Source organism: Streptomyces sp. NPDC093260 (assembly GCF_040683715.1).
GTDB lineage: Bacteria > Actinomycetota > Actinomycetes > Streptomycetales > Streptomycetaceae > Streptomyces > Streptomyces sennicomposti.
Genome location: NZ_JBFBEK010000002.1, coordinates 1 through 56,218 on the forward strand (window position 1 = coordinate 1; position 56,218 = coordinate 56,218).

At 72.9% G+C, this 56,218-nt stretch carries 51 protein-coding genes; 17 read left to right on the forward strand and 34 right to left on the reverse strand.

Annotated features, from left to right (window positions below):
- Positions 1-138: 138 nt before the first annotated feature.
- Positions 139-1,728 (reverse strand): MDR family MFS transporter, encoded by a 1,590-nt coding sequence (locus AB0N63_RS02250; RefSeq protein WP_365522921.1) that lies wholly within the window; start codon positions 1,726-1,728, stop codon positions 139-141.
- A gap of 151 nt (positions 1,729-1,879) precedes the next feature.
- Between AB0N63_RS02250 and AB0N63_RS02255 the strand changes: the two genes are divergently transcribed.
- Entirely contained in the window at positions 1,880-2,476 is a 597-nt protein-coding gene (locus AB0N63_RS02255; RefSeq protein ID WP_365522923.1) for a TetR/AcrR family transcriptional regulator, read from the forward strand.
- Positions 2,477-2,651: 175 nt separating this feature from the next.
- Here the strand turns inward: AB0N63_RS02255 and AB0N63_RS02260 are convergent, their stop codons facing one another.
- Positions 2,652-3,233 (reverse strand): M23 family metallopeptidase, encoded by a 582-nt coding sequence (locus AB0N63_RS02260; protein WP_365522926.1) that lies wholly within the window; start codon positions 3,231-3,233, stop codon positions 2,652-2,654.
- 447 nt (positions 3,234-3,680) lie between these two features.
- Between AB0N63_RS02260 and AB0N63_RS02265 the strand changes: the two genes are divergently transcribed.
- Positions 3,681-4,358 (forward strand): HAD family acid phosphatase, encoded by a 678-nt coding sequence (locus tag AB0N63_RS02265; RefSeq protein WP_365522929.1) that lies wholly within the window; start codon positions 3,681-3,683, stop codon positions 4,356-4,358.
- Positions 4,359-4,641: 283 nt separating this feature from the next.
- Here AB0N63_RS02265 and AB0N63_RS02270 read toward each other — a convergent pair whose 3' ends face one another.
- The gene (locus AB0N63_RS02270) at positions 4,642-7,167 is read right to left on the reverse strand and encodes an ATP-dependent Clp protease ATP-binding subunit (RefSeq protein ID WP_019982509.1); all 2,526 of its coding nucleotides are present in this window, start codon (positions 7,165-7,167) and stop codon (positions 4,642-4,644) included.
- A gap of 441 nt (positions 7,168-7,608) precedes the next feature.
- On the opposite strand from AB0N63_RS02270, the gene AB0N63_RS02275 reads away from it, so the two are divergent.
- On the forward strand, positions 7,609-8,355 hold the full coding sequence (locus tag AB0N63_RS02275; RefSeq protein WP_365522932.1) for an SCO3374 family protein: 747 nt from the start codon (positions 7,609-7,611) through the stop codon (positions 8,353-8,355).
- A 208-nt stretch (positions 8,356-8,563) separates the two neighbouring features.
- Here AB0N63_RS02275 and AB0N63_RS02280 read toward each other — a convergent pair whose 3' ends face one another.
- The 10 genes from AB0N63_RS02280 to AB0N63_RS02325 all read right to left on the reverse strand — a co-directional run bounded on the left by AB0N63_RS02280 (position 8,564) and on the right by AB0N63_RS02325 (position 17,929).
- A complete protein-coding gene (locus tag AB0N63_RS02280) occupies positions 8,564-8,899 on the reverse strand; it encodes an Lsr2 family protein (RefSeq protein ID WP_365522935.1) in 336 nt (111 codons plus the stop codon).
- Between the two features lie 212 nt (positions 8,900-9,111).
- Positions 9,112-9,645, reverse strand: coding sequence for an amino-acid N-acetyltransferase (locus tag AB0N63_RS02285; protein WP_365522938.1), 534 nt, complete (start codon positions 9,643-9,645; stop codon positions 9,112-9,114).
- A 9-nt stretch (positions 9,646-9,654) separates the two neighbouring features.
- On the reverse strand, positions 9,655-10,140 hold the full coding sequence (locus tag AB0N63_RS02290; protein WP_365522941.1) for a BlaI/MecI/CopY family transcriptional regulator: 486 nt from the start codon (positions 10,138-10,140) through the stop codon (positions 9,655-9,657).
- Between the two features lie 302 nt (positions 10,141-10,442).
- A complete protein-coding gene (locus AB0N63_RS02295) occupies positions 10,443-10,619 on the reverse strand; it encodes a hypothetical protein (RefSeq protein ID WP_169439781.1) in 177 nt (58 codons plus the stop codon).
- Between the two features lie 54 nt (positions 10,620-10,673).
- Positions 10,674-11,396, reverse strand: a complete 723-nt coding sequence (locus tag AB0N63_RS02300; RefSeq protein ID WP_365522945.1) for a hypothetical protein — start codon at positions 11,394-11,396, stop codon at positions 10,674-10,676.
- A gap of 740 nt (positions 11,397-12,136) precedes the next feature.
- Positions 12,137-12,934: a type III pantothenate kinase gene (locus AB0N63_RS02305; protein WP_365522948.1), complete on the reverse strand. Its 798-nt coding sequence runs from the start codon at positions 12,932-12,934 to the stop codon at positions 12,137-12,139.
- Between the two features lie 7 nt (positions 12,935-12,941).
- Positions 12,942-13,919: a carboxylating nicotinate-nucleotide diphosphorylase gene (gene nadC, locus AB0N63_RS02310; protein ID WP_365522951.1), complete on the reverse strand. Its 978-nt coding sequence runs from the start codon at positions 13,917-13,919 to the stop codon at positions 12,942-12,944.
- A 5-nt stretch (positions 13,920-13,924) separates the two neighbouring features.
- Positions 13,925-15,655, reverse strand: a complete 1,731-nt coding sequence (locus AB0N63_RS02315; protein WP_365522954.1) for an L-aspartate oxidase — start codon at positions 15,653-15,655, stop codon at positions 13,925-13,927.
- Positions 15,652-16,731 (reverse strand): pantoate--beta-alanine ligase, encoded by a 1,080-nt coding sequence (gene panC / locus AB0N63_RS02320; protein ID WP_365522957.1) that lies wholly within the window; start codon positions 16,729-16,731, stop codon positions 15,652-15,654. The genes AB0N63_RS02315 and panC overlap by 4 nt, the downstream gene beginning before the upstream one ends.
- A gap of 196 nt (positions 16,732-16,927) precedes the next feature.
- Positions 16,928-17,929 carry a DUF2520 domain-containing protein gene (locus AB0N63_RS02325; RefSeq protein ID WP_365522959.1) on the reverse strand — a complete coding sequence of 334 codons (1,002 nt, stop codon included), beginning with the start codon at positions 17,927-17,929 and terminating at the stop codon, positions 16,928-16,930.
- A gap of 173 nt (positions 17,930-18,102) precedes the next feature.
- Here AB0N63_RS02325 and AB0N63_RS02330 point away from each other — a divergent pair, with 173 nt between their 5' ends.
- Positions 18,103-19,323 (forward strand): aminotransferase class I/II-fold pyridoxal phosphate-dependent enzyme, encoded by a 1,221-nt coding sequence (locus AB0N63_RS02330; RefSeq protein WP_365522961.1) that lies wholly within the window; start codon positions 18,103-18,105, stop codon positions 19,321-19,323.
- Between the two features lie 26 nt (positions 19,324-19,349).
- On the opposite strand, the gene AB0N63_RS02335 is transcribed toward AB0N63_RS02330, so the two are convergent.
- Positions 19,350-19,583 carry a hypothetical protein gene (locus AB0N63_RS02335; RefSeq protein WP_365522964.1) on the reverse strand — a complete coding sequence of 78 codons (234 nt, stop codon included), beginning with the start codon at positions 19,581-19,583 and terminating at the stop codon, positions 19,350-19,352.
- Positions 19,584-19,816: 233 nt separating this feature from the next.
- On the opposite strand from AB0N63_RS02335, the gene AB0N63_RS02340 reads away from it, so the two are divergent.
- A complete protein-coding gene (locus AB0N63_RS02340; RefSeq protein ID WP_365522967.1) occupies positions 19,817-20,923 on the forward strand; it encodes a DUF5937 family protein in 1,107 nt (368 codons plus the stop codon).
- 130 nt (positions 20,924-21,053) lie between these two features.
- Here AB0N63_RS02340 and AB0N63_RS02345 read toward each other — a convergent pair whose 3' ends face one another.
- The 3 genes from AB0N63_RS02345 to AB0N63_RS02355 all read right to left on the reverse strand — a co-directional run bounded on the left by AB0N63_RS02345 (position 21,054) and on the right by AB0N63_RS02355 (position 23,756).
- A complete protein-coding gene (locus AB0N63_RS02345; RefSeq protein ID WP_365522969.1) occupies positions 21,054-21,686 on the reverse strand; it encodes an AAA family ATPase in 633 nt (210 codons plus the stop codon).
- A gap of 128 nt (positions 21,687-21,814) precedes the next feature.
- Positions 21,815-22,486: a response regulator transcription factor gene (locus AB0N63_RS02350; protein WP_365522972.1), complete on the reverse strand. Its 672-nt coding sequence runs from the start codon at positions 22,484-22,486 to the stop codon at positions 21,815-21,817.
- Between the two features lie 64 nt (positions 22,487-22,550).
- Positions 22,551-23,756 (reverse strand): sensor histidine kinase, encoded by a 1,206-nt coding sequence (locus AB0N63_RS02355; RefSeq protein WP_365522975.1) that lies wholly within the window; start codon positions 23,754-23,756, stop codon positions 22,551-22,553.
- A gap of 259 nt (positions 23,757-24,015) precedes the next feature.
- Here AB0N63_RS02355 and AB0N63_RS02360 point away from each other — a divergent pair, with 259 nt between their 5' ends.
- Positions 24,016-25,032 carry an SAM-dependent methyltransferase gene (locus AB0N63_RS02360; protein ID WP_365523777.1) on the forward strand — a complete coding sequence of 339 codons (1,017 nt, stop codon included), beginning with the start codon at positions 24,016-24,018 and terminating at the stop codon, positions 25,030-25,032.
- Here AB0N63_RS02360 and AB0N63_RS02365 read toward each other — a convergent pair.
- Positions 24,997-26,148, reverse strand: coding sequence for an NADH-quinone oxidoreductase subunit D (locus AB0N63_RS02365; protein ID WP_365522978.1), 1,152 nt, complete (start codon positions 26,146-26,148; stop codon positions 24,997-24,999). The two genes, AB0N63_RS02360 and AB0N63_RS02365, sit on opposite strands and share 36 nt — an antisense overlap.
- Positions 26,149-26,179: 31 nt before the next feature.
- Between AB0N63_RS02365 and AB0N63_RS02370 the strand changes: the two genes are divergently transcribed.
- Together AB0N63_RS02370 and AB0N63_RS02375 are read left to right on the forward strand one after the other, a co-directional pair.
- A complete protein-coding gene (locus AB0N63_RS02370; protein ID WP_365522980.1) occupies positions 26,180-26,683 on the forward strand; it encodes a PH domain-containing protein in 504 nt (167 codons plus the stop codon).
- Positions 26,684-26,799: 116 nt separating this feature from the next.
- Positions 26,800-28,143, forward strand: coding sequence for a PH domain-containing protein (locus AB0N63_RS02375; protein WP_365523780.1), 1,344 nt, complete (start codon positions 26,800-26,802; stop codon positions 28,141-28,143).
- Positions 28,144-28,748: 605 nt separating this feature from the next.
- Here AB0N63_RS02375 and AB0N63_RS02380 read toward each other — a convergent pair.
- Both AB0N63_RS02380 and AB0N63_RS02385 read right to left on the reverse strand, forming a co-directional pair.
- Positions 28,749-30,146, reverse strand: coding sequence for a hypothetical protein (locus tag AB0N63_RS02380; RefSeq protein ID WP_365522983.1), 1,398 nt, complete (start codon positions 30,144-30,146; stop codon positions 28,749-28,751).
- A gap of 266 nt (positions 30,147-30,412) precedes the next feature.
- Positions 30,413-31,540 (reverse strand): alpha/beta hydrolase-fold protein, encoded by a 1,128-nt coding sequence (locus AB0N63_RS02385; RefSeq protein ID WP_365522986.1) that lies wholly within the window; start codon positions 31,538-31,540, stop codon positions 30,413-30,415.
- Between the two features lie 229 nt (positions 31,541-31,769).
- Between AB0N63_RS02385 and AB0N63_RS02390 the strand changes: the two genes are divergently transcribed.
- From AB0N63_RS02390 to AB0N63_RS02415, 6 genes are all read left to right on the forward strand, one after another.
- Positions 31,770-33,581, forward strand: a complete 1,812-nt coding sequence (locus tag AB0N63_RS02390) for a phosphatidylglycerol lysyltransferase domain-containing protein (RefSeq protein ID WP_365522989.1) — start codon at positions 31,770-31,772, stop codon at positions 33,579-33,581.
- Between the two features lie 107 nt (positions 33,582-33,688).
- On the forward strand, positions 33,689-34,642 hold the full coding sequence (gene folP, locus AB0N63_RS02395) for a dihydropteroate synthase (RefSeq protein WP_365522992.1): 954 nt from the start codon (positions 33,689-33,691) through the stop codon (positions 34,640-34,642).
- Positions 34,639-35,142 (forward strand): nuclear transport factor 2 family protein, encoded by a 504-nt coding sequence (locus AB0N63_RS02400; RefSeq protein ID WP_365522995.1) that lies wholly within the window; start codon positions 34,639-34,641, stop codon positions 35,140-35,142. Before folP ends, AB0N63_RS02400 begins: the two co-directional genes overlap by 4 nt.
- Positions 35,143-35,402: 260 nt before the next feature.
- On the forward strand, positions 35,403-35,762 hold the full coding sequence (gene folB, locus AB0N63_RS02405) for a dihydroneopterin aldolase (RefSeq protein ID WP_019982532.1): 360 nt from the start codon (positions 35,403-35,405) through the stop codon (positions 35,760-35,762).
- The gene (gene folK, locus AB0N63_RS02410; protein WP_365522998.1) at positions 35,759-36,370 is read left to right on the forward strand and encodes a 2-amino-4-hydroxy-6-hydroxymethyldihydropteridine diphosphokinase; all 612 of its coding nucleotides are present in this window, start codon (positions 35,759-35,761) and stop codon (positions 36,368-36,370) included. Before folB ends, folK begins: the two co-directional genes overlap by 4 nt.
- Before the next feature lie 105 nt (positions 36,371-36,475).
- Positions 36,476-36,964 (forward strand): DUF3180 domain-containing protein, encoded by a 489-nt coding sequence (locus AB0N63_RS02415; RefSeq protein ID WP_365523000.1) that lies wholly within the window; start codon positions 36,476-36,478, stop codon positions 36,962-36,964.
- A gap of 405 nt (positions 36,965-37,369) precedes the next feature.
- Here AB0N63_RS02415 and folE read toward each other — a convergent pair whose 3' ends face one another.
- From folE to dacB, 6 genes are all read right to left on the reverse strand, one after another.
- Positions 37,370-37,975, reverse strand: coding sequence for a GTP cyclohydrolase I FolE (gene folE, locus AB0N63_RS02420; protein ID WP_365523003.1), 606 nt, complete (start codon positions 37,973-37,975; stop codon positions 37,370-37,372).
- A 128-nt stretch (positions 37,976-38,103) separates the two neighbouring features.
- Positions 38,104-40,143 carry an ATP-dependent zinc metalloprotease FtsH gene (gene ftsH / locus AB0N63_RS02425; protein ID WP_365523005.1) on the reverse strand — a complete coding sequence of 680 codons (2,040 nt, stop codon included), beginning with the start codon at positions 40,141-40,143 and terminating at the stop codon, positions 38,104-38,106.
- Positions 40,144-40,327: 184 nt separating this feature from the next.
- Entirely contained in the window at positions 40,328-40,867 is a 540-nt protein-coding gene (gene hpt / locus AB0N63_RS02430) for a hypoxanthine phosphoribosyltransferase (protein WP_365523007.1), read from the reverse strand.
- Positions 40,868-40,998: 131 nt separating this feature from the next.
- Positions 40,999-42,222: a tRNA lysidine(34) synthetase TilS gene (tilS, locus tag AB0N63_RS02435; protein WP_365523010.1), complete on the reverse strand. Its 1,224-nt coding sequence runs from the start codon at positions 42,220-42,222 to the stop codon at positions 40,999-41,001.
- Between the two features lie 195 nt (positions 42,223-42,417).
- The gene (locus tag AB0N63_RS02440; RefSeq protein ID WP_365523012.1) at positions 42,418-43,548 is read right to left on the reverse strand and encodes a zinc-dependent metalloprotease; all 1,131 of its coding nucleotides are present in this window, start codon (positions 43,546-43,548) and stop codon (positions 42,418-42,420) included.
- Positions 43,549-43,720: 172 nt separating this feature from the next.
- Entirely contained in the window at positions 43,721-45,352 is a 1,632-nt protein-coding gene (gene dacB, locus AB0N63_RS02445; RefSeq protein WP_365523015.1) for a D-alanyl-D-alanine carboxypeptidase/D-alanyl-D-alanine-endopeptidase, read from the reverse strand.
- Positions 45,353-45,431: 79 nt separating this feature from the next.
- Here dacB and AB0N63_RS02450 point away from each other — a divergent pair, with 79 nt between their 5' ends.
- Positions 45,432-45,923 (forward strand): inorganic diphosphatase, encoded by a 492-nt coding sequence (locus AB0N63_RS02450; RefSeq protein WP_176152061.1) that lies wholly within the window; start codon positions 45,432-45,434, stop codon positions 45,921-45,923.
- A 120-nt stretch (positions 45,924-46,043) separates the two neighbouring features.
- Positions 46,044-47,822: a threonine/serine exporter family protein gene (locus AB0N63_RS02455; protein WP_365523019.1), complete on the forward strand. Its 1,779-nt coding sequence runs from the start codon at positions 46,044-46,046 to the stop codon at positions 47,820-47,822.
- A 33-nt stretch (positions 47,823-47,855) separates the two neighbouring features.
- On the opposite strand, the gene AB0N63_RS02460 is transcribed toward AB0N63_RS02455, so the two are convergent.
- The 6 genes from AB0N63_RS02460 to AB0N63_RS02485 form a co-directional block, all read right to left on the reverse strand.
- Entirely contained in the window at positions 47,856-49,040 is a 1,185-nt protein-coding gene (locus tag AB0N63_RS02460) for a VTT domain-containing protein (RefSeq protein WP_365523022.1), read from the reverse strand.
- A 166-nt stretch (positions 49,041-49,206) separates the two neighbouring features.
- On the reverse strand, positions 49,207-49,968 hold the full coding sequence (locus AB0N63_RS02465; RefSeq protein WP_365523024.1) for a MerR family transcriptional regulator: 762 nt from the start codon (positions 49,966-49,968) through the stop codon (positions 49,207-49,209).
- A 123-nt stretch (positions 49,969-50,091) separates the two neighbouring features.
- A complete protein-coding gene (locus tag AB0N63_RS02470) occupies positions 50,092-50,733 on the reverse strand; it encodes a PadR family transcriptional regulator (RefSeq protein ID WP_365523026.1) in 642 nt (213 codons plus the stop codon).
- Positions 50,734-50,892: 159 nt separating this feature from the next.
- Positions 50,893-51,432: a DinB family protein gene (locus AB0N63_RS02475; RefSeq protein WP_365523029.1), complete on the reverse strand. Its 540-nt coding sequence runs from the start codon at positions 51,430-51,432 to the stop codon at positions 50,893-50,895.
- Between the two features lie 202 nt (positions 51,433-51,634).
- A complete protein-coding gene (locus AB0N63_RS02480; RefSeq protein WP_365523031.1) occupies positions 51,635-53,095 on the reverse strand; it encodes an aldehyde dehydrogenase family protein in 1,461 nt (486 codons plus the stop codon).
- Positions 53,096-53,230: 135 nt separating this feature from the next.
- Positions 53,231-54,055, reverse strand: a complete 825-nt coding sequence (locus AB0N63_RS02485) for a helix-turn-helix transcriptional regulator (protein ID WP_365523783.1) — start codon at positions 54,053-54,055, stop codon at positions 53,231-53,233.
- Positions 54,056-54,387: 332 nt separating this feature from the next.
- Between AB0N63_RS02485 and AB0N63_RS02490 the strand changes: the two genes are divergently transcribed.
- Complete coding sequence (locus tag AB0N63_RS02490; protein WP_365523033.1) at positions 54,388-54,891, forward strand: ATP-binding protein; 504 nt, start codon at positions 54,388-54,390, stop codon at positions 54,889-54,891.
- Between the two features lie 248 nt (positions 54,892-55,139).
- On the opposite strand, the gene AB0N63_RS02495 is transcribed toward AB0N63_RS02490, so the two are convergent.
- Both AB0N63_RS02495 and AB0N63_RS02500 read right to left on the reverse strand, forming a co-directional pair.
- Positions 55,140-55,409: a DUF397 domain-containing protein gene (locus AB0N63_RS02495; RefSeq protein WP_365523036.1), complete on the reverse strand. Its 270-nt coding sequence runs from the start codon at positions 55,407-55,409 to the stop codon at positions 55,140-55,142.
- A gap of 49 nt (positions 55,410-55,458) precedes the next feature.
- Positions 55,459-55,599, reverse strand: a complete 141-nt coding sequence (locus AB0N63_RS02500) for a hypothetical protein (RefSeq protein WP_365523038.1) — start codon at positions 55,597-55,599, stop codon at positions 55,459-55,461.
- Positions 55,600-56,218 lie beyond the last annotated feature (619 nt).

Here is a 56,218-nt window from a genome sequence, read left to right on the forward strand (position 1 = left end):
AGCTTCTTGCGCCCCTGCGGAGTCCGGTCCCCTCGGATCTCGAAGTCCATCGCACCCCTTGAACTGGGGTGTTGCAACGACCACTAGAACCCAAGGTGTGCCGGGGGCCCCTTCGGACGGGCTCGACGCGGGTGGGGATCAGACCGTCTCGGCGAGTCCCTCGCGGGCCGCGGTGTCGCCGTCCTGCGGCTTCGCCGGGGCGGGGCCGGTGCCCTTGAGCGGGACCTCCTTGACGAAGACCGCCAGGACCAGCGCGATCACGCCGATCACCGAGCCCAGCAGGAACGCCGAGTGCGTACCGGCGGAGACGGCGTGCTGGTAGGCCTCGCGGGCCACGGCCGGCAGCTTCTCCAAACTCTTGGCGTCCAGCTGCGCGGACTTCTCCGTCATCTTGGAACCCAGCGCGCCGGCCCGCTCGGCCATCTCGTGCTGGACCCGGTTGTTGAACAGCGCGCCCATGATCGCGACGCCGAAGGACGAGCCGAGGGTGCGGAAGAGGGTGGTGGACGAGGAGGCCACGCCCATGTCCTTCATCTCCACGCTGTTCTGCGCCACCAGCATGGTGATCTGCATCAGACAGCCCATGCCCGCGCCGAGCACCGCCATGTAGAGGCCGGAGGTGAGGCGGGTGGTGTCGGTGTCCATGAGGGACAGCAGGTAGAGGCCGACGACCATCAGGACGCCGCCGACGATCGGGAAGATCTTGTAGCGGCCGCTGTTGGTGGTGACCCGGCCCGCGATCATCGACACGACCAGCATCGCGCCCAGCATGGGCAGCAGCAGCAGACCGGAGTTGGTCGCGGAGGCACCCTGGACCGCCTGCTGGTACAGCGGCAGGAACAGCACCGCGCCGAACATCACGAAGCCGGTGACGAAGCCGATCAGCGACATCAGGGTGAAGTTGCGGCTGCGGAAGATGTGCAGCGGCACGATCGGCTCGGCGGCCTTGGTCTGCCAGAACACGAACCCGACCAGCGCGACCACGCCGATCGCGATCAGCTCCATGATCCGCGCGGAGGTCCAGGCGTACTCGGTGCCGCCCCAGGTGGTGACGAGCACGATCGAGCTGATGCCGAGGGTGAGCAGGGCGGCGCCGAGGTAGTCGACCCGCGCCTGCGAGCGCTTCTTCGGCAGGTGCAGGACGACGCTGACCGCGACGAGCGCCACCGCGCCGAGCGGCAGGTTGATGTAGAAGGCCCAGCGCCAGCCCCAGTTGTCGGTGATGGTGCCGCCGACCAGCGGGCCGCCGATCATCGCCAGCGCCATGACGCCGGCCATCATGCCCTGGTACTTGCCCCGCTCCCGGGGCGGGATGAGGTCGCCGATGATGGCCATGACGCCCACCATCAGACCGCCGGCGCCCAGACCCTGGATCGCGCGGAAGCCGATCAGCTGGCCCATGTCCTGCGCCATCCCGCTGAGCGCGGAGCCGACCAGGAAGAGCACGATCGAGGTCATGAAGGCGCCCTTGCGCCCGTACATGTCGCCGAGCTTCCCCCACAGCGGCGTGGCCGCGGCGGTGGCCAGGGTGTAGGCGGTCACCACCCACGACAGGTGCTGGAGACCGCCCAGCTCGCCGACGATCGTCGGCATCGCGGTGCCCACGATCATGTTGTCGAGCATCGCGAGCATCATCGCGATCATGAGTGCGAGCAGGACGACCCGCACACTCTTCGGCTGTTTCCCGGCCGGCGCGGTGTCCGTCCCGGCTATCGCTGCGTCCGCCATCGTTTCCTGCTCCCCCAGATGGGCCTGGTACTTACTTGCCGCCCGGCAAGTCACTACACTCTGGAAGGTAGAGGTTTACTAGCCGGGCGTCAAGTAAGTTTTCGTGGAGCGGTCGGCAGGTAGGTTTTCGGTGAGCGCGAGGAGTACGAGGATGGGCGGCACGATGGACGGCACCAAGCAGCAGCGCCGCGGAAACACCCGCCAGCGCATCCAGGACGTGGCCCTCGAACTCTTCGCCGAGCAGGGCTACGAGAAGACGTCCCTGCGAGAGATCGCCGAGCGCCTCGACGTCACCAAGGCGGCGCTCTACTACCACTTCAAGACCAAGGAAGAGATCATCGTCAGCCTCTTCGAGGATCTGACGCAGCCGATCAGGGACCTGATCGAGTGGGGCGGGCAGCAGCCGCACACACTGGAGACCAAGCAGGAGATCGTCCGCCGCTACGACGAGGCGCTCACCGGGGCCGCCCCGCTGTTCCGCTTCATGCAGGAGAACCAGGCGACGGTGCGGGAACTGCGGATCGGCGAGACCTTCAAGGACTGGATGAGCGGTCTGCGCCAGATCATCATCGACCCGGACTCCGACCTGACCGACCAGGTCCGGTGCGTCAGCGCCCTGTTCACGCTGCACGCCGGCATGTTCGTCATGCGGGACCTCGAAGGCGACCCGGACGACAAGCGCAAGGCCGTCCTGGAGGTCGCCATCGACCTGGTGACCCAGGCCCACCGGGGATCGCACGGCGGCTGACGGCGGGGCGCAGGGGACGGGCACGGCGACAACGGCCGGGGGCCGGAAACGCCGCACCGCCGCCTGCCGGGGGCAGCAGACGGCGGTACGGGGGAGAAACGTTTGGCCAGTCAGCCGGTCGGCCGGTGCGTGAGCCGGCCGGCCGTCGGCCGCGTTCCGTGCACGGACGGTCGGATCAGACGTTGACGCCGTGGGCGCGCAGGAAGACGACCGGGTTGACCGCGGAGCCGTAGTTCGGCGTGGTGCGGATCTCGAAGTGCAGGTGGGGACCGGTGGTGTTGCCGGTGTTGCCGGACAGGGCTATGTGCTGACCGGTGGCGACGACCTGGCCGACCTTCACGTCGATACGTGAGAGGTGGGCGTACTGGGAGTACGTGCCGTCGCCGTGCTTGATGACGATGGCGTTGCCGTACGCCGGGCCGTCACCGCCGCCGTTGGGGCCGGCCTTGACGACGGTGCCGCCGTGCGCGGCGACGACCTCGGTGCCGACCGGCACCGCGAAGTCCTGGCCGCTGTGCTTGTGCATCCAGTGACTGCCGCCCTGGTCGAAGCTGGCGGTGAGGGCGTAGTGCTTCACCGGGTCGACCCAGGCGGCGGCCGACTTGGCGACGGTGGCGGTCGGGGCCGCCGCGGTCTCGGCGGCGGACGCTACCCCCGCGCCCATCGCGGCCGTGACTCCGAGGCCGGCGGCCAGGACGGCGGCACGGGTGCGGAGCTTGGCCGGACGGGCGGAACGGGACGTGGCGCGCTGGAACATCGAAACCTCTACGGGTGGGGGACGGATGAACCACCCGGAAGACCTGATGCCTTCGTCGGGCGGGCTCCACCTTGGTAACCCCGCCGGAGAGCCGCCCTCAAGCACCCCTACTACGACGAAACCTAGTAAGCGGTGACAGTGGTGCGGATCTCTTGACACTCCACTCAATTGGGACAAAAGCCCTGTAGATGCCCCATGACACCTCATTTCGATGGGGTGAATGTCGGATTTATTAGTTCCCGTCCCCCACTAACCCGCCTAGTACGGCAGCGGGCGCCTGTGCCGCTTGTCACCACGGAGAGGGGCGGAACCCCCCTCTTCTGTGACGGGCTTCATGTGGCGTCCGTCTCAGGAGGATTACCGGCTGGTAATCACTCAGTTGTCCTCCCGCCACCCTGTGCGGCGAGCATGCTCACAACAATCCCGCCAGGACGCGAGAGGACCCCCATGAGCACACGCACCTGGGCGCGCCGCACCGGTATGACCGCCGTCGCCACCGTCGCCGTGACCGCGCTGGCCGTCCCCATGGGCGCGCGGGCCGCCACGGACGCCCCGAACGCCGCCCCCGCGGCCGCCGTCACAGCGAGCACCGCGCCGGCGAGCACCGCCACGGCCTCCATCGCGTCCGGGAAGGTCGGCTACGACACCTGGCAGCAGGACTGCCGGGCCGTGATGGACCAGGCCCTGCCCTATCTGCGGGAGCGGATCGCAAGCGCCCGGCCCGGCGAGAAGCAGGCCGTCGTGCTGGACGTCGACAACACGGCCCTGGAGACCGACTTCGGCTTCAGCTTCCCGCAGCCGGCCAACCAGCCCGTGCTGACGGCCGCCCGCTACGCCCAGGAGCACGGCGCCGCGCTGTTCTTCGTGACGGCCCGCCCGGGCGTCGTCAAGGCCCCCACCGAGTGGAACCTGGAGCATGACGGCTACCGGGTCACCGGGCTGCGCGTCCGCGGCCTGCTGGATCTCTTCGAGGACGTCGCCGCCTACAAGACGGCCCAGCGCGCCGCCATCGAGAAGGACGGCTACACGATCATCGCGAACATCGGCAACAGCGCGACCGACCTGTCCGGCGGCCATGCCGAGAAGACGTTCAAGCTGCCCGACTACGACGGCCAGCTGTCCTGACCCGTACGGTCCGCGAGGCCCGTACCGGCCCGTGGTACGGCCCTCGCGGACCGTACCAGGGGCCCGCAGTACGGCAGCACGGCCGCAGGACAGCGACGCGGCGCGCAGGACGGCAGCACGGCCCGCAAGACGGCGGCGCCGACCCGCAGGGCAGTTACGCGGCGCGCCAGAGGCCGCGGTGCGGCCCGCCGGAGTGCGCCGGGCGCGGCATGCGAGAAGGGGCCTGCCCCGGGACCGAAGTCCCGGGGCAGGCCCCTTCTCGCCGTTCAGGCCGGGCGCGTGCTCACGCGTCCTTGCTCAGGTTCGGACCGGCTCCGCCGGCCGCCTGCTCGATCGGCGGCACGTCCGGCAGCGCCGACTTCTCCTCACCGCGGAAGGTGAAGGTCTTGTCGTCGCCCTCGCCCTCGGTGTCCACGACCACGATGTGACCGGGGCGCAGCTCGCCGAAGAGGATCTTCTCCGAGAGCGTGTCCTCGACCTCGCGCTGGATGGTCCGGCGCAGCGGCCGGGCGCCCAGGACGGGGTCGTAGCCCTTCTTGGCCAGCAGCTCCTTGGCGGACTGGGAGAGCTCGATGCCCATGTCCCGGTCCTTGAGGCGCTCGTCCACCTTGCCGATCATCAGGTCGACGATCCGCAGGATGTCCTCCTGCGTGAGCTGCGGGAAGACGACCACGTCGTCGACGCGGTTGAGGAACTCGGGCCGGAAGTGCTGCTTCAGCTCGTCCGAGACCTTGTTCTTCATGCGCTCGTAGTTGGTCTTCGTGTCGCCCGTGGCCGCGAAGCCCAGGTTGAAGCCCTTGGAGATGTCCCGGGTGCCGAGGTTGGTCGTCATGATGATGACCGTGTTCTTGAAGTCCACGACCCGGCCCTGGGAGTCGGTCAGGCGACCGTCCTCCAGGATCTGCAGCAGCGAGTTGAAGATGTCCGGGTGGGCCTTCTCGACCTCGTCGAACAGGACGACCGAGAACGGCTTGCGGCGCACCTTCTCCGTCAGCTGGCCGCCCTCCTCGTAGCCCACGTAGCCGGGGGGCGAACCGAAGAGACGTGAGACCGTGTGCTTCTCGCTGAACTCCGACATGTCGAGGGAGATCAGCGCGTCCTCGTCGCCGAAGAGGAACTCCGCGAGCGCCTTGGACAGCTCGGTCTTACCGACACCGGACGGACCGGCGAAGATGAACGAGCCACCGGGGCGCTTCGGGTCCTTCAGACCGGCGCGCGTACGGCGGATGGCCTTGGACAGCGCCTTGACGGCGTCGTTCTGGCCGATGACCCGCTTGTGCAGCTCCTCCTCCATGCGGAGCAGGCGGCTGGACTCCTCCTCGGTCAGCTTGAAGACCGGGATGCCGGTGGCCGTGGCGAGGACCTCGGCGATCAGCTCGCCGTCGACCTCGGCGACGACGTCCATGTCGCCGGCCTTCCACTCCTTCTCCCGCTTGGCCTTGGCGGCCAGGAGCTGCTTCTCCTTGTCGCGCAGGGAGGCGGCCTTCTCGAAGTCCTGCGAGTCGATCGCGGACTCCTTGTCCCGGCGGACACCGGCGATCTTCTCGTCGAACTCGCGCAGGTCCGGCGGCGCGGTCATCCGGCGGATGCGCATCCGGGAGCCGGCCTCGTCGATCAGGTCGATCGCCTTGTCCGGCAGGAAGCGGTCCGAGATGTACCGGTCGGCCAGGGTGGCGGCCTGGACCAGCGCCTCGTCGGTGATCGAGACGCGGTGGTGCGCCTCGTACCGGTCGCGCAGACCCTTGAGGATCTCGATGGTGTGCGGCAGGGACGGCTCGGCGACCTGGATGGGCTGGAAGCGGCGCTCCAGGGCCGCGTCCTTCTCCAGGTGCTTGCGGTACTCGTCCAGCGTGGTGGCGCCGATGGTCTGCAGCTCACCGCGGGCCAGCATCGGCTTCAGGATCGAGGCGGCGTCGATCGCGCCCTCGGCGGCGCCCGCACCGACCAGCGTGTGCAGCTCGTCGATGAACAGGATGATGTCGCCGCGGGTGCGGATCTCCTTGAGGACCTTCTTCAGGCGCTCCTCGAAGTCACCGCGGTAGCGGGAGCCGGCGACCAGGGCGCCGAGGTCCAGGGTGTAGAGGTGCTTGTCCTTGAGGGTCTCGGGCACCTCGCCCTTGACGATGGCCTGGGCCAGGCCCTCGACGACGGCGGTCTTGCCGACGCCGGGCTCGCCGATCAGCACCGGGTTGTTCTTGGTACGGCGGGACAGCACCTGCATGACCCGCTCGATCTCCTTCTCGCGCCCGATCACCGGGTCGAGCTTGGACTCGCGAGCGGCCTGGGTGAGGTTCCGGCCGAACTGGTCGAGGACCAGGGACGTCGAGGGGGTGCCCTCGGCAGGGCCGCCGGCGGTGGCGGTCTCCTTGCCCTGGTAACCGGAGAGCAGCTGGATCACCTGCTGCCGCACCCGGTTGAGATCGGCACCCAGCTTGACCAGGACCTGGGCGGCGACGCCCTCGCCCTCACGGATCAGGCCGAGCAGGATGTGCTCCGTGCCGATGTAGTTGTGACCCAGCTGAAGGGCCTCGCGGAGCGACAGCTCCAGGACCTTCTTGGCACGGGGGGTGAAGGGGATGTGGCCCGAGGGCGCCTGCTGGCCCTGGCCGATGATCTCCTCCACCTGCTGGCGGACCGCCTCGAGCGAAATCCCGAGGCTCTCAAGGGCCTTGGCGGCGACACCCTCACCCTCGTGGATCAGGCCCAGGAGGATGTGCTCGGTGCCGATGTAGTTGTGGTTGAGCATCCGGGCTTCTTCCTGAGCCAGGACGACAACCCGCCGCGCGCGGTCGGTGAACCTCTCGAACATCGTTAATCGCTCCTCAGAGCGGTCAGGCAGTGGGGGGAACTTCCCCTCCCTGTCCTTCCGCAGCTTAGTCCCGCAAGCGGGGACCGCTCATTCCAACTGCCGACACCCTCGATGGCCTCCTGACCCCGAACGCCGACATATGTCCCAACCCGATGGTGCGAGACGATGTTCCCGCAGGCCAGGCAGTTACCCCAGTCGCCAGTACGCCGATGGCGAACGTGAGACTCCTTTTCCCGGGTGCGTCCTGCGTGTCGCCCCCTCCCACTAGGCATCTCTTACCCGCTGGGACTGACACTCCATGCGGCGCGCGCCGGTTCCCCCTCCGCTATGGGCGAACAACTTTGCGCCCCGGCCGTGCCGCACCCCCTTCCAGTTCGACACGATACGCGTACGGTGCGCCACCCAGCGTAACTTTCGCGCGCTCCGGGGGTTGCACCCGGCATGGTCGGCAGCCCCTCCACGGTCCCCGTTCCGCTCCCGCCGCCCCGTCGGCCGCCCGACTCCGGCGCCGGGCACGCCGACGACGGGGTGCGCCGCTGGTACGAGGACACGCTGGGCTGGGCGACCGCCCCCGGCACACCGGTGCGGCTGGTGGTGGGCGACCGCTTCGACCTGCTGGACGTGCCGCTGGAGGCGGGGATCGCGGCGCTGCGCCATCTGGGTCCAGGGTCCCCGGCGGCCGTGCAGGGCGACCGGATGCGGCTGCCCGTCGCGGTGGGCGCCGCGGACGAGCTGCCCGGGCTGCTGGAGTGGCTGGAGTGGGGTGTGCTCGACCCCGGCCTGGTGGGGCTGGGCGCCGGCACGCTGATGGACGCGCCCGCGCCGCCGGGGGCCCGGCCACTGGCGGACGGCCCGCTGCCGTCGCCGGAGGGCGGGCTGCTGCCGGGTGCGCGACCGTCGCCCGGGGGCTGGTCGCCGGCGGACGCCTCGCCGTCGCGGGAGCGCGGGCCGGTGGCGGGCGGGCCGCCGGTGGGTTCCGGGGTGCTGTTCGTGGGGCGGCGCGGGACCGCCGTGTGGGTACGGCCCCCGGTGCCCGGCCGCGCGGTGGAGCCGTCGCTGCCGGCGCTGTCGGCCCTGGGGGGCGGCGGAGAGGCCCCCGACCTCGTCCGCCTGGTGACCACACTGGCCACGGAATGCCACCGCCTCCGCCTGCGCGAGGCGGCCGGACGTCGACCGGTACGGACCTGACGCCCCCGTACCCGCTCCCCCGCCCGTGGGCTCTCGGGCCGGGAGGACACCCGGCCCGGACCCGCTCGGCGGGCGGGCTACGGCCTGCGGGATGTCGTCATGGTCGTCGTACTGCGGCGGATTCGCGGCCGGTCGTGGGGCGGGCCGGCGCCCTCCGGTCCCCCGGTGGGCCGGCGCCGGCCGTCGGGCCTGTCCAAGAGGGGCGGGATCAGCCGTTGGCCTTCTCGTAGGCCTCACGGATGCTCGCGGGAACACGGCCGCGGTCATTGACCTCCAGGCCGTTCTCCTTCGCCCAGGCGCGGATCTGCGCGGTGTCCTGGCTGCTGCCGGACGCGGCACGCGTCTTCGCACGGCCGCCCGAAGCGCGGCCACCGGTACGCCGGCCGTTCTTCAGGTAGGGCTCGAGAAGGCCACGGAGCTTGTCCGCATTGGCGGTGGTGAGATCAATCTCGTACGTCTTGCCGTCCAGCGCGAACGTCACGGTCTCGTCCGCCTCGCCGCCGTCGAGGTCGTCGACAAGAAGGACCTGAACCTTCTGTGCCACCGGATTTCCTTTCATCCATAACGTGCGGGCCGGGGTTGGTCGGCGTCCGCCGTTTAGCCACTGCCCCTTGTTATATGCAGTACTGCACTACGCCGGAAAGCAAACCGCGTTTGCGGAAAAAACACAAACCCCTGGGGAAGACCGGACCCCCCGGCTACGCCCGGAAACATGCGCGTTTCGGACATAGGGACCCTTCGGGCCGCCTTGCCGATCTACAGATGCAGAAGCATCCGGCTGTTGCCCAGGGTGTTCGGTTTCACTCGTTCGAGACCGAGGAACTCCGCGACGCCCTCGTCATAGGAACGCAGCAGCTCCGCGTAGACATCGGTGTCGACGGGCGTCTCACCGATCTCCACGAAGCCGTGCTTGCCGAAGAACTCGACTTCGAAGGTCAGGCAGAATACGCGGCGAACGCCGAGCCAACGCGCGGTCTGAAGCAACTTCTCCAGCAGCCGGTGCCCGACGCCGGCGCCCCGCAGTCGCGGCTGGACGGCGAGCGTGCGCACTTCCGCCAGGTCTTCCCACATGACGTGCAGTGCGCCGCAGCCGACGACCTCCGCGTTGTCGTCCCGTTCGGCGACCCAGAACTCCTGGATGTCCTCGTAAAGCGTGACGGTCGCTTTGTCGAGCAGGATGCGGTCACGGCTGTAGTCGTCCAGGAGTCGGCGTACGGCCGGCACATCGCCGGTCCGGGCTCGCCGTACGGTGATGGCTTTTGCGGAGACTTCGGAACGCTCTGCGGACATGAGCGGACGCTATCGCCCGCCGTCGCCGGGCGCCGAGCCGGGGTTCTGTCCGCCGGTTTCGGAGACGTCCCCGGCCGCGGCGGTATCCGGAACTCCGCCGGTGACTCCGGCGGGGGGCTCCGCCTCGGCTTCCGTGCTGCCCTCGACGATCCTTACGGCGTCGCGCAAGGCCCGTCGCTGTTCCTCGCTCATCATGCCGAAGAAGGCGACGAGAGCGGCGGCGGCGTTGTCGCTCTGCGACCAGGCGTCGTTCATCAGTGCGGCGGCGTAGGCGGCCCGGGTGGACACCGCCTCATATCTATAGGCGCGCCCCTCGGCCTCGCGGCGCACCCAGCCCTTCTGATGGAGATTGTCCAAAACGGTCATCACCGTGGTGTACGCGATCGACCGTTCCTGTTGGAGGTCTTCCAGGACTTCTCGAACGGTCACCGGGCGGTTCCACTTCCACACCCGCGTCATGACCGCGTTCTCGAGTTCTCCCAATGGGCGAGGCACGACTCCGACCTTAGTAGGAAAACCGCCCCATGGCGTGCCGGACGTGCAGCAGGGCGACAGACATGGACGAAAAGGTCGCCGTCCGGGGCGCGAGGGTCACGTCAGGGGGGACGGCCGTGCGCACACGTGCGTGGGCGCGGGCGGGCACGGGGCCACTGCCGGACCGGCCGTGCGCACGGGCTCATCGCCTGGCGGACCGTGCGCATGGGCTCACCGCCCGCCCGGCCGTACGCGTGGGGCCACCGCCGGGCCGACCGTACGGCGGCCCCGGCGGTGCGGTGACGCCGCGGTGCGCGGCGGCGTCAGGCCTCGGTGGAGGCGGCGCCCTGGCCGGCCTGTGTGCGCGCGAGGGCGGCGTCGACGGCCGCGTCCTCCTTCGCCTTGGCGGCACCGCCCTGGGTCTTCACGATCACCCGGACCAGCGCGATGAAGAACACGGCCATGACGACCGGCGGAACGAGTGCGGCGACGTAGTCCATGGCACCAGGGTAGCCACGCCTACCGGACAAACAGGGGCGGGGTGGTCCTCGGCGTCACACCGCGGCGAGCCGCTGCTGCGGCTCGCCGGCGGGCGGGGACGGCTTGCGGCGCGGGAAGACCTCGCCCGGCGTGGGGACGGGGCGGCGGCCCGGCTGCGGACCGCCGGGGGCCGGCGCGGGTCCGGGCTGGGCGGGCGCCGGGCCCGGCCTGGCGGGAGCGGGCCGGGCGGGGCGCCCGGCGGGCTTCGGCGCGGGCTTCTTGGCGGGCTCGCCGCCGCTCTGGCCGGCCCGGGCGGCGGGCAGGACCGCGAGGGGCGAGCGGGCCGGGGCCTGGGCGGAGGTACGGACCGCGCCGGACGCCGGGGCGGGGCGCAGGGGGCTGCGGGAGGCCGGGACCGAGGGGCCGCCGGTCCACGCGCCGCAGCGGCGCAGGAGGGCGGCGGCGGTGGGGTTGCCGCGCAGGGCGCGCAGGGCGGCGAGGTCGTCGGGACCGGGCCGGTGGCCGGCGTCCAGCGCCTCCCGCAGCAGGGCGAAGTACCCGACGGCCGTGCCGGGCAGGGCGGCGCGGTAGCGGGCCAGGTCGGCCAACAGGAACGCGCGCAGCCGGGCGCCCTCGCGCATCGCCTCGTCGAGCGACTCGGCGAGGCGGAGACAGTCCTGCACGTCCTCGGCGCGGGCGGGACGCAGATGAAGGGCGACGGCCAGGGCGCGGCGGAGCACGCGCAGCTCCTCCGCGCCGAAGGCGATGCCGCCGCGGGTTCCGTATGGCGTGGGCATGGGCCGACCATACGCGCTAATCAGACAAATTCGACATAAGCGGCGAACGTGGCGCGCGACTATGACACGGGCGGGCCACGTCCCCCTGCGCGGGGCGGCCCCGTCGGGCCCCGGGAAAGCGCGGGCGCCCCGGGGCGACGACCCGGGGGACGGGGACGGCGGGCGGCGGGGACCGCTGGGTGCCCTGAGGCCGACGGCGGGCGGCGGGGCCGCGCCGCAACGCCGGGGCGCCTGACGCAGCGGCGCTGCCCGCCTGCTGCGCGCCGCCACGGGCGCGGCCGACGGGAACCGTCCCGCGCGTATGCGGGCGGCGGGGCCGCCGTCGGATGCCCCAGGGGCACGGTGGCGGCCGAGGGAAGCGCGCTGCCGCGCCGACGCCCGGCGGCGCGCACGGCACGCGGGCCTGCCGGCCGCCGCGCGGACCCGGCCGGCGGAGGCCACCGCGAGGGGCGGCCGGCCCCAGCCTGTTGCTCGGGCACCCGTGCCGCGTGCGCCGCCCCTCGCGAGCACACCGCCGCCGGCCCGCCCGCCGCCGGCCTCGCGGGCGCGGCCGACGGGGTCGCCGGCGCGGCATGGCGGCCCGGCTGTCCCTGCGGATCGCCTCCCCCCCTACGCGCGCGTGCCGCCTCCCGCGGCCTGCGACCGGTCGCAGGGCGGCCTCATGCGCCGGGCGCGCGGGCGTGCCCGCGGTGACGCCCTCGGTCCGCGCCCCCGAGGGGTGCGGACCGAGGGCGGTGTGGTCACGTGCGGGAGACGTTGCGTTCGTAGACCAGGCGGAGACCGATCAGGGTCAGCCAGGGTTCGTGTTCGTCGATGGCCGCGGACTCGCCGAGGACCATCGGGGCCAGACCGCCGGTCGCGATCACGGTGACGTCGTCGGGGTCGTCGGCGAGTTCGCGGGCCATGCGGCCCACCACCCCGTCGACCTGGCCGGCGAAACCGTAGACGATGCCCGCCTGCATCGCCTCGACCGTGTTCTTGCCGATGACGCTGCGCGGCCGGGCCACCTCGATCTTGCGCAGCATCGCCGCCCGGACGCCGAGCGCCTCGACGGAGATCTCGATGCCGGGCGCGATGACCCCGCCGACGTACTCCCCGCGCGCGGAGACCGCGTCGAAGGTGGTCGCCGTGCCGAAGTCCACGACGATCGCCGGGCCGCCGTACAGCTCGTTGGCGGCGACCGCGTTGATGATGCGGTCGGCGCCGACCTCCTTCGGGTTGTCGAACAGGATCGGCACGCCCGTCTTGACGCCCGGCTCGACCAGGACGGCCGGCACGTCGCCGTAGTAGCGGCGCGTCACCTCGCGCAGTTCGTGCAGCACCGACGGGACGGTGGCGCAGATCGCGATGCCGTCGATGCCGTCGCCGAGTTCCTCGCCGAGCAGGGGGTGCATGCCCATCAGGCCCTGGAGCAGCACGGCCAGTTCGTCGGCGGTGCGGCGGGCGTCGGTGGAGATGCGCCAGTGCTCGACGATGTCCTCCCCGTCGAACAGCCCGAGGACGGTGTGCGTGTTGCCTACGTCGATCGTCAGGAGCATGGCCGCCCTACTCCGCCTCGCGCAGGTCCAGGCCGATGTCCAGGATCGGCGAGGAGTGTGTCAGGGAGCCCACGGCCAGGAAGTCCACGCCGGTCTCCGCGTACGCGCGCGCGTTGTCCAGGGCCAGCCGGCCCGACGCCTCCAGCAGCGCCCTGCCGTCGACGACGGCCACGGCCTCCTCGCACTCGCCGGGCGTGAAGTTGTCCAGCAGGATCAGGTCGGCGCCGGCGTCCACGACCTCGCGCAACTGGTGCAGGGTGTCGACCTCGACCTCGATCGGCACCTCCGGGAAGGCCTCGCGCACGGCCTTGAAGGCGGCCGCGACACCGCCGGCGGCGACCACGTGGTTGTCCTTGACCAGCGCCGCGTCCGACAGCGACATGCGGTGGTTCACGCCGCCGCCGCAGCGCACGGCGAACTTCTCCAGCGACCTGAGGCCCGGCGTGGTCTTGCGGGTGTCGCGCACCTTCGCCTTGGTGCCCTCCAGGACGTCCGCCCACGCGCGCGTGGCGGTGGCGATGCCGGACAGGCGGCACAGCAGGTTCAGCGCGCTGCGCTCGGCGGTCAGCAGGTCGCGGGTGCGCGTGGTGACCGACAGCAGCTTCTGGCCGGCCTCGACGCGGTCGCCGTCCTCGACGTGCCGCTCGACCTCGAACTCGTCGGTGCACACCACCGACAGGACCGCCTCGGCGACCCGGAGGCCGGCCACCACGCCGGCCTCGCGCGCGGTGAAGTCGCCGGTGGCCACGGCGTCGTCGGGGATGGTCGCGACGGTCGTCACGTCCTCCCCGTGCGCCAGGTCCTCCTGGATGGCGACGTTGGCGATGTCCTCGACCTCGATCGGGTCGAGTCCGGCGTCGATCAGCAGCTGGGCGAGCGCGGGGTCGAGCCCGCACTCCGCGTACTCCTCGTCGGCGTCCGCGCCGCAGGCACAGCCGTCGCCGCAGCCGCCGGTGGGGGCGAGGGGGAGGTCTTCGGTGCTCACTTGGGTCACTGCTCCTTGGGGCGGGCCGCGGGGGCCGCGGGGCGGGTCGGGGGGAAGTCTGCCGTGTCGGTGGTCTGCACGTCCGGCGTCCGGTCCGCGTTCAGCCGTACGACGATGTGGCGGCGCCAGTGCGCGTCGTCGCGCTCGGGGCGGTCCTCGCGCCAGTGGCAGCCGCGGGTCTCCTCGCGCAGCCGGGCGGCGGCGACCAGGACGCGGGCCACGCACAGGAGGTTGGTGGTCTCCCAGGCGTCGACGCCGGGCTCGGCGGTCTTGCCGTCCTCCGCGAGGGCGCCCCGTGTTCGCGCGGACAGCTCTTCGAGCCGGTCGGCGGCGCCGGCCAGGGAGGCTGCGGAGCGCAGGACGCCCGCGCCCTCGGTCATGATCCGCTGGATCGCGAACCGGGTCTCCGGGGCGAGCAGCGGGTGCGCGGGCTGCTCGGCGCGCTGGGCGGGCTGCGGCACGCGCGCGTGGAGGGCTCCCGCGGCCCGCTCGCGCGCGATGTCGGCGGCGATCCGCTCGGCGTAGACGAGTCCTTCGAGCAGGGAGTTGGAGGCGAGCCGGTTGGCGCCGTGCACGCCGGTGCAGGCGACCTCCCCGCACGCGTACAGGCCGGGCACAGTGGTGCGGCCGTGGGGGTCGGTGCGCACGCCGCCGGAGGCGTAGTGGGCGGCCGGGGCGACCGGGATCGGCTCGGTGACCGGGTCGATGCCGTGCGCCCGGCAGGCGGCCAGGATGGTCGGGAAACGCTGCTCCCACATCTCGGCGCCGAAGTGCCGGGCGTCCAGGAACATGTGTGCGGCGTCCTGCTCCAGCATCCGCCGCGTGATGCCCTTGGCGACGATGTCGCGCGGCGCCAGCTCGGCCAGCTCGTGCTGTCCCACCATGAAGCGCACGCCGTCGGCGTCCACCAGGTGGGCGCCCTCGCCGCGCACCGCCTCCGAGACGAGCGGTTGCTGGCCCTCGGCGTCCGGGCCGAGGAAGAGCACGGTCGGGTGGAACTGCACGAACTCCAGGTCGGACACCTCGGCGCCCGCGCGCAGGGCGAGGGCGACGCCGTCTCCGGTGGACACGGACGGGTTGGTGGTCGCGGAGAACACCTGGCCCATGCCGCCGGTCGCCAGCACCACCACGGGCGCGTGCACCGCGCCCACGCCGTCGTGCTGGCCCTCGCCCATCACGTGCAGGGTCACCCCGGCGGTACGGCCGTCGGCGTCCTTCAGCAGGTCGAGGACGAGCGCGTTCTCGATCGTGCGCAGCCCGCGCGCGCGGACCGCCTCCACCAGCGCCCGGGAGACCTCGGCGCCGGTCGCGTCGCCGCCCGCGTGGGCGATCCTGCGGCGGTGGTGGCCGCCCTCACGGGTGAGCTGGATGGAGCCGGCGTCGTCGGTGTCGAAGTGCGCGCCGGTGGAGATCAGCCGCCGTACCGCGTCGGGGCCCTCGGTGACGAGGGTCCGTACGGCTTCCTCGTCGCACAGGCCCGCGCCCGCGACCAGGGTGTCGTCCAGGTGCTGTTCGGGGGTGTCGCCCTCGCCGAGGGCCGCGGCGATGCCGCCCTGCGCCCAGCGGGTGGAGCCGTCGTCCAGGCGGGCCTTGGTGACGACGACCGTGTCCAGGCCGCTCGCCGCGCAGCGCAGGGCCGCGGTGAGCCCGGCCACGCCGGAGCCGACGACCACGACGTCCGCGGCGATGGACCACCCGGGCGCGGGCGCGTGCAGTCGTATGCCTGTGCTGGTCACGAGGCGGCTCCAGGGGTTTCGTGGGTCGCGGTGGATGCGGGAGCGGAGTCGGGCCCGGAGGCCGAGTGCGCCTCCCGCGTCCCGGGGGTTTCGTCCGTGCCGAAGGCGAGGGGCAGGTTGTCGATCAACCGGGTCGCGCCGACCCGGGCGGCGACGGCGAGGACGGCCTCGCCGGTGAAGTCGTCATCGATCTCGGTGAAGTCGGACGGGTCGACCAGGGCCAGGTAGTCCAGTGCGAGCGGCGGGTCCATCCGGGCGGCCTCGTCCAGGACCTGCCGTGCGGCGGCGCGCACGGCCGCGGCACCCGGGGTGGCCTTGGCCACGGCGGCGGCGTCGGCCGCCGCGCGGGACTCCCCGAGCGCGCTCAGCGCCTCGGCACGCGCGCGCGTGGCGGGCACCTCGCGGGCCCGCGCGCGCAGCGCCTCCTGCGCGGCGTGCCGGTCGCGGCCCGCGAACAGCGCCTGGGACAGGGCGAGCGCGGTGCGCCGCTCGGCCGCCGACAGGTAGCGGTTGCGGCTGGACAGGGCCAGGCCGTCGGCCTCGCGCACGGTCGGCACGCCGACGATCTCCACACCGAAGTTCAGATCGCGCACCATGCGGCGGATCAGGGCGAGCTGCTGGGCGTCCTTCTGGCCGTAGAGGGCCACGTCGGGGCGGGTGAGGTGCAGCAGCTTGCCGACGACGGTGAGCATGCCGTCGAAGTGGCCGGGCCGCGAGGCGCCCTCCAGGCGCTCCCCCATGGGCCCCGCGGTGATCCGGACCTGCGGTTCGCCGCCCGGGTAGACCTCGTCCACCGAGGGCGCGAACACGATGTCGGCGCCCGCCTGCTCGGCCACCTTGAGGTCGGCGTCCAGGGTGCGCGGGTAGCGGTCCAGATCCTCGCCCGCGCCGAACTGGAGCGGGTTGACGAAGACGGTGACGACGACCTCGCCGCCGTTCCCTGCTATCTCGCGGGCGGCCCGGATCAGGGTGGCGTGGCCCTCGTGCAGGGCGCCCATCGTCATCACGACGGCACGGCGGCCTTCGCGCACGCGCGCGTGCAGCTCGTCGGCGGTGCGCAGCAGGGTCGTGGTCATCGGGCGTCTCCGTTCTCGGGCGCCGGCGTCGCCGGGCGGCCCTGCGCTGCGTTCTCGGGCACCGTCCGGGCCGCCGCGTACGCGGTCGGCGCGGGAGCGGCGGTGCGGGCCGGGGCGGCGGCTCCCGCCGCGCGGCGGCCGGGGCCCGTCGGGCGCCCCGTACGGCCGGCGGTGCCTGCCGAGTGCCCCGCGCGGGTCATCGGGTATCCCCCTGGCCGGCGTCCGGACCTTCGGCGTCCGGACCGTCACTGTCCGGACCGTCGAAGGCGGGACCGCCGGTGCCCGGGCCGCCGGTCGTGCCGTCGGCGAGGACCTCCAGCAGGTCCTCGGCCAGTTCGGGCTTGAGCAGGCCGGCGGCGAGGGCGCGGTCGGCGGTGGCGCGGGCCATCGCCAGATAGCCGGCGACGGTCTGCGGGGCGTACCGGCTCAGTTCGGCGACGTGCGCCGCGACCGTGCCCGCGTCACCGCGCGCGACAGGGCCGGTGAGGGCGGCGTCGCCGGAGCGCAGGGAGTTGTCCAGGGCGGCGCCGAGCAGCGGGCCGAGCATCCGGTCGGGGGCCTCGACACCGGCCTCGCGCAGCAGCTCCATGGCCTGCGCGACCAGCGTGACCAGGTGGTTGGCGCCCAGGGCGAGGGCCGCGTGGTACAGCGGGCGCCGGTCCTCGGCGATCCACTCCGGTTCGCCGCCCATCTCGATGACCAGGGCCTCGGCGGCCATGCGCAGCTCCTCGGGGGCGGTGACGCCGAAGGAGCAGCCGGCCAGCCGCTGCACGTCCACGGGGGTGCCGGTGAAGGTCATCGCCGGGTGCAGGGCCAGCGGCAGCGCACCCGCGCGCAGGGCGGGGTCGAGCACCTTCGCGCCGTACCGCCCGGAGGTGTGCACGAGCAGCTGGCCGGGGCGTACGGCGCCGGTCCCGGCGAGGCCCGCGACGAGGCCGGGCAGGGCGTCGTCGGGGACGGTCAGGAGCACCAGCTCGGCGCGGTCCAGGACCTCGGCGGGCGACACCAGGGGCACGTCGGGGAGCATCAGCTCGGCGCGCCGCCGGGAGGCGTCGGAGACGCCCGAGACGGCCACCGGACGGTGCCCGGCGAGCCGGAGGGACGCGGCGAGCGCGGGCCCTACCCGGCCGGCGCCGACGACGCCGACGGTGAGCCGCGCGGGGCGGTCCCTGGGATCTGGCTGTTGGCTGCTACTCACGCGACGGTGGCCTTCCCGTTCCAGTCCGCTCCGGGTACCGGACGATTTCTCGTCATGTTAACGCTATCGGGTTCGCGGGCGTCCGTCCGTCCACAGGCTGTGGGCTTCGGCACGCTGCGCGGGCGCGGAAACAAGGGTGCCCGCGCACGCCGGCGCGCGGGATGATCCGGGGTATGGACGACACGGCGGAGCAGGACCCCAGACAGGACGACCGGACGGCGGAGCGGCCTTCGGACGAGGAGCGGGGCAAGCGGCTCCGGGAGCAGCGGGTGGGCGCGTACCGGAGTGCGGAGCGGGTGCTCTCGCGCCCCGGGTTCCTCGGCACGCTCCGGGAGCGGATCGCGCTGCTGGACCGGGCGGCGGAGGTGTACGACCTCGACGAGGCGTCCGACATGTACGGCGGCGGGGTCGTCGCCGCCCTGGAGGAGAAGGTCGCCGGGCTGCTCGGCAAGGAGGCCGCCGTCTTCTTCCCGACCGGCACGATGGCGCAGCAGGTCGCCCTGCGCTGCTGGGCGGCCCGGACCGGCGACCCGGCCGTGGCGCTGCACGCCCTGTCCCACCCCGAGGTGCACGAACGGCACGCGCTGAGCCAGGTCGGCGGGCTGCGCCCGGTGCGGGTGACCGCGGAGCCCCGGCTGCCGACCGCCGCCGAGGTGCGCGGCCTGGACGAGCCGTTCGGGGCGCTGATGCTGGAGCTGCCGCTGCGGGACGCCGGTTTCCTCCTGCCCACCTGGGAGGAGCTGACCGAGCTGACCGAGGCGGCGCGCGAGCGCGAGGCGGTGGTGCACTTCGACGGCGCGCGCCTGTGGGAGTCCACCGTGCACTTCGGCCGTCCGCTGACGGAGATCGCGGACCTGGCCGACAGCGTCTACGTGTCGTTCTACAAGTCCCTCGGCGGCTACGGCGGCGCCGCCCTGGCCGGCCCCGCGGAACTGGCCGAGGAGGCCAGGGCCTGGCGGCACCGCTACGGCGGGGCGGTGTTCCAGCAGTTCCCGACGGCCCTGTCGGCGCTGATCGGCCTCGCCGAGGAGCTGCCCCGGCTGCCGGAGTACGTGCGGCACGCGCGCGTGGTGGCCGCCGCGCTGCGCGAGGGCTTCGCGGCGGCCGGCCCGCCCTGGGCGCGCGTGCACCCCGAGGTCCCGCACACCCACGAGTTCCAGGTCTGGCTGCCGTACGACCCGGACGTGGTCGCCAGGGCGGCGATCCGGACGGCCGAGGAGACCGGGACGATGCTGTTCGCCGGGGCCTGGGACCCCGGCGGCCCGGGACTGGCCCGCACCGAGGTCTCCGTGCGCTCGGCCGGTCTGGAGTGGTCGGCGGACGACGTACGGGCGGCGGCCGCCGAGTTCGCCGCCCGGCTGACGGAGGAGGCGGGGCGCGCGGGCGGCGCGTAGAGGGCGCTCGGAGCGGGGGTGAGGCGTCAGCGGAGCGGGTGCGGGTGCGTCCACCGGGACCACAGGGCCCGTAGCCGGCCGGCCCACGGCCGCCGTGGCCGACCGTGCGCGGGGCGGCCCGCCAGGACCGCACGGAACCGCCGGTACTCGCCGAGTTCGCGCACGACCTGCCAGTCGTCGCGGCCCGGAGCGGGCGGGAGCGGCTCGCCGTGCTGCCGGGCGCGGTACACGTCGAGGGCGTACTGCTGGGTGATGCTCATGCCGAAGCCTCTTCCGGAGGTGGAGGACGGGTGCCCGTGCGGACCGCGGGACCACGGGACGGCCGGTGCGCCGGGACCGTGGGCGCGGGTGGGCACGGGAAGCGGAGTCCGGGGGGCCTCACCGGCCGCCCCGCTGGTCCCAGCCTGCGCCGGTGGACCCGCCCGAGTCGCCCCGATTGACGGGGGTCGTCAATCGGGGCGGCGTTGTCAGTGGGGGCGTGCACCATGGGTCCATGAGCGTGCGCATCGACATCGCGGGGCTGCGGCCGGACCAGGTCGCCGTCGTGCCCTCACCCCTGGCCGAGCTGGGCATGGCGCTGCACACGCTGTCCGAGCCGCAGCACCACCCGGGGCTCCAGGGCTGGGTCACGGGCGTCACCGCCCGGCTCGACTCGCACCTGGCGGACCGGATGTGCGAGGCCGACTTCCTGTGGCGGACGACGTTCTCCGACCTGTTCCTGCCGTACGCGGGCATACCCGACGCCACCGCGCTGCCCGGTGCGACCCTCGCCGAGGACCTGGACCTGCTCGACAAGCTGTCCGACGTACAGTTCGTGGACGCGGCCCTGGAGTTCACCTGCGCCCTGCCCTACAGCCACCCCGGCCCGGGCCCGCTCGCCGACACGGCGCTGCGCCGCCGCGCCCTGGAGCTGGCCGCCGCGCGCGGGCCGCAGCAGGTGCGCTTCGCCGAGCGGCTGCTGGCCGATCCGCCGCGCATCCGGGCCTGGCTGCGGCAGTTCCTCACCGACTGCGACGAGGCCTTCTTCGCGGAGACCTGGTCCCGGCTGCGCCACCAGCTGGCCGCCGACGCCCGGCACAAGACGGAGCTGCTGCGGCACAAGGGGCTGGCGGAGGCGCTGGCCGCGGTGTCGCCCGCTCTGGCGCTGGACGACACGGCGGGCCGGATCACCGTCGACAAGCTCGGCGAGGGGCGTACGGCGACCAGGGCCGGCGGCCTGCTGCTGGTGCCGACCAGCCTCGGCCGGCCCCATCTGATGGTCCTGCACCGCTACGGCTGGCATCCCGTGCTGCACTACCCGATCGGCCCGGCGGAGCTGGCCGCGCCGCTCTCGGTGGAGCAGCTGACCCTGCGGATGTCCGCGCTGTCCCATCCGGTGCGGATGCGGCTGTGCCGGAGCCTGGCCCGCAGCGCGTTCACCACCAGCGAGCTGACCCACGCGCACGGCATGTCCGCGCCCGAGATATCCCGGCACCTGAGCGTGCTGAAGAAAGCGGGCCTGGTCACCACCCGGCGCCGCGGCCGGTACGTCTACCACCAGCTGGACGTGACGACGGTGGCCCGGCTGGGCAGCGACTTCCTGGAGAGCGTGCTGCGCTAGGGCCCTCTCGTACGGATCATGCCGGGCTCGCGGGCCCTGGCACCGCTCCCTGATCCGACCTGATCCAAGCGAAAGACCCTGGGGACGGCGCGGCCCGCGGTCAGCGGCCACCTGCGGCCGGCGACCGCGTTCAGTCGAACCTGATGTGCCGGATGCCCACGCCCGCCTGCCGCAGCCGGGTCCGCAGCGCGCCGTCCGTGTTGGGACGCAGGGTCAGCCCGGACAGGACCGCGATCCGCTCGGCGGTCCGCGGCACCGTCGAGTGGTCGGTCCACAGGTGCTCGGCGAACTCCGGTTCGGCGAGCCGCTGGAGGCAGTGGTCGAGCTGTTCCACGGCCCAGCTCTCCCCGGCCGGCCGGGGGGCGTTGCCGCTGGCGTACCGCAGAACGCGTCCGAAGCCGCGCTCGCGCAGCCGCCGCAGCACGGTCTCGCGCTGCGCGAGGAGGGTGAAGTGCCGTACGTCGTGGCCGCGTTCGCGCAGCAGGCCGACGGTCTCGGCGAAGTGACCGGGGTCGGTGACGGTCATCGGGACGATCACCTCGCCGTCGTGCCGGGCGACGACCTGATCGAGGACCTCGGTCACGCCCTGCCGCCAGGCGGCCAGCTCACGGAAGTCACCGCGCAGTTCCGGCGGGAACATCCGGCGCAGCCCGAAGCCGGCGTGCTCGGGATCGCAGATCACGCTGCCCGGCAGCCGGCGCCGCAGCTCGTGCGCGGTCTGCGTCTTGCCGCCCCCGAAGGGGCCGTTGATCCACAGCAGCATGCGGGCGACTGTAGACCCTGGCGGCCACGCGCGCCCCCGCTGAGGCACGGCCGGGCGCACCGGCCTCCGCGCTTCCGGGCGCACCGGCTTCGGCCGGCAGGGCACCCGGCGTCAGCGGGCTCGGCGCCTCAGCCGCGGCCGCCCGCGCGGACGAGCCCCGTCTCGTAGGCGAGGACCACGACCTGCACCCGGTCGCGCAGGCCGAGCTTGGTCAGGATGCGGCCCACGTGCGTCTTCACGGTGGCTTCCGACAGCACCAGCCGGGCAGCGATCTCGCCGTTCGACAGGCCCTGCGCGACCAGGGTCATCACCTCGCGCTCGCGCTCGGTGAGCCGCTGGAGCTCCTTGTGCTGCGGGCCCTGCCCGGCGGTGGGCAGCATCGGCGCGAACCGGTCGAGCAGCCGGCGGGTGGTGGACGGCGCGACGACCGCGTCGCCGCTGTGCACGGCGCGGATCGCGGTGAGCAGATCGCCGGGCGGCACGTCCTTGAGCATGAAGCCGGAGGCACCCGCCTTCAGCCCGGAGAAGGCGTACTCGTCCAGGTCGAAGGTGGTCAGGATCAGCACCTTGGGCGGGTTCGGCCCGGCACAGACGCGGCGGGTGGTCTCCACCCCGTCCAACTTTGGCATGCGCACGTCCATGAGCACCACGTCGACGGGGGTCTCCCGCAGCACCTGGAGGGCCTCGACGCCGTCGCCCGCCTCGGCGACGACCTCCATGTCCGGCTGGGCGGCGAGCACCATGCCGAATCCGGTGCGCAGCAGCACCTGGTCGTCCACGAGCATCACGCGGATCGTCATCGGGGTCCTCTTCCGTCTTCCGTCGGGAACGTGACAGGTGTCAACAGGCAGCGTGCGGTGGCGGTCAGTGCGCCGGTTTGAGCGGCAGCAGGGCGCTGATGCGGAAGCCTCCGCCCGGGCGCGGGCCCGCGTCCAGCGTGCCGCCGACCATACCGACCCGCTCCCGCATGCCGATCAGGCCGTGCCCCTGCCCGTCGACGCCGCCGTCCTCGTACAGCTCGTGCGGGGCGCCCTTGCCGTCGTCCTCGACGAGCAGGCCGAGGCCGTCGTCGAAGTACACCAGGCGCACGCTGGCACCGGCGTTCGGTCCCCCGTGCTTGCGCGTGTTGGTGAGCGCCTCCTGCACGATCCGGTACGCGGTCAGCTCGACGCCGCTGGGCAGCGGGCGCGGGGTGCCCTCGATCCGGAAGTCGACCGGCAGACCGGATTCCCGGCACTGCTCGACCAGGTCCTCGATCTGCTCGACGTCGGGCTGCGGGACGTACTCGCCGCCCTCCTGGTGCTCGCCGGTGCGCAGCACGCCCAGCAGGCGGCGCATCTCGGCCAGCGCCTGACGGCCGGTGGAGGAGATCGTCTCCAGGGCCTTCTTCGCCTGGTCGGGGGCGGCGTCGAGGACGTAGGCGGCGCCGTCGGCCTGCACCACCATCACCGAGACGTTGTGCGCGACCACGTCGTGCAGTTCGCGCGCGATCCGGGCGCGCTCGGCGGCGACCGCGACCTGCGCCTGCGCCTCGCGCTCCTTCTCCAGCCGGGCCGCGCGCTCCTCCAGCTGCGCGAAGTAGGCGCGCCGGGTGCGCATGGAGTCGCCGAGCACCCAGGCCAGCGCGAACGGCACCGTCTGGAAGACGGCCAGCGCGATCTGGCCCCAGGCGCTCGCCCGCTCCTCCGGCCAGCGGATCTGCGCCAGGGTCGCCGCGCACATCCCGCCGGCCAGCGCGAACCGGGAGGCCCACCGGGCGCCGATCGCCGCGACCGTGTAGACGATCACCAGCATGGCGAAGTCGGCGACCAGCGTCTCGACGTTCCCGATCAGCTGCGCCAAGCCGGCCGCCGCCGCGAGCAGCACCATCTTCTCCGGCATCCGGCGGCGCAGCGCGACGGTCAGGCACAGGACGACGGACACCGCCAGCGCGGGACCGAGCGATCCGTAGTGGTGCGGCGTCCTGTCGACGGCCACCGCGCTCACGCTGGAGAGCCCGAGCAGGACAAGGGCCCAGAAGCCGTCGACCCACATCGGGTGTCTGCGGAGGAAGTCATAGAGACGCTGCACGTAACCCAGAGTAGGGACACCGGATAGGTGCAGGGGTCAACCGGAGGGGCGATCCCCGCCCGCCCCTCGTACTCCCCAAGGTGGAGGCAGTGATCAGTTGTCCGCCTACGCTGACGACGTGGCGAACGACACTGCGGACGAGGGCGGTCCGGCGGCCGGGACGGCCAGTGGGGCCGGTGGCGCCGGTGGGGCCGGCGGAGGCGGGGCCGGTGGGACCGCCGGCGAGTGGCTCGGCTGGCGGGCGGCGGCGCGGGACGCGCTGTACGGGCCCGACGGCTTCTACCGGCGGCCCGAGGGCCCGGCGGGACACTTCCGTACGTCCGTGCACGCCTCGCCGCTGTTCGCGACGGCCGTGGCACGGCTGCTGTGCCGGGTGGACGAGGCGCTGGGACGGCCCGCGCGGCTCGACTTCGTGGACATGGCGGCCGGGCGGGGCGAGCTGGCCGCCGGAGTGCTCGGCGCGCTGCCCGCCGAGGTGGCCGCACGCGCACGCGTGCACGCCGTCGAGATCGCCGGCCGCCCGCACGGCCTCGACGACCGGATCGCCTGGCTGCCCGAGCCCCCGGACGGGGCCACCGGGCTGCTGTTCGCCAACGAGTGGCTGGACAACGTCCCGGTCGAGGTCGCCGAGGTGGACCCCGAGGGCGTCCCCCGGTACGTGCTCGTACGGCGCGACGGCGCCGAACGGCTCGGGGAGCCGGTCGGCGGGGCGGAGGCGGCTTGGCTGGCGCGGTGGTGGCCGCTGCCGGGCGAACCGGGCCTGCGCGCGGAGATCGGGCTGCCCCGGGACACCGCCTGGGCGAGCGCCGTGTCCCGGCTGCGGCGCGGCCTCGCGGTCGCCGTCGACTACGCGCACACCGCCGCGCACCGGCCGCCCTTCGGGACGCTCACCGGGTTCCGGGAGGGGCGCGAGACGGCGCCCGTGCCCGACGGGTCCTGCGACCTCACGGCGCACGTCGCCCTGGACGCGTGCGCCGCCGCCGGCCCCGCCCCGGCGCGCGCCCGCGTGCTGACCCAGCGCGCGGCCCTGCACGCGCTCGGCATCACCGGCGCACGCCCCCCGCTCACGCTCGCCTCCAGCGACCCCGCGCGGTATGTGCGCGCCCTCGCGCGTGCCGGGCAGGCCGCCGAGCTGACCGCGCCCGGGGGGCTCGGCGACTTCGGCTGGCTGCTCCAGCCGGCCGGACCGGCGGACCCGGACCTCCTGGAGCTGCGGGACCTGCTCCCGGACGCGCCGGGCCTACTTGTCGATGTCCCCGACCACGAAGAACATTGAGCCGAGGATCGCCACCATGTCCGCCACCAGCGTCCCCGGCAGCAGCTCGGCCAGGGCCTGGATGTTGTTGTACGACGCGGACCGCAGCTTCAGCCGGTACGGCGTCTTCTCGCCCTTGCTGACCAGGTAGTAGCCGTTGATGCCGAGCGGGTTCTCGGTCCAGGCGTAGGTGTGCCCCTCGGGCGCCTTGAGGACCTTGGGCAGCCGCTGGTTGACCGGGCCCGGCGGCAGCTCGGCGAGCCGGTCCAGACACGCGTCGGCGAGGTCGAGCGCGTTGTGCGTCTGCTCCAGCAGGCACTCGAAGCGGGCCAGGCAGTCGCCCTCCTGCCGGGTGACCACCTTCAGGACGTCGCCCAGCTCCCCGTACGCGAGGTACGGCTCGTCGCGCCGCAGGTCGAAGTCGACGCCGGAGGCGCGCGCGATCGGCCCGCTCACACCGTAGGCGTGCACAGCGCGCGGCGAGAGCGCGCCCACGCCCCGGGTGCGCCCCCGGAAGATCTCGTTGCCGAGCACCAGGTCGTCGAAGACGTCCATCCGGGAGCGCACGGCGGCGACGGCGGCACGCGCGCGCGTGGACCAGCCCGCCGGGAGGTCCTCCTTGAGGCCGCCGACCCGGTTGAACATGTAGTGCATCCGGCCGCCGGAGACCTCCTCCATCACGTTCTGGAGGACCTCGCGCTCCCGGAAGGCGTAGAAGACCGGGGTGATGCCGCCCAGCTCCAGCGGATAGGAGCCGAGGAACATCAGGTGGTTGAGGACCCGGTTCAGCTCCGCGAGCAGGGTCCGCGTCCACACCGCGCGCTCGGGGACCTCCATGCCGAGCATCCGCTCCACGGCCAGGACCACGCCCAGCTCGTTGGAGAACGCCGACAGCCAGTCGTGGCGGTTGGCCAGCATGATGATCTGCCGGTAGTCACGCGCCTCGAACAGTTTCTCCGCGCCGCGGTGCATGTAGCCGATCACCGGCTCCGCGCGCGTGATGCGCTCGCCGTCCAGCACCAGCTTCAGCCGCAGCACACCGTGCGTGGAGGGATGCTGGGGGCCGATGTTGAGCACCATGTCGGTGCTCTCCGCGGCGCCGCCGACCCCGACCGTGGTCTCCGTCCTGGGAGTCATGGGCCCAGTTTCCCCTACGTACGCTTGCCCCATGGAAACGGGGAGCCTGGAAGAGGGCATGACGGCGGGGGGCGAGCCGGTGTGGACCGCACTGCGGCCCGGCCTGCTGCGGATGAGACGGCTGTTGCTGGTGGTGTGGCTGGGGCTGATCGCCGTGGCCGTGGGAGTCGTGCTCGGGCTGACCGCCGGGCCGCTCTGGTCGGCGTTCGCGCTGCTGCCGGTGGCCGTGGCGGTGTGGGGCTGGCGGGTGCTGGGGCGCAACTGGCGCTCCTGGCGGTACGCCGAGCGCGCCGACGACCTGCTGATCACCCGGGGTGTGCTGTGGCACGAGGAGACCGTCGTGCCGTACGGGCGGATGCAGCTGGTCGAGGTGACCTCCGGGCCGGTGGAACGGCGCTTCGGGCTGGCCACCGTACAGCTGCACACGGCCGCCGCCGCGACCGACGCGACCATCCCCGGCCTGGACCCGGCCGAGGCCGAACGTCTGCGCGACCGGCTCACCGAGCTGGGCGAGGCACGATCGGCGGGACTGTGACGGCGGCGCACGACGGGGCGGCCCCGGACGACGGGGCGGCCCCGGACGACGGGACGATCCCTGACGACGGTGCGGCCCCGGACGAGCACGCCGCGAAAGACCCGGTCGCGGTCGGCGTGACCGAGCGGCGGCTGCATCCCGTCACCCCGCTGCGGCGGGCCTGGGCGCCGGTCACCGTCCTCGCCGGCTGGGCCGTGCACGACCCCGACCAGGCGCAGCGGCAGCTGACCCGGCTGACGACGACCACGCTGCTGATCGGGATCGCGGTGCTGATTCCGGCCGCCGCGCTGTACGGCTTCCTGTCCTGGTGGTTCACGCACTACGCGGTCACCGACTCCGAACTGCGCATCCGCACCGGCCTGTTGTTCCGGCGCACCGCGCACATCCGGCTGGAGCGCATCCAGGCCGTCGACGTCACCCGGCCGCTGCTCGCCCGGGTCGCGGGCGTGGCCAAGCTGAAGCTGGACGTCATAGGGGCCGACAAGAAGGACGAACTCGCCTTCCTCGGCGAGGAGGACGCCCGCGCGCTGCGCGCCGAACTGCTCGCCCGCGCCGCCGGGTTCGCGCCCGAGACCGCGCAGGCGGTGGGCGAGGCGCCCGCGCGGGAGCTGGTCCGGGTCCCCGCGCGCGTGATCGCCGTCTCGCTGCTGCTGATCGGCGCGACCTGGGGCTCGCTGCTGACGGCCGTCGTGGTGCCGCCGCTGCTGTGGCTGGCCACCCACAGCCTGTGGACGGTGCTCGCCGCCGCCGTGCCACTGCTCGGCGGGGCCGTGACCAGCAGCGTCGGGCGCTTCCTCGGCGCCTACGACTGGACGCTGAGCGAGTCGCCCGACGGGCTGCGCATCGACCGCGGCCTCCTGGACCGCACCCACGAGACGATCCCGCCCGGCCGGGTGCAGACCGTACGGATCGTGGAGCCGCTGCTGTGGCGGCGGCGCGGCTGGGTCCGGGTCGAACTGGACGTGGCCGGGTCCTCGAACTCGGTACTGCTGCCGGTCGCGCCGCGCGAGATCGCCGAGGCGGTGGTCGCCCGGGTGCTGCCCGGGGTGACGGTGCCCGAGGACACCGCGCTGGCCCGGCCGCCACGACGCGCCCGGTGGTGCGTGCCGGTGTGGTGGCGGGGGCACGGGATCGCCGTGACCGACACGGTGTTCGCCGCCCGGCACGGGTTGCTGCGCCGCCGGCTCGCCCTGGTGCCGCACGCGAAGGTGCAGAGCGTACGGCTCACCCAGGGGCCGTGGCTGCGGGCGTGGCGGGTCGCCGACGTGCACGTGGACACCGGGGCGGACAAGACGGTCACGGCCCGTCTGCGGGACGCCGAGGAGGCGGCCCGCCTCCTCCACGACCAGGCCGACCACTCCCGCACGGGCCGCCGCCGCGCCACCCCGGACCGCTGGATGACGAAGGACACCTCGGGGGCGACGGAGCAGGGCCGCTCCGGGGCGTCGCAGCGGGGCTGAGGGGAGCCGCCGGGCCGACGGGAACACCGTCCGGCCCGGCGGAGACCGCCGGGAGCGGCCGAGCCTCGCCTCCGACGGGAGCGGCGCGGGGGTGGAGCGTCACTGGGCGCGGGACCATCGCCGGGTGCGGTCCCGCACGGCTGAGCGGTGCGTCCGGCGGGAGCGGCGCCGGGCGCGGGCCGGTCACCACCACGCGCGGCACACCGCCGGGTGCGGTCGCACGCGGCCGAGCGTCGCCTCCGGCGGGGAGCGCGGCCGGTTACGTCGCGCACGGCCCAGCGTGGTCTCCAGCGGGGAGCGCCGCCGGGTGCGGTCACGTGCGGCCGAGCGTCGCCTCCAGCGGGGCGGCGGGGGTGGAGTGGGCGCGGACCGTCAACGGAGGGCGCGGACCGTGGTGGCTGAGCGCCGGAGCCCCGGGGCTGCTCCCAGGCGGGGCGCGCCGCCTCGGCGGGGCCGCCGCCGGCCGGCGGAGAAGCTGCCGCGCGGCGTAGTGCCGGAGCGAGACGCGAGGCGGCGCGAGACGCGGCGTGCAGTGGTGAGGGGCGCGGCACTCGTGTGCCGCGCCCCTCATGTCCTGCCGCCCGCCCGCGGGCCGTGTCCCGCTGTCAGGACGCGGCGCTCCGCAGGTTCTGTACGTCGATCTGCTCCGTCTCGTCGTGCGCCGTCAGGTCGATGACCTGGCCCACGGCGTGTGTCCCGGCGCCGGCCGGACGGTACTGCGACTCGGCCTCGGCCTTGTGCAGGGCCAGGGCCTCCTGGCCCACGACGTCCGCCAGGTCCTCGTTCTGCACGGCCTCCAGCGCGGCGGGCGGCGCGCCCTTCTTCGTGCCGAAGAAGTCGAACCCGCCTTCGACCACCGGGCGCCGTACGGGCGCGGGCGGCACCACGGCCACGGCGGTCGGCACGGTGAAGTGGCCCGCGGGCCGCCGCGCGGGGCTGCCGCCCGTCTGCGGCACGGCCGCGTCGGCGGCCTCGCCCGCCCGGCCGGCCCGCTCCTCGGCCGGTGCGGCGGCGGTCGGCTCGTGCCCGTCGGCCGTTTCGGGCCGCCCCTCGGCCGCCTCCGCGGCGGCGTTGTCGCCCCGCGCGGGGGGTGCCTCGGCATCGATGTCGGCCCCGGGGGCGGCAGTCACCCCGGCGGGCGCAGCGCCGGTCGGCACGGTGGGCGCCTCGGGTGCGGCAGGGGCCGCGTCCTCGTCCGCCTCGGCGGCGGTCTCGGCGCTCTCGGTACCCGCGTCGTCGACCGCCTCGGCCACCGGCTCCGCCTCCGCGGCGTCCGACGGCTCGGGAACCGTACCCGGCGCGGGCTCCTCGTCCTTCGCCAACCGCGCCAGCGCGGCCCCCGCCGCCCGGAACAGCTCGGAGCCCTTGGGCGAGAACACGGCGGGAGCCACGCCCGCCGGCTTCCCGGTCGCCTCGGCCGGGGCGTCGGCAGCCACCGCCGACGCGTCGGGCGCCGCGGACGTACCGGACGCGGCGACCGCCGTAGCCGCCCCGGGAGCAGCGACCCCGGCCGCGGGCTCCGTGACCGCGCCAGGCGTCCCGGGCGCCACCGGCGCCGCGGGCAGGGCCCGGGCGTCCGGCGCCGCCTCGATCTCCAGCAGGCGGCGGCCCTCCAGAGCGCTCGCCCGCTCGGTCTCCGCCGTGGCGTACCGCCGCAGCAGCGCCGCGTGCTCGTTGCGCAGGCCCGCGAGTTCGGTCCGCTTGGCCCGCAGCTTCTGTTCGAGCCGGACGCGCAACTCCCGCGACTCCTCGAGGTCGGACTCGAGTTCGGCGACCCGTTCCTCGAAGCGCCACTCGTCGCTCGCCCGCGCGCGCGTGAGGTCGGCGACCTGACGGCCCGCCTGGGCGTCCCAGCGGCGCATGACGAACGCGCCGCCGACCGCCGTCACCGCGGCCGCCGCCGCGAGGGACCGCAGCAGGGCGGGCGCGGTGAACACCCAGGGACCCAGGGCGCAGACGAGGGAGACGCCGGCGATCGCCGAGGGCGGCAACAGCCTGTGCAAAGGAGGGGAATGGCGGTGACGTCCACGTGGCATGGCCAGAAACTTACCGCGCGTAGGCGAAACATGGGCGCCCGCCCCGCAAAAAGGCGGCCATACCGAAATCTTCACCGGACATGAGGAGTTCCGCCTCCACTACCGCTTCCACCGATCCCGGGCGGACGCCGGACTTCCCGCCTCGCACACGCCCGGCATACGGTCCGGCGGCCTGCCCGAGTTCCCCCCGAGTTCCGCTGCTTTTCCCGTCGCGAACTCTTGCAAGATCATTTTCAGTGCTCGGCCAGCCGCTGGCTCAGCCACTCCAGCGTCCCCGGGATCTCGCGCTTCCAGGTGTTGAAGTTGTGGCCGCCGCTGTCGAGGATGATCGACGAGATACGGGTCTTGTCCGTCGCCCTGACCGCGTCGATGAACTTCAGGGTGTTCTTGTAGTCCTTCTCGCCCTGCCGGCTGCTGGTGACGAGCAGCGAAGTGTCGGGCGCCGGCAGGTGCTTGACGGCCCACATCAGGTCGGCGCGATTCTTCAGATTCTCCTGGCCGTGGAAGAGATCGCCCGTCGTCGGGTCGATCGGCGCCTTGAAGTACGGCGACAGTCCCGCGCCCGCCGCGTACACCTCCGGATGGTGCATGGCGAGCTTCAACGCGCAGTAACCGCCCGTGGAGTCACCGACGATGCCCCAGCTGCTGCCCCGGTTGCCGACCCGGTAGTGGGCGTGCACGGCGTCGGGCAGGTCCTTGGCGAAGAACGACTCGGTCTGCGGCCCGCCCGGGATGTCCACGCACTCCGTGTCGCGCGGCGGCGCCACGGTCGGTCGCAGCATCACCAGGATCATCGGCTGCATCCGGCCCTTCTTGGCCAGGCTCTGCGCCGTGCGCGGATAGTCGAGCTTGCTGATCAGCGCCTGGGCGGTGCCCGGGTAGCCGGTGAGGACGACGGTCGCCGGGAACGTGCGCGTGCGGTACTGCGGCTGGAAGTACTCCGGCGGCAGGTATATGAACGCGGGCGAAGCGATGTGGGTCGTACGGCCCACGATGTCCACCTTCTGGATCTGGCCCGTCAGTTGGGGCCGGGTCCCGTTCGCCGCCTGCACCTGCTGGGTGCCGACCACCTGGAGCGGGCCGGCGGCGCCGCCGTTCGGGGCGTGGTCCATGACGACGCCCTGGTCGGTCTCCTGCCCGAACAGGTCCGCCCAGCTGGCGTAGAAGCCGAAGGCCTGGTTGGCGGCGAGCCCGACGCAGGCGAAGATCGCCGTCTGGGTGGCCAGCAGGATGCCGACGCGCCCGCTGACGGCCAGCCAGTTGCGACGGGCCAGACGTGGCCACAGCCACACCGTGGCGACGAACAGCAGTACGGCGAACACGACCGCCAGTACCAGCACCTTCTTGCTCGTGAGACCCATGGGCGCTCTTTCCTGCCTCTGCTCCGCGCCCTGGGCCGGCCCCCGCCTCTCGGCGCGGACTTGCCCCGGGCTTTCCCCGGACTTGGACCGGGATTTCCGTCGGGGAGTGAACCTCTCTCCCCTGGACACCGTCCTAGAGGGCGCAATGTCACCGGATGCCCGATCGGCACCGGGTCCAAGGTCTCTCGCAGAACTACGGGATGCGATGTCTGTCAGGGTAGATGGGGAAATGTCGGACGGGGTTCCGAGCCGCTCGGGTCGGGTGCGACGCGTACTCCGCGGCCCCCGCCCGGAGGCCGTCCCCGTGCTCATCGGCAGGGCCTGTGCGCTCGTCGGCCTCCTCGACATCGCCGCGGCCGTCTTCCCGCGCTTCCGGCACAGCCGGATGCACGCCATGGTCGAGGTGCTGCCGGGGTCGTTCGGACCGTTCGTCGCGGCGCTCTCGCTCAGCGCGGGCGTCCTGCTGCTGCTGCTCGCGCACGGCCTGAAGCGGCGCAAGCGGCGGGCCTGGCGGGCCGCCGTGGTGCTGCTCCCGGCGGGCGCCGCGGCCGAGTTCGGCTACCGGCACTCCGTCATCGGCGCCGTCATCTCGCTCGCGCTGCTGGCGCCGCTGGTGATGCACCGCAAGGAGTTCTCGGCCCTGCCCGACCCGCGCAGCAGGTGGCGGGCGCTGACCAACTTCGTGCTGATGAGCGCCGGTTCGGTGGCGCTGGGCATGCTGATCGTCAGCACCCACCCGCACCGCGTGGTCGGCGACCCCAGCCTGGCCGACCGGCTGACCCACGTCCTGTACGGCCTGGTCGGCTTCGAGGGGCCCGTCGACTACCAGGGCAACACCTCCTGGACGGTCGCCTACTCCCTCGGCGCCCTCGGCTGGATCACCGCGGTCACCACCGCCTACCTCGCCTTCCGCCCCGAGCACCCGGCCGCCCGGCTGTCGGAGGAGGACGAGGGGAAGCTGCGGGCGCTGCTGGCCAAACACGGCCGCCGCGACTCGCTCGGCCACTTCGCGCTGCGCCGCGACAAGGCGGTCGTCTTCTCCCCCAGCGGCAAGGCCGCGGTGACCTACCGCGTCGTCTCCGGCGTGATGCTCGCCAGCGGCGACCCGATCGGCGACGTCGAGGCCTGGCCCGGCGCCATCGAGCGCTTCATGGACGAGGCCAAGGCCCACTCCTGGACGCCCGCCGTGGTGGGCTGCTCCGAGACCGGCGGCGAGGTGTGGACCCGCGAGACCGGGCTGGACGCGCTGGAACTCGGCGACGAGGCGGTGGTCGACGTCGCGGATTTCTCGCTCGCCGGACGCGCGATGCGCAACGTCCGCCAGATGGTCAAGCGCATCGAGCGGGCCGGCTACGAAACCCGCGTACGGCGCATCCGTGACCTCGGCGACGCCGAGCTGGAGCGGATCCGGCGGGCCGCCGAGGACTGGCGCGGCACCGACACCGAGCGTGGCTTCTCCATGGCGCTCGGCCGGATCGGCGACCCCTCCGACGGGGACTGCCTGATAGCGACCGCGCACAAGCAGGACGACGCGGCCGGCGAGTACGGCGACCTGAAAGCGATCATCCACTTCGTGCCCTGGGGCAAGGACGGCGCGTCCCTGGAGCTGATGCGGCGCGACCGCTCGGCCGACCCCGGCATGAACGAACTGCTGATCGTCGCCACGCTCCAGGCCGCCCCGAAGCTCGGCATCGAACGGATCTCACTGAACTTCGCGATGTTCCGCTCCGCGCTGGCGCGCGGCGAGAAGATCGGCGCGGGTCCGGTGCTGCGGGCCTGGCGCGGACTGCTGGTGTTCCTGTCGCGCTGGTTCCAGATCGAGTCGCTGTACAAGTTCAACGCCAAGTTCCAGCCCCGCTGGGAGCCGCGGTACATCGTCTACCGCGCCTCCTCGGACCTGCCGCGGATCGGCTTCGCCACCATGCAGGCGGAGGGCTTCGTCAACCTCGCGCTGCCGCTGCCCCGCTTCCTGCGCCGCCGCCGGACCGCCGAACGCCCGTGCGCGCACACGGTCGCGGAACGGGACATGCGCGCGGCGTGACCCGGTCCCCGGCCGGTCCGGCGCTCCCCCCGGCGGGTCGTCGGGGGGAGGGTCCGCGGGTCGGGCCGGGGGCAACTTGTCTCGCTTTCTGGCCCTAGGCTGAACGTATGAGCAACCACAGCGGGCGCGGGCGAGTCGCGGGCCTTCCGGCATGGGACCGCTGCGCGGTCATGGGGGTGGTGAACGTGACCCCCGACTCCTTCTCCGACGGCGGCCGCTGGTTCGACACGACCACCGCCGTCAAGCACGGTCTCGACCTGGTCGCGCAGGGCGCCGACCTGGTGGACGTCGGCGGCGAGTCCACCCGCCCGGGCGCCACCCGGGTGGACGAGGCCGAGGAGCTGCGGCGGGTCGTCCCGGTCGTCCGCGGCCTCGCCGCCGAGGGCGTCACCGTCTCGGTCGACACCATGCGCGCCCGCGTCGCCGAGCAGGCCCTCGCCGCCGGCGCTGCCCTCGTCAACGACGTCAGCGGCGGCCTCGCCGACCCCGACATGATCCCCGTGGTCGCGGCCGCCGGCGCGCCGTTCGTCGTCATGCACTGGCGCGGCTTCCTGGCGGGCGGCAACGTCCGGGGCGTCTACGCCGACGTCGTCACCGAGGTCGCCGACGAACTCCACGCGCGCGTGGCGGCCGTTCTGGAGGGCGGTGTCGCCTCCGACCGCGTCGTCGTCGACCCGGGCCTCGGCTTCTCCAAGGACGCCGAGCACGACCTCGCTCTCCTGGCCCGCCTCGACCGGCTGCTGGGGCTCGGCCACCCGGTGCTGGTCGCCGCCTCCCGCAAGCGGTTCCTCGGCCGGGTGCTGGCCGGTCCGGAGGGCGCGCCGCCGCCCGCGCGGGAGCGCGACGCCGCCACCGCCGCCGTCTCCGCGCTCGCGGCGCACGCGGGCGCGTGGGCGGTGCGCGTGCACGAGGTACGCGCCACCGCCGACGCCGTACGGGTCGCCCGCGCCGTGGAGCAGGCCCGGGCCGCCGCCCCGGCCGACACCGCGCCCGGCGACGGCACGCCCGGCGGCACCGCGTCCGCCGCGGCCCCCGCGCGCTCGGCCGAAGGAGCCCGGTGAGCGCGCCCCACACCGACGTCGAACAGGTCGAGGCCGCCAACACCGCCTACTACGAGTCACTGGAGCGGGGTGACTTCGAGGAGCTGACCTCGCTCTGGCTCACCCCCTCCGACCTGGGCGTCGACGAGGAGTACCACGACCCGGCCGACGCCGGTGTGATCTCCTGCGTGCACCCGGGCTGGCCGGCGCTCACCGGCCGCGGCGAGGTGCTGCGGTCATACGCGCTGATCATGGCGAACACCGACTACATCCAGTTCTTCCTGACCGACGTGCACGTCTCCGTCACCGGCGACACGGCCCTGGTGACCTGCACGGAGAACATCCTCAGCGGCGGCCCCGCCCCCGAGGGCGGCGACGAGCTGGGGCCGCTGGTCGGGCAGCTCGTGGTCGCCACCAACGTGTTCCGGCGCACCCCGCTCGGCTGGAAGCTCTGGTCCCACCACGCCTCGCCGGTTCTGGCCGAAAACGGCGGCGACGAGGACGACGACACCCCCGCCTGAGTGGGTAGGGGCAACGCGAGAAGGACGGCGGACGCCACGAGTGGCCGGAATCACGACCACGGGGACCCGAGACGGCCCGCCGACCGCGAGCAGGTGGTTCCGCCAGGGGAAACGTCCGGTGAACCTCTCGCGGTCCGGGCGCCGCACCCGTCCCCGCAGCCCGGTGCTGTCGGTGCCCGCGGGTAGATTCGTCCGAGACCGGTGTGCCGCCCGCACGCGGCACGAACCGGCCGTCACCGACGACTGCAGGAGTGATTCGCGTGGATCGTGTCGCGCTGCGCGGCCTGAAGGCCCGCGGGCACCACGGAGTGTTCCCCAAGGAGCGTGAGGAGGGCCAGACCTTCCTCGTCGACCTCGTCCTGGGTGTGGACACCCGGCCGGCCGCGGCCGACGACGACCTGGCGAAGACCGTGCACTACGGCATCGTGGCCGAGGAGGTCGTGGCCGTGGTGGAGGGCGAGCCGGTGAACCTGATCGAGACGCTCGCCGAGCGCATCGCCCAGGTCTGTCTGAAGCACGAGGGAGTGGAACAGGTCGAGGTCTGCGTCCACAAGCCGGACGCCCCGATCACCGTTCCCTTCGACGACGTGACCGTCACCATCACCCGGAGCCGAGTATGACCCGACCGTTCCTCCAGGGTCACAGCGACCCGACCGTCCAGCCGGTGCCCGCCTCGGTCGTCGAGCAGGTCGACGCCGCCGACACCACCCTCAGCAACCCGAAACGGGCCGTCATCTCCCTCGGCTCCAACCTCGGCAACCGCCTGGAGACCCTCCAGGGCGCCGTCGACGCCCTGGAGGACACGCCCGGCGTGCGCATCAAGGCGGTCTCCCCCGTCTACGAGACCGAACCGTGGGGCGTCGAGCCCGGCTCCCAGCCGTCGTACTTCAACGCGGTGGTGGTCCTGAAGACGACGCTGCCGCCGTCCTCCCTGCTGGAGCGCGCCCACGCCATCGAGGAGGCGTTCAACCGGGTGCGGGACGAGCGGTGGGGGCCGCGCACGATCGACGTCGACATCGTCGCCTACGCCGACGTCGTCTCCGACGACCCGCGGCTGACGCTGCCGCACCCGCGCGCCCACGAGCGGGCCTTCGTCCTCGCCCCGTGGCACGACGTGGACCCCGAGGCGCAGCTCCCGGGCCGCGGGCCGGTCTCCGGGCTGCTGGCCTCCGTCACCCGTGCGGGCGTCGAACCGCGCGCGGACCTGGAACTCAGGCTGCCCGAGTAGTCGTTAAGGTCTAGACGACGTACGGCCGCGGCCGGGCCCGGCGAGCGGGTCCGGCCCGGGGGCCGCCCACGCCCGACCACGGTCCGGGGGAGCTGAAGGGACACCGTGAAAGAGCTGCGCATCAGGGTGCTGGTCGGCGTGTTCGTCGTGGCGGGGGTGCTGTCGTGGGCGGCCGCCCGGTTGTGGAACTCGGTGGGGACGCTGCCGAGCGTGCCGGTGGCCGCGCCCATCGTCCTCGGTCTGATCGCCGTCGTCCTGCTCTCCACGGCGCTGTCGCTGCGCGCCCGGCTCAAGGCGCAGCGCGAGCGGCGGCCCGACGCCAAGGGCGTGGAGCCGCTCATGGCGGCCCGCGCGGTGGTGTTCGGCCAGGCCAGCGCCCTGGTGGCCGCGCTGGTCGCCGGGATGTACGGCGGCACCGGCGTCGTCCTGCTGGAACTCCTCGACATCCCTGCCCGCCGCGACCAGGCCATCTACGCGGCGTTCTCGGTCCTGGCCGGTCTCGCGGTGATAGCGGCGGCCCTCTTCCTCGAAAGGGTGTGCAAGCTCCCCGAGGACGACGACCAGAACCACGACAACGCCCAGCCGGCGGCGTGACGGCGCACCAGGGCGCCCGCGCCCGCATGGACGGACGAGGCGCCCGGCGGGGCAGGGCCGCCCACGCGCCGTCAGGCAGGCGGACACGGCGCCCGGCCCGCCCCCCGGCGGAGCCGGGCGGTACGCGGGCCTCGCGGTGGGTGAGGCCGTCCAGCCGGACGCCCGGCGCGGCGAGGGACCACGCGCGAGTTCGCGGACGAGGCGGGAGCGCCCCGGGCGCGCCCGGCGGGGCAGGGACACCCGCGGGCCGCCAGGCTGCGCGGGGGCGCGCAGCCGGGTGCCTGGAGTCTGGCCGAGCACGCGTGCCCGCCGCCGCGGTGAGGCCGCCCGCGGCGGGTGCGGCATGGTGGTGCGGCCGGGCGGGCGAGGGCGGCCGTGGGATCGGGCCGGCTTCGCCGGGGCGCGTCAGCGCGCCATGATCAGGCTCATGGCCTCGTTGCGGGTCGCCGCGTCGCGGAGCTGGCCGCGGACCGCCGAGGTGATGGTCTTCGCGCCGGGCTTGCGGATGCCGCGCATGGACATGCACATGTGCTCGCACTCCACGACCACGATGACGCCGCGCGGCTCCAGGATCTCCATCAGCGAGTCCGCGATCTGCGTGGTGAGTCGTTCCTGCACCTGCGGGCGGCGGGCGTAGACGTCGACCAGCCGGGCCAGCTTGGACAGGCCCGTGATCTTTCCGCTGGCGGACGGGATGTACCCGACGTGGGCGACGCCGCGGAACGGCACGAGGTGGTGCTCGCAGGTGGAGAACACCTCGATGTCCTTCACCAGCACCATCTCGTCGTGCCCCAGGTCGAACGTCGTCGTCAGCACGTCCTCGGGCTTCTGCCGCAGCCCCGCGAATATCTCCCGGTACGCCCGCGCCACGCGTGCGGGGGTGTCGAGCAGGCCCTCGCGGTCCGGGTCCTCGCCGACCGCGATGAGCAGCTCGCGCACGGCGTTCTCGGCGCGCTTCTCGTCGAACTCGCCGATGGTGCCCTCGCCGTCCAGCGTGACGGGGTCGGTCATCTGAAGCCTCGTTCCTGTGTGTCTCATCAGCGGACATGCGAAATGCCGCGCCCCCCAGGCTAGAACCAGGGGGACGCGGCATCCATTCCGGGGCCGGGGCGGCTCGCGCCGCCCCGGTCGCGTTGCGGTCAGCTCTCCGGGCGGTCCTCCGGCGTCTGCTCCGTGGCCGGGGCGGACTCCACCGCCGTCGACTTCACGGTGCTGATCGCCGCCGCCGAGCCGTTCGCGCCGTTCGTCAGGGCCAGCTCCTTGGGGGAGAGCACCGGCGGGCGGGTGGACGGCGTACGGCGCGAGGAGCCGGTCCAGGCGGGCCGCGGCGGACGCTTCACGATGGGCGCGAAGATCTCCGCGATCTCCTCCTTGCCCAGGGTCTCCTTCTCCAGGAGCGCCAGGACGAGGTTGTCGAGGACGTCACGGTTCTCGACCAGGATCTCCCAGGCCTCGTTGTGCGCGTTCTCGATGAGCTTCTTGACTTCCTCGTCCACCAGCGCGGCGACCTCTTCCGAGTAGTCGCGCTGGTGGGCCATCTCGCGGCCGAGGAACGGCTCGGTGTTGTCGCCGCCGAACTTGATGGCGCCGAGCCGCTCGGTCATGCCGTACTGGGTGACCATCGCGCGGGCCGTGGCGGTGGCCTTCTCGATGTCGTTGGCCGCGCCCGTGGTCGGGTCGTGGAAGACCAGTTCCTCGGCCGCCCGGCCGCCCAGCATGTAGGCGAGCTGGTCGAGCATCTCGTTGCGCGTGGTGGAGTACTTGTCCTCGTCCGGCAGGACCATCGTGTAGCCGAGGGCACGGCCGCGGGACAGGATCGTGATCTTGTGGACCGGGTCGGAGTTCGGCGAGGCCGCCGCGACCAGGGCGTGACCGCCCTCGTGGTACGCGGTGATCTTCTTCTCCTTGTCCGACATGATCCGGGTCCGCTTCTGCGGGCCCGCGACCACGCGGTCGATCGCCTCGTCCAGCATCTTGTTGTCGATCAGCTTCTGGTCGCTGCGGGCCGTCAGGAGCGCGGCCTCGTTCAGGACGTTGGACAGATCGGCGCCGGTGAAGCCGGGGGTGCGGCGGGCGACGGCGGCCAGGTCGACGTCGGGTGCGACCGGCTTGCCCTTCTGGTGGACCTTCAGGATCTCGAGCCGCCCCTGCATGTCGGGACGGTCGACCGCGATCTGGCGGTCGAAGCGGCCCGGGCGCAGCAGCGCGGGGTCGAGGATGTCCGGCCGGTTGGTGGCGGCGATCAGGATGACGCCGCCCTTCACGTCGAAGCCGTCCATCTCCACGAGCAGCTGGTTCAGGGTCTGCTCGCGCTCGTCGTGACCGCCGCCGAGACCGGCGCCGCGGTGACGGCCGACCGCGTCGATCTCGTCGACGAAGACGATCGCCGGGGCGTTCGCCTTGGCCTGCTCGAACAGGTCGCGGACCCGGGAGGCGCCGACGCCGACGAACATCTCGACGAAGTCGGAACCGGAGATCGAGTAGAACGGCACGCCCGCCTCGCCCGCGACGGCGCGCGCGAGCAGGGTCTTGCCGGTGCCGGGCGGGCCGTAGAGCAGCACGCCCTTGGGGATCTTGGCGCCGACGGCCTGGAACTTGGCCGGCTCCTGGAGGAACTCCTTGATCTCGTGCAGTTCCTCGACGGCCTCGTCCGCGCCGGCGACGTCCGCGAACGTCGTCTTCGGGGTGTCCTTGGTGATGAGCTTGGCCTTGGACTTGCCGAAGTTCATGACCCGGGAGCCGCCGCCCTGCATCTGATTCATCAGGAACAGGAAGACGACGACGATGAGGACGAAGGGCAGCAGGGACAGCAGGACGCCGACGAAGGCGTTCTGCTTGGTCGGCGAGACCGTGTAGCCCTTCGGGATCTGCTTGTCCTGGAACTTGGTCTGCAGCGTGTTGGCGATGGTCACGCCCTGGTCGCCGATGTAGCTCGCCTGGATCTTCGAGCTGCCGTCGACCTTCTGGCCGTCCTTGAGCTCGACCTTGATGGTCTGCTCGTCGCCGGTGGTCAGCTTGGCCTGCTGGACCCGGTTGTCATTGATCGCCGCTACGACCTGGCCTGTGTCCACCGTCTTGTAGCCGCCGGACGAGCCGACGACCTGCATCAACACGACCACGGCAAGGACGGCCAGCACGATCCACATGACCGGCCCACGGAAGTATCGCTTCACGTCCATCCATACGGAGCGGTGCCGCCCCGTCCCTCCTGCCATAGTGAGTTTGATAAGACAGTTCTTCTGACGGTACCCCAGCATTGTGGCTCGAAGCCGCACGGGAGAGCCGGCGTCCCCGTCTGCATGCTCCAACGGTTCCGGTGCCGCCGGGGTTCCCGATCACCCGTACGGGGCGGGACCGCCCGGGTCAGCCGCCGTAGACGTGGGGGGCGAGCGTACCGACGAACGGCAGGTTGCGGTACTTCTCGGCGTAGTCCAGGCCATAGCCGACGACGAACTCGTTGGGGATGTCGAAGCCGACCCACTCCACGTCGATGGCGACCTTCGCGGCGTCCGGCTTGCGCAGCAGCGTGCACACCTTGAGGGAGGCGGGCTCGCGCGAGCCGAGGTTGGACAGCAGCCAGGACAGGGTCAGCCCGGAGTCGATGATGTCCTCGACGATCAGGACGTGCCGGCCCTTGATGTCGGTGTCGAGGTCCTTGAGGATCCGCACCACGCCGGAGGACTGGGTGCCCGCGCCGTAGGAGGACACGGCCATCCAGTCCATGGTGACGGGGGTGGACAGGGCCCGGGCCAGGTCGGCCATGACCATGACCGCGCCCTTGAGCACGCCGACGATCAGCAGGTCCTTGCCCGCGTACTCCGCGTCGACCTTCGCGGCCAGCTCCACCAGCTTCGCGTCGATCTCTTCCTTGGTGATGAGCACCTGCTGAAGGTCGGCACCCATGTCTTTCGCGTCCACCCGCATCACTTTCGGTCGGTCGTCCCACCGGCTGTTCCGGCCCTCCCCGCCGGGGAGGCCGGCCGTCCGGTACTCCCCCGAGGGGGTGTGACCGGCGCCTCCCCGGGAGGAAGGATTCAGCCTTGCCGAATCACCAGTCTGCCACCCTGCCGCTGGGCGACGACTTTGCCCGGGAGGTTGATGGCCCCCTGACCGCGCCAGCCGGTGATCAGCCGGTCGACTTCCTCGATGTGCCGGGCGAACAGGGAACCGGCCGGGGCGCCGGCCTCGATGGCCGCCCGGCGCAGGATGCGCCGGCGCACGGCGGGCGGCAGTACGGACAGCTTGGCGCACTCCAGCCGGCCTGCGTCGTCGCGGACTGCGGCGCCGGCCTGACCGGCCCAGGCGTCCAGGGCGTCGGCGTCGTCGCGGGAGAGCTGCGCGGTGCGGGCGAGGGCCTCGACGACGCCCTTGCCGAGAGCCTTCTCCAGCGCGGGCAGGCCCTCGTGGCGCAGCCGGGAACGGGTGTAGGCGGGGTCGGCGTTGTGCGGGTCGTCCCAGACGGGCAGGGACTGGACCAGACAGGCCTTGCGGGCGGTCTGGCGGTCGAGGTGCAGGAAGGGGCGCCGGTAACGGCCGCCGGCCCCCGAGACCGCGGCCATTCCGGACAGGGAGCGGATGCCGGAGCCGCGGGCGAGCCCCAGCAGCACGGTCTCGGCCTGGTCGTCGCGGGTGTGGCCGAGGAGGACAGCGGCGGCGCCGTGGCGTTCGGCGGCGGCGTCGAGAGCGGCGTAGCGGGCGTCGCGGGCGGCGGCTTCGGGGCCGCCCTCGCGGCCCACGGTGACGGCGACGGCGTCCACCGGGTCCAGGCCGAGTTCGCGCAGCCGCTGGGCGACCTCGCCGGCCCTCAGGTCGGAGCCGGCCTGGAGGCCGTGGTCGACGGTGACGCCGCCGGCCCGGATGCCGAGCTTGGGGGCCTCGAAGGCGAGGGCGGAGGCGAGCGCCATGGAGTCGGCGCCGCCGGAACAGGCGACGAGGACGAGCGGGGAGGGCGGCTGCTCGCCGGAGCGCTCGTGGGGGGCGGGCGGGCGCTCGTGGGCGGTCTGCGGGCCGGGGCGTGCGTCGGCGTCCGGGCCGCGGCCGGGGGTCGGCACGCCGGGCGGGCGGCCGGCGGAGCGCGCGGCCCGGGAGGCGGGGGCGGCGTGCCGCGCCTGCGCCCCGTAGGTCTGCCGGGCCGCGTGCGCGGTCTGGAACTCGGGGCGGGGCGGGCTCGCGCCGGGCGCGGTCCGCTCGTCGAGGATGTCGTTCAGGACGCGGCGTACCGCCAGGCGTATCGCCGCGACCGCAGGATGGGGACCCATGTCCGGTTCCCTTCACGGAGTTTTCGGGGGGTGAGCCCGAGATCGGTCACTCAGAGTGTGTCGATGGTGACAGAAACAGGCCGTTCCCCGAGCATCGCACGCCTATCCCTTGCCTACGGTCCCTCGGACGGGTGATTGGAGGGGCGTCCGCCTGCCGTCGGCCGGATTCGGTGCGCCCCGTCCGTACGCGGGTTCCTACTCGCCCTTGCGGTGCACCCGTGTGATCCAGTCCGCCGGTTTGGCGATCTCCGCCTTGGTCGGGAGGGTGTTCGGTGAGGTCCACACGCGGTTGAAGCCGTCCATGCCGACCTGGTCGACGACCGCTCGGACGAACCGCTCGCCGTCGCGGTACTGGCGCAGCTTGGCGTCCAGGCCGAGCAGCTTGCGCAGGGCGCTGTCGAGCCGCGAGGCGCCCTTGGCGCGGCGCTGCTGGAACTTCTCCCGGATCTCCGCCACGGTCGGCACGACCTCGGGGCCGACGCCGTCCATCACGTAGTCGGCGTGTCCCTCCAGCAGGGACATGACGGCGGTGAGGCGTCCGAGGATCTCCCGCTGCGCGGGGGTCTGCACCAGTTCGACCAGGGACCGGCCGCCGTCCTCCTCCTCGCCCTCGGGACGGCCGCCGACCAGGGACTGGGCGGCGTCGCGGATGCGTTCGAGGAAGGCGGTGGGGTCGACGTCGGTCTCCGACAAGAACGACTGGATTTCGCCCTCGAGGTGGTCGCGCAGCCAGGGGACGGAGGTGAACTGCGTCCGGTGCGTCTCCTCGTGCAGGCACACCCACAGCCGGAAGTCGTGCGGCTGCACGTCGAGTTCGCGCTCGACGTGGACGATGTTCGGGGCGACGAGCAGGAGCCGGCCGCCGCCGTTCTCACCGGCGGGCAGTTCGCGGGTGGCCGGGGCGAAGGTCTCGTACTGGCCGAGGACGCGGGAGGCGAGGAACGAGAGCAGCATGCCGAGTTCCACGCCGGTGACCTTGCCGCCGACGGCGCCGAGGACGGCGTTGCCGGGGGTCCGGCCGCGCCGCTGCTCCATCTTGTCCAGCAGGGGCTTGAGCAGTTCCCGGAAGCCGGCGACGTTCGCCCGGACCCAGCCCGGGCGGTCCACCACCAGGACCGGGGTGTCGTGGGACTCCTCGGAGCCCAGGCGGGTGAAGGCGCGGACGTGCTCCTCGGAGACCTTGGCGTGCCGGCGCAGTTCCGCGACGACCGCGCGGGCCTCGTCGCGGCTCACCTCGGGGCCCGGCCTGACCAGCCGGGTCGCGGTCGCCACCGCGAGATTCCAGTCGACCATCCCGGGACTTGCGGCACCACCGATGCTCGTCATGCGTCAACGGTACGTGAGCGCTGCCGCTTGGGGCAGGCTGTGGGACCGGGGCTGCCGCCGGGGGCGCGGACCGCGACGGTGTGCGTCACTCGGCACCGGCGCGCGGACGGGCCCCGGGGTGCGGGTGACCGCGGGGTGCCGGTGGGCCGGGGAAAGGTTTCCGCCGGGTGGGTTACGCGCAGCCGCAGGAGGACAGGGTCGTTGCCGTGGTGTCCAGGGCGGACTGCGCCGCCTGCGGGTCTGTCGTGCCGTCGGTGAGGAAGGCGAAGACCAGGAGGCGGCCGTCGCGGTCCACCGTCGTGCCGGCCAGGGTGTTCACGCCGGTCAGCGTGCCGGTCTTGGCGCGGACGAGGCCGGCCGCGCCGTCCGCCGCGTAGCGGTCGGCCAGGGTGCCGGTGAAGCCGGCCACCGGCAGGCCGGTGAGGACCGGGCGCAGGCCGGGCCGGGCCGGGTCGGCGGCGGTACGCAGCAGGGCCGTGAGCAGGTTCGCGGTGAGCCGGTCGGCGCGGTTCAGCCCGCTGCCGTCGTGGAACTGCGCGCCCGCCAGCGGCAGGCCGAGCTTCTTCAGCTGCCCGGCGATCGCCCGGCCGCCGCCGGCGAAGTCGGCCCGCTGCCCGGTCGCGGCGGCCGTCTGCCGGGACAGCGCCTCGGCGATGTCGTTGTCGCTGTCGGTGAGCATCCGCTCGACCACGTCGGACAGCGGCGGCGAGGACACGCTCGCCAGCGTCCGCGCGCGGCCGGTGGCCTTGGACGGACCGGGGTCGGTGACCTTGACGCCGTGGCCGGCCAGGAAGCGGCCGAAGGCGCGGGCGGCGTCCGCGGCCGGGTCGGCCGCGCGGGGCGCCGGACCGCTGGTCGACGCGTCGGTGCGGCCCTCGTCGGCGGTCAGGGCCGTCACCCTGGCCACGTTGTCGTTGACGCCGATGGGGTGCAGGTCGGACCCGGCGTACAGGGTGGTGTCGTACGACAGCGTCACCTCGCGCAGCCCGCGCTGGGCGAGCGCCGCCGCCGTGGCGTCGGCGAGGTCGCGCAGCGAGGCCCACCCGTGGGCGTCCGCGCGGGCGGTGAGCGTGGGGTCGCCGCCGCCGACCAGGACGACCTCGCGGGTGTCGGGCTCCAGCGCGGCACGGGTGGTGAAGCGGTGGTCGGGGCCGAGGGCGGAGAGCGCGGCGACCGCGGTGGCGATCTTGGTGACGGAGGCCGGCGTGAACGCCTGGCCGCCGTCCTGCTCGTACAGCGTCCGGCCGGTGGCCGCGTCGACGACCACGGCGGAGTGGCGGGCGCCGAGGGCGGCGTCGCCCAGCAGCGGGTCCAGGACGTCGCGCAGCGGCTTGGCGCCGGAGGCCGACTTCACGGTGGCGCCGGCGGCGTCGAGCCCCACCAGCACCGCCCCGGCGCTGGGCGCGGGCTCCGGTTCGCCGGCCGGGGCGTGGGACGTAGCGGACGTATCGGAACCGCGGCCGTGATCTGTGCCACCCGTCCGCTCCAGGGCGACTGCCCGGTCCCGCTCGGCCGTACGCTGACCGGTGGAGTCCCAGGGACCGGCGGCGGTCACCGCACCGGCGGCCAGCGCCAGTCCGGCGGTGGCGGCACCGGCGGTGTACTGCCAGGTTCTGGTCCGGGCCGACCGCGACCCGGTGGGCCCGGCGAGCCGTGCGATCCGCGGCCCGGCGGTCCGCGCCAGGCGCGCGAGCCCCGGCCGCACCGAGCGCGCGGCCCGCGTCAGACGCGGCCGTGCGGCCCGTGCCAGGCGTTCCAGACGCGGTCGCGCCGCCCGCCAGCCCCTCAGCTCCGGCACGACCACCAGCCCCTTTCGCGATCACACACCTGCGTGAGGGACACTTAATCACCAGAACTATGTGCTGATCATGGAGGAGCCACCGGTGGAGTTCGACGTCACGATCGAGATTCCGAAGGGTTCGCGGAACAAGTACGAGGTGGACCACGAGACCGGTCGTATCCGCCTTGACCGTCGACTCTTCACTTCGACCAGCTACCCGGCCGACTACGGCTTCGTCGAGGACACCCTCGGCGAGGACGGCGATCCGCTGGACGCGCTGGTCATCCTGGATGAGCCGACCTTCCCCGGCTGCCTCATCAAGTGCCGTGCGATCGGCATGTTCCGGATGACGGACGAGGCCGGCGGCGACGACAAGCTGCTGTGCGTGCCGGCGTCGGACCCGCGCGTGGAGCACCTGCGCGACATCCACCACGTGTCGGAGTTCGACCGCCTGGAGATCCAGCACTTCTTCGAGGTCTACAAGGACCTGGAGCCCGGCAAGTCCGTCGAGGGCGCCAACTGGGTCGGCCGGACCGACGCCGAGGCGGAGATCGAGCGGTCCCGCAAGCGTTTCCAGGAGCAGGGCGGTCACTGACCGTACGATGCCCGCGGGCCGCGTGCACCCCACCCGGGTGACGCGGCCCTTTGGCGTGCCGGTGCGTGTTCCCGCGCATACTGAGGCATACGGAAGGTGTCGTTCAGGGAGCGTTGCCCAGTGACGGATGCGGAGGACCGCAAGCCGCAGTCGGACGAGGCGAGGAGCGCCTTCAGGCCACCCTCGGGCCCGTCCGCGACCGGGCCTTCCCCGGGCTCGTCGACGACGCAGACGACCCAGGCGATCCCGGTGCCGAAGACGGCCCCGGCGCCCGCCCCGGTGGACAACGAGTCGTCCACGACCTCGGAGTTCGCGCTGCCCGAGGGGCTGGCCGCGCCCAGGGCGGGCGGCGGCGAGTCCGAGACCACCTCGGAGTTCGCCCTGCCCACCGGCCTGGAGGTCCCCGAGCCGCCGGGCGCCGAGACCGAGGGCTCGGCGTTCAGCCCGCCGAGCACCTACACCGCGCGGCAGGCCCCGGCCGCCTTCACCCCGCCCGGCGGTGTCCCGGCGGTCAGCCTGACCAAGGACGTCCCCTGGCAGGACCGGATGCGCACCATGCTGCGCATGCCGGTCACCGAGCGGCCCGCGCTCGAACACGTGCAGAAGACGGAGGAGGGCGGCCCGGCCGTCCCGCGCGTCCTCGACCTGACCCTGCGCATCGGCGAGCTGCTGCTGGCCGGCGGCGAGGGCGCCGAGGACGTGGAGACCGCGATGTTCGCGGTGTGCCGCTCCTACGGCCTGGACCGCTGCGAGCCGAACGTCACCTTCACCCTGCTGTCGATCTCCTACCAGCCGTCCCTGGTGGACGACCCGGTCTCGGCCACCCGGGTGGTGCGCCGCCGCGGCACCGACTACACGCGTCTGGCGGCCGTCTACCGGCTCGTCGACGACCTGAGCGACCCCGAGACCCATGTCTCCCTGGAGGAGGCCTACCGGCGCCTCGCGGAGATCCGCCGCAACCGCCACCCCTACCCCGGCTGGGCGCTGACCTGCGCGGCCGGGCTGCTGGCGGGCGCGGCCTCCATGCTGGTCGGCGGCGGTTTGTTGGTGTTCGCCGCGGCGGCGGTCGGCGCGATGCTCGGCGACCGGCTGGCCTGGCTGTGCGCGGGCCGCGGGCTGCCGGAGTTCTACCAGTTCACGGTGGCCGCGATGCCCCCGGCCGCGATCGGCGTGGCGCTGACCGTGGCCGACGTCGACGTGAAGGCGTCCGCGGTCATCACCGGTGGCCTGTTCGCGCTGCTGCCCGGGCGGGCGCTGGTGGCGGGCGTGCAGGACGGGCTGACCGGCTTCTACATCACCGCCTCCGCGCGTCTGCTGGAGGTCATGTACTTCTTCGTCGGCATCGTCACGGGCGTGCTGCTGGTCCTGTACTTCGGCGTGAAGCTCGGCGCGCAGCTCAACCCCGACGCGGCACTGGTCGGCAGCGAGCGGCCGGTGCTCCAGATCGTGTCCTCGATGCTGCTGTCGCTGACCTTCGCCGTGCTGCTCCAGCAGGAGCGGTCCAGCGTGCTGTGGGTGACGCTCAACGGCGGCGTGGCCTGGGTGGTGTACGGCGCGATGCACGACGTGGGCCGGATCTCGCCGGTGGCGTCCACGGCGGTCGCGGCGGGCCTGGTGGGCCTGTTCGGGCAGCTGATGTCCCGCTACCGGTTCGTCTCCGCGCTGCCCTACACCACCGCCGCGATCGGGCCGCTGCTGCCGGGTTCGGCGACGTACTTCGGCCTGCTGGGGATCGCGCAGAACCACATCGACAAGGGGCTGGTGTCGCTGGCCAAGGCGGTGTCGCTCGCCATGGCCATCGCGATCGGCGTGAACCTCGGGTCGGAGATCTCGCGGATGTTCCTGCGGCTCGGCTCCGCCGGGAAGCGGCGGGCGGCGAAGCGGACCAGGGGCTTCTGACCCCGGCCCGCTACACCGGGGACACAGGGGCTGTCAGGGGGCGCGGTAGTAGCCCTGGTCCCGCGGGTCCTGCTGGTTCCGGTCCGGGTTCGGGTCGTACTCGCCCTGACGGTCGCCGTAGGACTGCTGACCGGCGTAGGGCTGGTTCGCGTAGGGCTGCTGCTGGTGCCGCGGCGGGTAGGGCTGCTGCTGGGGCTGGTGCCCGTACGGCTGCTGGTGAGGCTGGTGCTGCTGCTGTCCGTACTGCTCGCCGTGGTGCTGGTTCTGCTGCTGGGGGTACTGCTCGCCGTGGTGCTGGTTCTGCTGCTGGGGGTACTGCTCGCCGTACTGCTGCTGCCCCTGCGGGGCGTTCCGGTCACCGTACTGCTGCTGCCCCTGCGGGGGGTTCCCGTCGCCGTACGGGCGGGGCCGGGGCTGCTGCCGGGGAGCGGACTGGGGGCCCGGGTCGATGCGGCGCAGCTGGGTCGTCGCGTCGTCCGCGACCGGCTGCCCGTACGCCTGCTGCCCGTCCGCCTGTCCGGCGTACGGCGCCCGCGGGTACGGCGACTGCTGGGCGAAGGCCGGCTCCTCGTCCCGGACGGCGGGCTGCGGGTTCTTCTTCGCCTTGGAGCGGGCCCGCAGGAACTCGATGCCGATCGGCACCACCGAGACCAGGACGACCAGGATCAGGATCGCCTCGATGTTCTCCTTGACGAAGGCGATGTTGCCCAGCCAGGAGCCGAGCAGCGTCACGCCCGCGCCCCACAGGATGCCGCCGATGAGGTTGAAGACCAGGAACGAGCGGTACTTCATGCCGCTGACGCCCGCGATGATCGGCGTGAACGTGCGCACGATCGGCACGAAGCGGGCCAGCACCAGGGACTTCGGGCCGTACTGCTCGAAGAACTCGTGCGCCTTGGTGACGTTCTCCTGCTTGAACAGGCGCGAGTCCGGGCGGCTGAAGAGGGACGGGCCGACCTTCTTGCCGAACATGTAACCGGCCTGGTCGCCGAGGACGGCGGCGAGGCAGATCAGTGCGATCGCGGCCCACAGCGGGAAGTCCAGCTGGTTCGACGTGATCAGCAGCCCGCAGGTGAACAGCAGGGAGTCGCCGGGCAGGAAGAAGCCGATCAGCAGGCCCGACTCGGCGAAGACGACGAGAAGCAGGCCCCAGATGCCGAAGGTGTCTAGGAGGTAGTTCGGATCAAGCCAGCTCGGGCCGAGGGCGAGCGTCGTCACGGTACCGGGCTCCTGAGGGGGTGAGGAAGGACGGCGGCGCTGCGGCCCCCGTGGTACTGCCGCACAACGTATCAACGGATGGTGTACGGCCCAGGTTCCACCGCCTTCGCGGGGCCCGCTGTGCGCGGGCCGGGTCCCCGCTGTGCGCCGCCGTCCCGCCCCGCCGTCAGCCCCCGTGGCGGGCGGCGTTGGCGAGGACGGCGTCCTTCAGGTGCTCGGCGAGACCGGGTCGCAGGCAGTCGTAGAACGCCTTGAACCGCTCGTCGGCGACGTACATCTCGCCCAGGCACCGATGCATCTCGTACGTGCATTCGAAGTGATACGTGCCGATGTGCCGGCGGTGCTCCTCGGCCAGGTCCATGGCCGCCTCCCCGGTCGGCGGCTCACCGGCGGCCACCACGGCGGCGTACCGCTCCCCCCACTCGTCCGCCTCGGCCTTGACGCGCTTCCAGTCCTCCTTGGTGTAGCGGGCGGCGCGGCGCTGCGACTCCGCATACGCCTCGGTGCCGCCCCAGCGCTGCTCGGCCTCCTGCGCGTACTGCTCGGGGTCCTTGTCCCCGAAGACCTCGAACCGCTCCTCGGGGGTGAGATCGGTGCCCATCCTGCGTGCCTCCATGGCCTGCTCCACGGCCGCGGCCATCTTCCGAAGCCGGTCGATCCGGGCGGTCAGCAGTTCGTGCTGTCGGCGCAGATGCGCGCGCGGGTCCGCGTCCGGGTCGTCCAGCAGCGCCGCGACCTCGTCGAGCGGGAAGCCCAGCTCCCGGTAGAACAGGATCCGCTGCAGCCGTTCGAGGTCGGCGTCGTCGTAACGACGGTGCCCCGCGTGGCTGCGCCCGCCCGGTACGAGCAGGCCGATCTCGTCGTAGTGGTGCAGGGTGCGCACCGTCACCCCGGCGAAACCGGCGACCTGTCCGACGGAGTAGCTCACTTCCGCTCCCTTCTCGGTACGCCGTCCACGGTCGGCCCTCACGCCGCGTGAGGTGCAAGCGGGAACGGCCGGCCGTCGCCGCCGTCAGCGGTCGCCGTCGGTGGTCGTCGCCGGCCGTCGTCGTCAGCGGTCGTCGCCGGGGTGCCGCTCGCCCGTCGCGTACGGGTTCTCCTGACCGTCCGCGAGGACGCCGACGAACGGCTCGCCCTCGCCGGCGAAGGTGTAGGCGCCGCGCTCCAGACGGTCCACCAGGCCCTGGGTCCAGGCGGCCTCGGAGTCCGCCGTGTGCACCCACAGGTTCATGATCTCGCCGATGTGGCCGAGCTGTTCGGGCCCGCCCTCGGGGACGTAGTGCTCGGTGACCTCCGACCGCCACCGCCCGATGCGCCGGACGCGCTCCTTGAGCAGGGCGATCGCCTCGGCCCGGGGCAGGTCGACCAGGAAGCCGATGGCGGCGGAGCGGACGTCCGTGCGCTGGTCGTAGGCGACGAGGGCCTCACGCAGCAGCCGGAAGTACTCCTCGGTGCCCGCGCCGGTGATCTCGTACTCGGTGCGGGGCGGGCCGCCGGCCGGGGAGGGGGCGGTCTCGTGGGCCCGCAGCAGTCCCTGCCTCGCCAGCTGCTTCAGCGCGTGGTACACCGAGCCGGGCTTGGCGTTGGACCACTCGTGGGCGCCCCAGTACTCCAGGTCGGCGCGCACCTGGTAGCCGTGGGCGCGCCCGTGCTGGCGGACGGCGCCCAGGACCAGGAGGCGGATCGCTGACATGCGGTCCAGATTATGGCCGGGACCCGGCCCCGTTCACCGCCGGGGCCGGGTCGGGCTGGACGACCGGGCGGGACCGTGCCCTCGCGCCGACGGCGGCGGGGCCGGATCGCGCCCTCGGCCGCGGACGGCGGGGCCGGATCGTGCCCTCGTGCCGGTGGTTCAGTCCTGCTCCGCCAGGGCCACCAGCTCGTACGCCGTCTTCCCGTCCAGCGACTCGCGGATGATGTCGGCGTGGCCCGCGTGCCGGGCCGTCTCCCGGATCAGGTGCAGACACAGCCAGCGCACCGAGACCGCCTCGTCCGGCGGGAACCAGGGGTCGTTCGGCAGCGGGAAGGTGTCGTCCAGGCTGGGGACCGAACGGACGTACGCCTCCGTCTCGGCGGTCACCTTCTCCCAGTACGCGAGCTGCCCGGCGACCGTCTCGTCCGCGCCGAGCACGAAGCACTCGTGCCAGTTCGAGGCGTCGCGCTTCACCTCCGGCGGCTCCTGCTTCGCCCGCGCGATCCAGCCCTGCTCGACCTCCGCGACATGCTTGAGCAGTCCGCCGAGGGACAGCTCGCTCGCGCTCGGCCGCTGCCGCGCCTGCTCCTCGGTCAGCCCGAGCAGCGTCCGCCGGATGCCGCCGCGCTGCTCCTCCAGGAACGCCAGCAGCGCCCCGCGCTCGTCGCCCCGCTCCTCGGCACGCACATGAGTGACCATGACGGCCCGCCCTTCTTCCCTGTCGCGTATCGCTCGGATCGCGTATCGCCCGTATCGGCGTCGCCGGGCGCCCTCTCGCCCCGGCACAGATCACGCTACGGACCCTCGCGGTCAGGTTCTGTCCGCAAGGGTCCGGGGCGCGACGGGTCGGACGGGGAAGGGCCGGACGGGGCATGCGGGTGGGGCGAGGCGGGGGGACGGGTCAGAACGGGAAGCCGCTGCGGCCGTGCTGCACCGAGATCCACTTGATCGTGGTGAAGGCGTCCACGGTCGTCTCGCCGTTCAGCCGGCCGATGCCGGAGTGCTTCTCACCGCCGAACGGGACCAGCGGCTCGTCGTGGACCGTGCCGTCGTTCACGTGGAACATGCCGGTGTCGATCCGCTTGGCGAAGGCGACACCGCGCTCGATGTCCGCCGTGTGCACGGCCCCGCTGAGGCCGTACGGCGTGTCGTTGACGATGCGGACCGCCTCCTCCTCGCCGTCGAACGGCACGAGGAAGGCGACCGGGCCGAAGATCTCCTGCTGGAGCAGCGCGGAGCCGGCGGGCACGTCCGTCAGCACGGACGGCTCGACCAGGTTGTCGGTGACGGCGCCGCGCAGCAGGGCGGTCGCGCCCTCGCTGATCGCCTGCTCCACCGCGCCCGAGATCGCGTTCGCCTGAGCGGAGTTGATCACCGGGCCGATGACCGTCTGCGGGTCGCGCGGGTCGCCGGTCTTCAGCGAGGCGACCTTGGCGACGAACTTCTCGGTGAACTCCGCCGCGATCGACCGGTCGACCAGGACCCGGTTCGCGGCCATGCAGACCTGGCCCTGGTGGACGTAGCGGCTGAAGACGGCCGCGTCGACCGCGTAGTCGAGGTCCGCGTCGTCCAGGACCACGATCGCGCTGTTACCGCCCAGCTCCAGCACCGAGCGCTTGAACCGGGACGCGCAGACGGTGGCCACATGCCGGCCGACCGTGTCGGAGCCGGTGAAGGAGATGACCTTGGGCACGGGGTGCTCGATGAACGCGTCGCCGATCTCGGCGATGTCCGTGATGACGACGTTGAGCAGACCGCCCGGCAGCCCCGCGTCCTCGAAGATCTTCGCCACCAGGGAACCGCCCGCGACCGGCGTGTTCTGGTGCGGCTTGAGCACCACGCCGTTGCCTAGCGCGAGCGCCGGCGCGACCGACTTGACGGACAGCAGGAAGGGGAAGTTGAAGGGGCTGATCACACCCACGACGCCGACCGGCACGCGGTAGACGCGGTTCTCCTTGCCGTCGGTCGGGGAGGGCAGGATCTTCCCCTCGGGCGCCAGCGCCAGATGGACCGACTCGCGCAGGAACTCCTTGACCAGGTGCAGTTCGAAGGCCGCCTTGAGGTGGGTGCCGCCCAGCTCGGCGATGATCACCTCGGTGATCTCCTGCTCGCGCTCCTCGACCAGCCGCAGCGCCTTCTCGAACACCGCGCGGCGGGTGTAGGGGTTGGTGGCGGCCCACTGCTTCTGGGCGCGCTCGGCGCTCCGGTAGGCCTGATCGACCTCGTCGACCGTGGCTATGGTGATCGAGGCCAGCTTCTCGCCGTCGTACGGGTTGAAGTCGATGATGTCCCAGGACCCGCTGCCGGGACGCCACTCGCCGTCGATGTACTGCTGGGCCAGGTCGGTGAAGTAGGACGACATGGTGATCCCTCGTATCCCAGGCTCGCACTGTCTGATGGGACGTCATCGTACGCACGTGGCAGGGCAGTTGAAGCGCATATGCCGCTGGCAGCCGGGCCACCGGAGCGCGGTCGGAACCGGGCGCCCGGGGGGCCGTCACGAGAGCTGGAGGAGCCCGCGCAGCAGGTCGCGGCTCTCGTCGGGGCCGGGGCTGTCGCTCTGGAGCTCCTTGAGCGCCTTCTCGTACTGGGCGACGTCCTCGGCCTTGTCCAGGTAGAGCGCGCTGGTCAGCTGCTCCAGGTAGACCACGTCCGACAGATCGGACTCGGGGAAGCTGAGTATCGTGAAGGCGCCGGACTCGCCCGCGTGTCCGCCGAAGCTGAACGGCATGACCTGCAGCCGTACGTTGGGCCGCTCGGAGACCTCGATCAGGTGCTGGAGCTGGCCGCGCATCACGTGGCGGTCGCCGTAGGGGCGTCGCAGGGCCGCCTCGTCCAGGACGATGTGCAGCTCCGGGGCGTTCTCGGCGACGAGGTACTTCTGCCGCTCCAGGCGCAGCGCCACCCGCCGCTCCACGTCGGCCTCGCTCGCGCCGCGCATGCCCCGCCGGACCACCGCGCGGGCGTACTCCTCGGTCTGCAACAGACCGTGCACGAACTGGACTTCGTAGACACGGATCAGCGACGCCGCGCCTTCCAGGCCCACATAGGTGGGGAACCAGCTCGGCAGGACGTCGGAGTAGCTGTGCCACCAGCCCGCGACGTTGGCCTCCTTGGCGAGCGAGAGGAGCGAGGTGCGCTCCGCCTCGTCCGTGATGCCGTACAGGGTCAACAGGTCTTCCACGTCCCGGGTCTTGAAGCTCACCCGGCCCAGTTCCATCCGGCTGATCTTCGACTCCGAGGCGCGGATCGAGTACCCCGCCGCCTCCCGCGTGATCCCCCGCGACTCCCGCAGTCTCCTGAGTTGCGAGCCGAGCAGCATCCGCCGCACCACCGATCCGGGCTCTCCCGCGCTCACGTTCGCCAGCCTCCCCAACCGTCCTAGGCGCCGCAGTCTGCCACTAAATCACTTCGAGCTGTACTCGCCCGATTACGGAAACGGAAAGAGATCGCAGAAATCGTGCAGCCTACGGCAAGAAGGAGGCATGAGACGGACGCGGGGATGGCGGAAAAAATGGCCACCAAGCGGTACGGGACGGCTCAATTCGGTCGCGTGCACGTGCATCTGCCCTTGCATCTGCTGTGCGCATCCGAAACCATGGTCCCGCACCACCGCTGCATCGCAACGACCGCGGATTATCGGGAGTGCCTCGCATGGCAACGAATGGATCGACCATGCTCCAGCCGTTACGGCAGGGACTTCCCCCGCTGGACCCCGCAGCCGTGTCGGACGCCGCCTCCTGCGCCCTGCCGGCCCGGTACGAAGCCGTGCGCGAGGCCCGGCGGTTCACCCGCGGGACGCTGGACCGGTGGGAGCTGGGCGAGCGCTTCGACGACGTCTGCCTCGTGGTCTCCGAACTCGTCACCAACGCCCTACGGCACGCGCTGCCGGCCGCACCGGCGGTACGGTCGGGCGAGCAGGGCCCGGCGGTGCGGCTGCACCTGATGCACTGGAGCGAACGGCTCGTGTGCGCGGTGCGCGACCCCAGCCAGGACAGCCCGGTGGCCCGCGAGGACACCGGTGACTGCTCCGCCGAGTCGGGCCGGGGCCTGTTCCTCGTCGACTCCTTCAGCGACAGCTGGGGCTGGCACCCGATGGCCGGCGGGCTCGGCGGCAAGGTCGTCTGGGCCCTGTTCCGCCTCCACACCGCCGGCTGATGCGCACACCCGCGCGTCCAGGGTCTACGCGCGTCACTGTGTGCGGCGGGTTCCTCACCGTGTGTACGAGTGCTTCACTGATGCACGAGTGCTTCGCCGTGTGCACGTGAGCGGATCGGCGGGGCGGCGGCGGTTCGGTGCCGCTGCCCGGGGCCGGGGCACGGACGGCTGCCTCCCGGCGGGCCGATCGCTCGCGCACCGGGACGGAAGGGATCCTCTCGGGCCCCAAAGCGGCGAACCGATTCTGCTCAGCCCGCGACGAGGTGGTCGAACTCCCCGTCCTTGACGCCCAGCAGCATCGCCTCGATCTCGGCGCGCGTGTAGACCAGCGCGGGCCCGTCGGGGAAACGCGAGTTCCGCACCGCCACGTCACCGCCCGGCAGCCGCGCGAACTCCACGCAGGAACCCTGCGAGTTGCTGTGCCTGCTCTTCTGCCAGGCCACTCCGCGCAACTGCGTGGCGGCCATGCCGTTGTGCACGTCGCACTCCCCGTACACGCCCTCGACGTCGTGGTTCACAGGTCGCTCCCCGGTGGTGCACTGGCTGATGTGGTCACTGATGCATCGGTCAACTGATCCGGATCATAACCTTGTTCATGTGCAGCTGCATGCGCAGATGCACGTGCACGCGGAGTGTCCCGGCGGTTACAGCTTTGACGAGCGCTTTACCGAAGCCGTTTCCAGCGCCCGCCTCGAACGCGTCGGCCATGCCTCCGTGAGTGAGCGCCCGGCGTACGCACACCGCGTGCAATAGAGAGAGACGCAAGCAGCCCCTCACCTGTTCCGGCCTCGGCCGGGCAGTTGCGGGACGGGGCGTCCGGGGCCGGGGTGGAAACCGGCGGCGGGCGGCGGGAAGCGGTTGCGGCGGCCGGATCCTGGGGCCGGCCGAGGGGGGTGCGAAGTGCGCGGGCAGGGGCGCGAGTTCGGCGTGGCGTGGTTGCGGGGATGCATCTGCAACGGTCGGGGCGACGGGTCGGCGGACGCCTGGAAGCCTCCCACAGGGGGTGCGGACGGCTTGCGGCGGGTGGTCCGCGGGTCTCCGGGGGCCGGCCGGCCGCCCCCTCGGCCGTGACCCGCCGGCCTTCCGGGCGCGTGGGCCGCTGGTCCCGGGCGCGTGGCCCGCGGGTCCCGACGCGTGGCCCGCAGGCCTCCCGAGCGGGGCGTGACCACTGGTAACTTGCTGCGTCCGTACCGGCCGCCGGACGGCCGGTACCAGCTCGGAGCGCTTGGGGGTTCCAGTGACGAGGACGGCGGGGACGACGGGCGCGGCGGGGACGCGGGGCACGCCTGGAGCGGCAGCCGCGCGGCGGGCGGGGCGGATCGCGGCG

What these genes read in the sequence shown, in the direction of transcription:
- AB0N63_RS02250 (WP_365522921.1), bottom strand. Translation starts at nt 1,728, where the DNA reads ATGGCGGACGCAGCGATAGCCGGGACGGACACCGCGCCGGCCGGGAAA.
- AB0N63_RS02255 (WP_365522923.1), top strand. Translation starts at nt 1,880, where the DNA reads ATGGGCGGCACGATGGACGGCACCAAGCAGCAGCGCCGCGGAAACACC.
- AB0N63_RS02260 (WP_365522926.1), bottom strand. Translation starts at nt 3,233, where the DNA reads ATGTTCCAGCGCGCCACGTCCCGTTCCGCCCGTCCGGCCAAGCTCCGC.
- AB0N63_RS02265 (WP_365522929.1), top strand. Translation starts at nt 3,681, where the DNA reads ATGAGCACACGCACCTGGGCGCGCCGCACCGGTATGACCGCCGTCGCC.
- AB0N63_RS02270 (WP_019982509.1), bottom strand. Translation starts at nt 7,167, where the DNA reads ATGTTCGAGAGGTTCACCGACCGCGCGCGGCGGGTTGTCGTCCTGGCT.
- AB0N63_RS02275 (WP_365522932.1), top strand. Translation starts at nt 7,609, where the DNA reads ATGGTCGGCAGCCCCTCCACGGTCCCCGTTCCGCTCCCGCCGCCCCGT.
- AB0N63_RS02285 (WP_365522938.1), bottom strand. Translation starts at nt 9,645, where the DNA reads ATGTCCGCAGAGCGTTCCGAAGTCTCCGCAAAAGCCATCACCGTACGG.
- AB0N63_RS02295 (WP_169439781.1), bottom strand. Translation starts at nt 10,619, where the DNA reads ATGGACTACGTCGCCGCACTCGTTCCGCCGGTCGTCATGGCCGTGTTC.
- AB0N63_RS02300 (WP_365522945.1), bottom strand. Translation starts at nt 11,396, where the DNA reads ATGCCCACGCCATACGGAACCCGCGGCGGCATCGCCTTCGGCGCGGAG.
- AB0N63_RS02305 (WP_365522948.1), bottom strand. Translation starts at nt 12,934, where the DNA reads ATGCTCCTGACGATCGACGTAGGCAACACGCACACCGTCCTCGGGCTG.
- panC (WP_365522957.1), bottom strand. Translation starts at nt 16,731, where the DNA reads ATGACCACGACCCTGCTGCGCACCGCCGACGAGCTGCACGCGCGCGTG.
- AB0N63_RS02330 (WP_365522961.1), top strand. Translation starts at nt 18,103, where the DNA reads ATGGACGACACGGCGGAGCAGGACCCCAGACAGGACGACCGGACGGCG.
- AB0N63_RS02335 (WP_365522964.1), bottom strand. Translation starts at nt 19,583, where the DNA reads ATGAGCATCACCCAGCAGTACGCCCTCGACGTGTACCGCGCCCGGCAG.
- AB0N63_RS02340 (WP_365522967.1), top strand. Translation starts at nt 19,817, where the DNA reads ATGAGCGTGCGCATCGACATCGCGGGGCTGCGGCCGGACCAGGTCGCC.
- AB0N63_RS02345 (WP_365522969.1), bottom strand. Translation starts at nt 21,686, where the DNA reads ATGCTGCTGTGGATCAACGGCCCCTTCGGGGGCGGCAAGACGCAGACC.
- AB0N63_RS02350 (WP_365522972.1), bottom strand. Translation starts at nt 22,486, where the DNA reads ATGACGATCCGCGTGATGCTCGTGGACGACCAGGTGCTGCTGCGCACC.
- AB0N63_RS02365 (WP_365522978.1), bottom strand. Translation starts at nt 26,148, where the DNA reads ATGACTCCCAGGACGGAGACCACGGTCGGGGTCGGCGGCGCCGCGGAG.
- AB0N63_RS02370 (WP_365522980.1), top strand. Translation starts at nt 26,180, where the DNA reads ATGGAAACGGGGAGCCTGGAAGAGGGCATGACGGCGGGGGGCGAGCCG.
- AB0N63_RS02385 (WP_365522986.1), bottom strand. Translation starts at nt 31,540, where the DNA reads ATGGGTCTCACGAGCAAGAAGGTGCTGGTACTGGCGGTCGTGTTCGCC.
- AB0N63_RS02390 (WP_365522989.1), top strand. Translation starts at nt 31,770, where the DNA reads ATGTCGGACGGGGTTCCGAGCCGCTCGGGTCGGGTGCGACGCGTACTC.
- folP (WP_365522992.1), top strand. Translation starts at nt 33,689, where the DNA reads ATGAGCAACCACAGCGGGCGCGGGCGAGTCGCGGGCCTTCCGGCATGG.
- folK (WP_365522998.1), top strand. Translation starts at nt 35,759, where the DNA reads ATGACCCGACCGTTCCTCCAGGGTCACAGCGACCCGACCGTCCAGCCG.
- folE (WP_365523003.1), bottom strand. Translation starts at nt 37,975, where the DNA reads ATGACCGACCCCGTCACGCTGGACGGCGAGGGCACCATCGGCGAGTTC.
- ftsH (WP_365523005.1), bottom strand. Translation starts at nt 40,143, where the DNA reads ATGGACGTGAAGCGATACTTCCGTGGGCCGGTCATGTGGATCGTGCTG.
- hpt (WP_365523007.1), bottom strand. Translation starts at nt 40,867, where the DNA reads ATGGGTGCCGACCTTCAGCAGGTGCTCATCACCAAGGAAGAGATCGAC.
- tilS (WP_365523010.1), bottom strand. Translation starts at nt 42,222, where the DNA reads ATGGGTCCCCATCCTGCGGTCGCGGCGATACGCCTGGCGGTACGCCGC.
- AB0N63_RS02440 (WP_365523012.1), bottom strand. Translation starts at nt 43,548, where the DNA reads ATGACGAGCATCGGTGGTGCCGCAAGTCCCGGGATGGTCGACTGGAAT.
- AB0N63_RS02470 (WP_365523026.1), bottom strand. Translation starts at nt 50,733, where the DNA reads ATGTCAGCGATCCGCCTCCTGGTCCTGGGCGCCGTCCGCCAGCACGGG.
- AB0N63_RS02475 (WP_365523029.1), bottom strand. Translation starts at nt 51,432, where the DNA reads ATGGTCACTCATGTGCGTGCCGAGGAGCGGGGCGACGAGCGCGGGGCG.
- AB0N63_RS02480 (WP_365523031.1), bottom strand. Translation starts at nt 53,095, where the DNA reads ATGTCGTCCTACTTCACCGACCTGGCCCAGCAGTACATCGACGGCGAG.
- AB0N63_RS02485 (WP_365523783.1), bottom strand. Translation starts at nt 54,055, where the DNA reads ATGCTGCTCGGCTCGCAACTCAGGAGACTGCGGGAGTCGCGGGGGATC.
- AB0N63_RS02490 (WP_365523033.1), top strand. Translation starts at nt 54,388, where the DNA reads ATGGCAACGAATGGATCGACCATGCTCCAGCCGTTACGGCAGGGACTT.
- AB0N63_RS02500 (WP_365523038.1), bottom strand. Translation starts at nt 55,599, where the DNA reads ATGGCCGACGCGTTCGAGGCGGGCGCTGGAAACGGCTTCGGTAAAGCG.